This is a genomic window from Alteromonas lipotrueae (assembly GCF_019249215.1).
GTDB classification, from domain to species: Bacteria; Pseudomonadota; Gammaproteobacteria; order Enterobacterales; family Alteromonadaceae; genus Alteromonas; species Alteromonas lipotrueae.
In genome coordinates this window covers 1-57,671 of record NZ_JAESDI010000005.1, presented here as the reverse complement: position 1 = coordinate 57,671, position 57,671 = coordinate 1, and the positions used below count along the sequence as shown (strand labels likewise).

Here is a 57,671-nt window from a genome sequence, read left to right as displayed (position 1 = left end):
ACGGCTTCCGCCACTAACAAAATTTCTTTATTCATTTTAGCCTCACTCAAGCTTTCGTCGATGAAAGCATTGCTGTTCCGTTATTCGAATGTGGGAACAACGTTACCTTTTTCGATATTCGCCACAGCTAACTGGAACTGCTGGCCATCCACTTCAATACTGACTACGCCATTGTCGCATGCCAATACCTTGCCTTTAAAATTACGTCTGTCGTCCATCGGCATTGATAAACGAACCTGAACAACTTCACCTACAGAATCAACATAATGCTTTTCTTTGAAAAGCGGTCTATCCATACCCGGTGAAGATACTTCAAGGTTGTATTCTGTGCTAATTGGATCTTCAACATCCAAAATTGCACTCACTTGATGACTTACATCTGCACAATTATCTACGGAGATACCGTTTTCATGATCAATAAAAACGCGAAGAATTGAATGTTTCCCCGCTCGTACAAATTCGATCCCAACCAATTCAAACCCTAAAGCTTCTACACCAGGGTTGAGCATTTCGGTTAGTTTCTCTTCAAGTTTTGCCAATGCAAACCTCCAAAAACGAAAAAAGGGCCTTAAGCCCACCTGTCATCACCTAGCTCAGCTAGGCTGACTCCAGGGTCTAATACAACAAAAAGCCCCGGACTAGCGGGGCTTTTATTAAAATTCTGAACCCATATCTGTCACAAAGACAAATGCAAACACATGGGTAAAAAACACCGGTAGGTGATAGTTTGCTAATAATGGAAGCGTTACTTTCCTTAACACTGAGGGAGCCCGCTACCATCACTTAATGAGTGTATTATACTGATTGGTGCCACATTAAGCAACAGCACTCGAGTATTAGTTGTTAGACCATGTTTGACAATACAATATGATTAGTCCTCGTCTTTCCACTTTTCTTTTATTTCTAGTATCTGAGGCAATTTTAACATCAGCAAATCAATGAGTGCCGGATCAAAATGCTTACCCTTCTGGCTCTCCATAAACGCGAGTGTTTTTTCTACGCTCCACGGCTCTTTGTAAGGCCGTTTACTGGTAAGCGCATCGAACACATCAGCCACGGCACATATCCTTCCCTCTATAGGAATATCTTCACCTGCTAGCCCGTTGGGATATCCACTACCATCCCATTTTTCGTGGTGGGTAAGTGACACTGACTTAGCTATCACTAATAACGCGGAATCGCACTCCCCTAAAATTTCGGCACCAATTTCAGGGTGTGTCTTCATGATTGCAAACTCTTCGTCTGTCAATTTACCTGGCTTCAACATGATGCTATCAGAAATACCGATTTTACCAATATCGTGCATTGGCGCAGCGTGCAGCAATATTTCAGCTTGTTCATCACTAAACCCGTATGCTAACGCCAACTCTTTCGAATAATGGCTCATGCGCAATACGTGCATACCGGTTTCGTTGTCTTTATATTCAGCCGCGCGGCCTAAGCGCTGTACCACTTGCAATCGAGTGCGCATTAATTCGTCAGACTGCACTAACGATAAATGGGTTTTCACTCTGGCTTTTACTACCGGTGGTGAAATGGGTTTAGTAATATAGTCTACTGCGCCTACTTCAAAACCTTCCGCTTCATCGTGCTCATCATTTAACGCGGTTACAAATATAACGGGAATATGACGTGTGTCATCTCGGCCTTTTAATATTCTACATACCTCGAACCCTGTTAGCCCTGGCATCATGATATCTAACAGAATAAGTTGGGGTTGTCGTTGCGACGTTATTCTAATCGCCTCTTCACCGTTTTTGGCAAAAATCAGTTGGTAATCTGCGGCTAACAGTTGCTTTAAGACTCTTAAATTTACGGGCTCGTCATCGACGACCAACAAGGTAGGTTTTTCAATAGTTTTAAGCATTATTGCGTTTTAGTCTCTCTGGCCAAAGTATCAATTAGCTCGACGAGCTGCACTGTGGCACGTTCGAACTCAAAATCATCAATATCCATGATAATGGAGGCTATGGTGTCTTTGTATTCGCCACCAGCAAGCGTCTTAACTTCTTGTAATTCATCTTCATCAAGCATGTTTTGCTCAACACTTTGCTTTAATTTAACGAGGTGCGCTAACAACACAGCGTAGTCGACGTCTTGCTTAACTTGCACCGTTTGAGTCTCAGTAGTGCCTTGTAGCCATGTTATCACTTCGTTGAATGATTTTTTAAGCAATTGTACTGTGGAAATGTCTAATTCACCAGCCTGTGCATTTTTCTCAATATCACGGCATACCGACATCAAAGGGTCCAAACACAAGTTTCCGGCAACCCCTTTAATGCTGTGGGCCAATGATGCTGTTTTTGATGCATCGTCATCGAGAATAGCAGTCGTTATTTGCGCAATTTTAGCTTCGTTTTCGCGGGTAAATCTCGCCACTTCATTACGATGAGTTTGCGCATCACCCCAAAGCATAATGGCTCGATTTAGGTTAACCACTTTGCTTGATTTTGGTTTCTCCGACTTGTCATCATTAACAATTAATGTGGCTGATTCATCAATTTCTTTGCCCAGTACGCGTGCCATTTCTCGGGTAAGCACGGGGTAATCGATAGGCTTATTAGCAAATCCGTCCATTCCCGCATCGGTGGCGGCATGTCTATCCTGCACTAATACACTGGCTGTTAACGCAATAATTGGCATTGGAGGTAGGCTATGCTCAGCTTCGTATTTTCGTCTTTGCATCGATGCTTCCAAGCCATCTAATACAGGCATCTGTAAATCCATTAGCACCAGTTCGATACCGGGTATATTCATTTTCAACAGCGCTTCTTGACCATCTCTTGCTACCTCAACGGTATGACCAGAGCGAGTTAATAACAAAGACAACAAATCTATATTTTGCGCAATATCGTCTACGATAAGAATATGCATTGGTGGCAATTGTGCGGGCTTGCCCTCTTCCACTACCCTAGGGGCAATTGCAGGTACTAACGGCAAGCGGAAGGTAAAGGTGCTACCTACACCGAGTTCGCTTTGCGCACATATGTTTCCGCCCATCAACTCAACAAGTTGTTTAGATATGGTAGTGCCTAACCCAGTTCCGCCATATTTTCTGCTCATTGAGGCGTCAGCTTGAGCGAAAGCGTCGAATACACGAGTTACCTGCTCACTATTCATGCCAATGCCCGAGTCTTTTACTTTAAAGTAAACAAATGAGCTATCGCTGGATACGTCTAAAACCACACTTCCATCACCAGTAAATTTAACTGCATTACCAATTAAGTTATTTAGCACCTGCCTGATACGCTCAGGAACACCATGGTAGGCCTCGCGAACTTCACTTCCCACCTGTACTTCTAAGGAGATTGTTTTGCGTTTGGCTTCTAGCCAAAATGTCGACACCACCGTATCGACTTCTTCGCGAATGATGAAGTCGCGATACTCTAAATCGAGTTTGCCTTTGTCTAACTTTGCGCTATCTAGAATATCGTTTAATAGATGTAGCAGTGAACGTGCAGAGCGATTTACCGTGGTAAGATGGCTATGCTGTTCTGGCGGCATTTTTTCAGCAAGCATTAAATCGCTGAACCCGATAATGGCATTCATTGGGGTTCTTATTTCATGGCTCATATTAGCAAGAAAGTTCGTGCGAGCTGCCGCAGCCTGCTCTGCTTTTTCTTTTGCCGCTTTAAGTTCCTCTTCCATTTCCCTTCGGGCGGTAATATCAGAAATAAAGCCATCTAAGTAAATGGTGTTGCCTTTCTCATCAAGCACATGAACACCGTGTTCGGTCACCCATCTAATATCACCCGCTTTATTAAAGATGCGGTACTCGATACTAAAGTCTTTTTGACCAGCTACTTCCTCTTCTATTCGCTCCATATCATCAGGGTGACAAAGGGAACCAAACGTTATTTTAGGGTTGGGTAGAATAAAGTCATCAGCGGTATATCCCGTTATTTCACACACTGCGTCGCTGATAAATACCATGGGCCAATCAGGCTCATTCAAGCACCGGTATGCGATACCTGGAATATTAGAAATGAAACTTCTGAATTTAGCTTCACTCTCACGCAACGCATCTTCCATTGCTTTGCGTTTTCTTAAATCGGAAAAAAAACCAACGAACAAGGCGTTACCATCTAGTTTGGTATAACCAATCCCAACACGAACAGGAACGATCTCTCCACTTTTACCGACGATGACCACCTCTCGGCTAGTACCAATTATTTGTTCAGTCGGCACTGATTTTTGTTCGAAAAAATCTCTGTCGTATATTGATTTTTTATCGGCTGGGGCCAGTATTGCCCCGTGTTGTCCAATGAGCTCTTCCGGCGTATAGCCTGTCACCGCGGTGACTGCAGGGTTAGCCGTTTTGATGATGCCTTTACTGTCTACCGTAATAATGCCATCTACGGCAATATCTGTAATAGCTCGCTGAATTTTTTCGCTTTCGATAGCACGGAAACTCACATCTTTGTACTTGAACAACAGGGTAATACCCAGCACCAGCGCAATAAGTGTAACCGTTACCATGGCGATGGTAAGTGCCAAGTAAATTGATATTTCAGAGGGTTGGGAAGAAAACTCCATACCTGGCGGCATGACAAACCTAGCGGCTGACATTCCAGTGTAATGCATGCCAGCTATAGCAAGCCCCATGACAACGCTCGAAATAAACGCATCCCTTCCCAAGCTCGACTTTTTTGTCCCTACAGCGGTTAGACCGAATTTGATCCAAAGTGCCAGCATGGCCAGGCATACCGCAACAACAATAGACAATAAAAATAATGAAGGGTTATAACGAAGCAAAGGCGACATTTCCATGGCCGCCATGCCACTGTAATGCATTGTGCCGATACCTGAGCCAACTAAAACGCCACCAATTAATATTTCAGTGAACGAAATAGTTGACCTTGTCATAAGATAGAGCGCGACCCAGGCCGCCGCTATACCCGGTAAGGCAGACGCTAAGGTTATCCCTACGTTGTAGGAAACGGCGGTACATAGTTCAAAGGCGAGCATACCTAAAAAGTGCATGGCCCAAATTCCGCCGCCCAAAGCAAAACTGCCTGCACTAAGTAATGCATATTTTCTGAATTTATTGGTGGAAGTCGCCGCCTGAGTAGCAACGTTAAATGCCATAAACGACGCAAAGATGGCAATCATTAATGACAGTGCTACTAAGCCAAAGTCATATTGTCCGTCGAGCAAAGTGACTTCTTGCTCAATCATGAAAAATTGTTGAATCATACTACCCATCAGCGCATTTAAAAGCATAAGTGATTTAGGAACTTACAAATATACATGCAGTATATTTTTCCCTTTTTTACTGTTTAATACTTTTACCATCTTATGCACGCTAATTAAATAAGCATTACCAATTAAATTAACCAATAGGTGTTGGAAGGCATTACCATTTGCATGATTTTAACGACCAGGTATACGGGGTATAAGAAAGCGCCAATATGACATTTGCGCAATCACACTAACATGTCGAATTAAGTGTTATTGGTAAAGAGGCTAATATCGAGAATATAAAGAATGGGTAAAAATAGATTTACAGATACAAAAAACCCCGGCATAAGCCAGGGTTATAATGTGGTTGCGGGAGCAGGATTTGAACCTACGACCTTCGGGTTATGAGCCCGACGAGCTACCAGACTGCTCCATCCCGCGCCAGAAAATAACGTTGTTGGTTTGAGGTGTTTGATGTCTCCCTTCAACGTGGGGCGTATTATACATACGCACTTTTGTAACACAAGGACTTATTACTTAATTATTTCACTTTTCTGACTGAACGCTTTATTATTAATCGTTATGCTTAATCGCCAAGCAATTCAAGGTTAAAAATTAAACGTTTAGGGTTTAAAGCTTTCCATTTTTGTTGCCAGTTTAAAATCTAATTCGCTTAAACCACCCACATCATGAGTCGTTAATTTCACTTCAACCCGGTTATAAACATTAAACCATTCCGGATGATGTTTTAATTTCTCTGCCCAAATAGCAATTTGTGACATCCAACCAAATGCACGAATGAAACTTTTAAAGGTAAATGTCTTCTCAATAGCATTGTCGTTCAATGCCCACCGTTCATTTTCCTCTAGACCTTCATTTAAGGTTTCGAGGTTTACTTGAATTTCTTCACGGGTTAGTAGCGTACTCATATAGCCCTCCTTCACTTGAAGTAAACAATGTAAACAATACGCTTTATGAATTCAGCTTTTTAGATAAGAAAGTGTGGAAGTAAAAATACTAATGTTGGCGAGAAATCTTTACATAAAAAAGCGACCTATGAGAATGCGCATTTTCATGAACACTCAACATAGGCCGCTAGGATTTTGTGGGTTAAGAAAGTTAAGTTTTAAAACTCTACCGCTAACCGTGCATATATTTGACGCCCACGGGGGTCATGCACTTTTGAATCAAAACCGCTATTAGTAAACAACTGAGGGGGATCTTCATCAAACAAGTTCAATCCGCCTACGGTGACAACATAACTTTGTTCCGTCTCAAACAGTGAGCCTAAGTCGATATTGTATTGAGCATCTACTGTGACATGGCTGTCTACTTCATAGAAACCATCAGCGCATCCACCGATATTTGCAGTCCCATCAGAACAGTTTTGATCATCGTCATAAGATGAGATGTAACGAACGAATAAGTTTGCTGCATGAATGTCATTTTTCCATGCAAGACCAAAGTTCATTCTTAGTTCCGGTGAAGATACCCCGATATTGTTGAAGTTCCTGCGCCCTGCCCCGTCAATATTTTCAGCTTGAGGATCATTTAAGTCATACTTTGTGATGTAAGTGGCGTTTAGGGTTGGTGTAAAGCTACCCACGTCAGTATCAATTTTATAACTAGTGACGAAATCAATACCTGATGTTTCCATCTCACTTGCATTAACGTAGGTATTGTTAACCTGTAACACAGGGCCGTTTAACGGGTCGCCAGCACGAATAATGCGATCGGTATCAGTTGGATCTAAGTTCAACACTGCTTGTGCGTTTTCTTGAATAATCAAATCTTCAAACTTGAAGTTCCAATAATCAACCTCTACAGAGAAATCGCGGAAAGGCTCGTATGAAAAACCAATATTATATGCAGTAGATTCTTCCGGTTTTAGATTTTCGTTACCTGAGGTTCTTACCGCAACAAACGCCGTAGCACCTTGCACTGGGTCAATAAGTTGCTGCAATGACGTAGCGCCACCTTGCGCTAAGAACACAGTAGGTGCTCTAAACGACGTAGACACGGAGCCCCGCAGTGAAAACTCATCGGTAGCGCGATAGGACACTGCGAGTTTAGGGTCCACTGTACTACCTATGCTACCGCCGTAATCTTCATATCGAACGGCGAGTTGCACATCTAAGTCTTCGCTTAATGGTAAAGCAAGTTCACCAAAGGCAGCCCATACATCTTGGCTTCCATCAATATCTGGATTACCAATAACGAAGGTGAAACTGTCTTGGTTAGCCAAATCATCATAATCTTGGCTTAACTGTTCTTCGCGATATTGCACACCTACTGCTAGTGCGGCAAAACCACTACTCATTTCAAAGATATCAAATGAAGTAAACGCTTCGAACACTTCAAGATCAGCTTTTGAATCTATGATTTCTGTGCCCGTGAACGAATCTACCACGTAGTCTGAGTTGGGCGCTGACGTATAGGAAGTAGCAAAAGGATTGAAGAATTCACAATTACCTTCGCCTGGTGTTCCCGCGATAGGATCACATGCCGAGCCACCCAAACCGTACAACGCTAGCTGGAACTCAGTGTTTAATACATCAGGCACTTTGAATAAGAAATCATTCACTGCACGGGTATAGCTCACCTCCCAGAAACCGCTGTCAGTCACACCTTGTAAATTAGTGCTGAATCTAAAAGTATCTGATTCTGTGTTGGCTGGATCACCATCGAATCCATTTCCTTCAGCGCGGCCAAAGAAGGCGACAGACTGACCGAATGGGTTTTGTGGGTGATAATCAGGAACAATCGGTGATGTTAGAATCGGGAAACTTGGCGCCCCGCCACGTTCGGCGCGGTTACGCGCCATGCTGAGCTCGGCTGTCCATGTAATATCATTGTCAAACTCATAGTCTGCTCTTACATAGGAATTTATTCGACTTTCATCTGCAACATAGGAATAGAACTTACCAAAATCGAAGCCGCAGAAACCAACTTCTAAGCCTGGAATCGTTCCACTGGGAGCAAGTAAATTAGGTGCACCACCAAATTCCTCACACCCATAAGGGTCGATTATAGGTAATGTTCCAGCGCCTGGAATAGTTACAAAATAAGATGCTGGGTTACCTAACGCACTAGTGTCATCTTGAGGGCGACTTAAACGTCGGTCACTTAAAAATAACGGTGAACGGTTCGTGTAGCTGATGGCAGCTAGCACACTACCATTGTCGCCTGTAGCGCCCCATAAACCTTGAAATATATATTCTTTGTTATCACCATGGGCACCGTCTTGATAATCAACACTGACCATCGCACCATCGTAATTGCGTTTAGTAATGAAGTTAACCACCCCTGCAACCGCATCTGAACCGTATAAGGCCGATGCACCGTCTTTTACGACTTCCATTCTATCAATGGCAATCATAGGCACGAGTGAACTTGTATCAACGAAATTTAAACCCTCGTTTGTAGGCTGAGCAGTAACGACTTGGCGTTTGTTATTTAATAGTACCAAGGTAGAAGCAACCCCTAACCCGCGAAGGTTAATATTTGAGGTACCTGCGGTGGCATTTTGCGTAAAGGCATCAGGGTTATTCTCTGCGCCAGTATTAATTGTTAATGTTTGCGTAATATCCGCAATATTTTTTGCACCTATTGAATCGATAGCTACGCTGTCTACTACCGCTAAGGGTGATGGTGACTCAAAGTTCTCACTGCGACGAACAAAGCTCCCTGTAACAAGAATTAACTCTACATCTTTTTTATTTTTAGATTCAGCTTCAACTTCTTCGTTAGCATCTTGCGCATTCGCTAAAAAAGGAGAACAAAATAAGGCAGAGCTGACTAAGGCAGCTACTGCAGTCTTACGCGTTTTAAATTTCATAGTGTGATTCCAAATCTGGGCGCATCACTACCGGTAAAACCCACACTTTCCGCTAGCAACAGGCTGGACGATTTCTCATTGTTATTGTGAAAGGTCAATGAACAATCTTTGACCTGCAATATTGATGTTAAGCGTCAATACATGCTTTGTAAATTTATTGTGAATAATATATTTACATTAATTTTACACATGGTCAGACCACTGTAACTTTTGTCTAGCCTCTATGAAAATTCATTTAGTTATTGCGTAGTTATTTCTCACCCTTGTATTTTTTTCTTATCACTTTTGTATCCATACCAGTCCGAAATTTATTTTCACTAACAAAAACAGCAGCATAACAACATTTAACGACGGAATAATTCTTGAATAGTCACTGTCATATTGTTAGAAAATAAAAGAATTTTATGGATTTTCCGAATATTGACGACTTTTACCAACTGATCAACCAGAAGCTAGAGGGTTGGATCGAGAGCGGAATTAAGCACCTACCCAACTTTGTAGTCGCTATATTAATCGCTATTGTTTTCGGAATACTGGCAAAAGTGGTAGGGAATATTGTTGGAAAGGTAATGCGCAGAGCATTCGAATCTCGTCAAATCGCTAAATTACTTACCTCTATCATCAAGTCACTCATTATTGTTTTCGGTATTTTCATTGCGCTGGATTTTGTTGGCCTCAAGGGCACGGTCACATCACTGCTTGCTGGTGCGGGTATTGTAGGTTTAGCCATTGGTTTTGCATTTCAAGATATGACAGAAAACCTCATTGCAGGGATTGCGATGGGTATACGTAAACCCTTCGAAATTGGTGATGTGGTTGAAGCTGAAGGCGTTTTCGGAACGGTAGAGGAAATTAACCTGCGAAACACCTTAGTCGCTACTTTTTACGGGCAACGTGAAATCATTCCCAATAAAATTCTATTTAGAAATATTTTAACTAACTATTCAGTTGAAGGTATTAGGCGTATTGAGGTTCCCGTGGGCATTTCCTACGCCGATGACATTGAAAAAGCCGCCGAAGTCATTACCGACGCAATGAATGAAAAAGACTACGTAATAAAGAAAGACGAAACTGCGGTTTACGCTGCGTCATTCGGTGATTCAAGTATCAATCTATTGCTATGGTTTTGGATACGTTACCCAGGCGACCCTGGCTTTATGGTGGTGCGCCACGAAGCTATATGTACTGTTAAACGTGTATTAGAAGAAAACGACATCTTAATTCCCTTCCCTATTCGTACGTTGGATTTTAATTCCAAGGGAAGCGATAAGCTTAACAGTATGCTTGAAAAGAAAGAGACCACTTCAGGCACCGAATCATCCCCAACGCGCAATTCTGGCGATCAAGTAAATGGGGATAGCGAAGCGAGTGATGAGTAAAGAAACTAAATAACGTTAATTATTAATATCAGGAGACATGTCATGAAAAGGTCAGTTTTGTCGTCATTTTTAAAGTCGAAATTACTTAGAGGTAGTTTCACCGCGCTATTGTTTTCATCTGCTGTGGTAGGTGTAAATGGATGCGCTACTGTAGAAGGCGCAGGGGAAGATATACAAAGCGCTGGCGAAGCCATTGAAGAAGGTGCTGAAGACGCATCTAATTAATTTATCACTTTGTTGTTCTGGTTAAGCCACGCTGTAGACTTCTATAGTCGTGGCTTACAACAGTGGCCTTAAATATATTTGCTTAACACCAGTTAACGTCTTTCTATCGCGGGAATTTCAATATAGGCATCTGGATCAGATTCCTTTAATGCTTCCAGTTTATTCTTTCTTCTCGCTCTCTCGTCAATGGTTTCACCAAAAACCTGAAAGTGTAAGTCAGCGATAAGCGCCTGCCCTTGCTTTTTACTTATTACGCCAAGTAGTTCGCCTGCGTGCATAAACCCTTGCACTCGGTATTTATCGGCATCTACGTTTTTTCCCTCTTTACTTGCCGTGTATAAATTTACGAGCTGAGTAGTGCATGCCTCTATAAACTTGGTTACTTCTCTTTCGTTATACATCGCAGTGCTCCTTTTAATTAACTAACAATGGCCTCTACAGTAGCTTTCAATTACTTTAAGCCGATATCCCTGCATAAGAGTTTACCTATTTAAGTGAACAAAGTGGAATGTCTTATTTAGCCGTCGCTTGCGCACTTCAACTAAAGTTCATTGGTGAGGTGTGAATATCGTGCCTACGCTGTAGAGAGTGCTAGAAGAGGTCTTTCTAGGTATTCACTATAAAAGTAAGTGAGCACATCATGCGAGCACAAATAGCGATAGGATTGATTACAACCTTGGCGTTTGCCCCCTCCGTTGCTGCAAAAGGAAAGGCTCATCATTGGCAAACGTCCCCTCATCATTTTTCCGCTCTAGTAGGCACAACATATACAAAAGAATGTGGAAACGCGTTCACCGTAGGTATTGATTACGAATATCGTGTTACCGACTTTTTAGGGCTTGGCTTTGTGGCCGAATACGCATTCGAAGATTTAGACGCCTACACATATTTGCTGGTTGCGGATCTACACATTACTACCAATTTTATCGCACAGATTGGTCCTGGGGTAGAGTTCCACGGTAGCCATAAAATGGAAGTTGTCCGATTGGGCTTTTTATATGAGTTTGAGGTATCTGGTGTTAGTGTTTCGCCCCAACTGCACTATGACTATCATCGAAATCACAAAAGCGCTGTTGTTGCCGGTATCGCTATTGGTATGTCTTTTTAAACAACCTTTAGAACATGCGTATAAAAATAGGCAATTCTGATTACCGGTTACGTTAGTTTTTTATAAGTTTGGTACCTGACAAGTATTTAACTCGCTTGATTAAATAGTAAATCCTTATTGCTTTGCACAAATTTAATGCACTCGTTTAGCATTGAAGCAAGCGACTTCCCTTTTCATGCATCTTCTGCTTCCGTCCGCCACCTACTGCTATCGCCCGTGTTGAAACGCTCCAGGGGAAAATGACTCCCCCTTTTTAGCGTTAATGCCCTCTAGATTCTTTTGTGTGAATTTGGCTGGAACGTTAATTGCTGCACATAGTAGTGTTTGTATTCACACTGAGGTTCTAAAACACCCTTAGTATGAATGGCTTAATTGTGTATCCATATGTTATTGGTCAAGGGAAAGCCATGCCAGAAGTTAACTTCGCAGGTTTAATGTTAGTGCCTGAATTAGTTATCACCGTTACTGTGATACTTGCTAACCTATTCATGTTCTTACTTAAGCGCATCTTTTTGCGCAAGTTTTTGCTGCTTACCGACCGTACTTCACATTTCTATGACTCTTTGCTAGCCCACTCGTTAAACCTGCCGCTCACTATCCTTATTTTTGTTATCGATATTTGGATTTTAAATTGGCTGTTCGACAAGTACGATATTGTGAATGCGTCCTATGCCAGCTCAATATCGCTTGCCTCTAAATTATTGCTGATCATTGCCGCTATTCTTTTCTTAAATCGTTTTGCCGTGGGGTTACTTGCCAACCAAACACAGCGCTCAGATTCTCTTCGAAGTAGCACGGGCATAATTAAAGGCATTGTGAAAGGTCTTATCGTGGGTATTGGCCTATTGATTATGTTGGGTACATTAGGGATTTCAATTACGCCCATTGTTGCGTCGTTAGGTATTACGTCACTGGCTGTTGCCCTTGCCCTTCAACCCACCTTGGAAAACTTCTTTTCAGGGGTTCAACTGGTCATGGACAAGCCTATTAGAGTTGGCGACTTCATCGAATTAGAGAGTAAAGAACAAGGTTTTGTAGAACGTATTGGTTGGCGCTCAACGTGGATAAAGATGCTACCCAATAACACCATTATTGTGCCAAATAGTGTATTAGCTGAATCAAAAATAATTAACTATTTCTACCCGAGTAAAGAGTTATCAGTACCGGTTGATGTAGGTGTGCATTATAACTCTGACCTTGAGCACGTAGAGAGGGTTACCCTTGAGGTCGCCAAAGAAATATTGGTTTCTCACGAATGGGGAGTAGGCGATTACGATACCTTTGTGGTGTACCACACCTTTGATAATTCCAGCATCAATTTCACAGTGATGTTAAGAGCAAAAGAGTACTTCCATCGGTTCTTTATTAAATCGGCATTTATCAAGGCATTACATAAGCGTTATGCCGCAGAAGGTATTATTATTCCCTACCCAATACGGGCCATTAATACCGACCAAGAGAGCCCGCGTATTGATGTTCAAACTACCAACATCCCCAACAACGCAAACGAGCCTCCTAGCCGGTAGAATGCAGAGTACAACATATAGAATACTCAGCGCTAATTGCTCACTAGCTAGGTTGCATTACTGCCAGCATCAGAAACGTTCCTACCAGTGCAGGTTTGCCTGACGAGGCTAGCACGCAGCTTGATTCCATTTTAAATAGTTTCCCCGCAGGCTTATTAACGACTTCTACCAACTTGAAGTGATATTTTATCGCATCGCCTGATTTTACAGGCTCTAAAAAACGTAATGAGTCAATACCATAGTTAATGGTTGATGCAATTTTGTCTGATGGTGCGAGTACACCTTCAAACGCTTTGGGCATAACTGACGCAGTTAAAAAACCATGTGCAATAGTGGTTTTAAACGGGCTCTCCTTTTTACACCGTTCAGTATCAAGGTGTATCCATTGATAATCCCCTGTAGCTTCAGCAAATTGATTAATCATGTCTTGTGAAATGGTAAGCCATTCAGCTTGTTCAAGGGTTTCTCCAACTGCTAAGTCGATGAGTGTTTTCATAATTTTTGACCAATGGTAGTTAATTTAAGACGAACAGTACTATTGATGTATTGAATATTTCAATTAACTTTTAATAATAGGTATTTATAAATAACCTTGTTACAATGAGGTAAAAATAATATTAACCAAAGAATTCGCCGGTTACCTTTTAGGTATTTTCATACTGGCACTCGCCAGACAAGGATTGCGCAATGAATCTAAATAGAATTGATTTAAACCTTTTCGCCGTATTCGACGCCATATATACAGCGGGAAGCCTAACTAAAGCAGCGGATGTGCTATGTATTACCCAACCTGCGGTGAGTAATTCACTGGCTCGTTTACGGGAAATGTTGAACGACCCTTTGTTCGTCAGAACCGGGCATAGTATGACACCCACCCCGGTTGCTCAGAACATTATTGTACCTGCGAGACAAGCCTTAGCATTGCTAAGAAAGAGCGTGCAAGAGAGTCATACGTTCGATCCTTTAACAGCAGAAAAGGCATTTAACTTTGCCAGCAGAGATTTGCTAGAAGTTAGTATTATGCCAAGGTTGGTTTCGCGGTTACAAAACTTAGCGCCCAATATTAGCCTTACCAATTATGAAATTCCTCGTAGCCAGATAGTATCTGCGATGGCCAGTGGCACCTTAGATTTCTTTGCCGATGCATCTACATTTAGTGACCCGCATTTGTGCAAAGAGAAGATAGCGCAAGACAGGTTTGTGGTATTAGCACGAAAGAATCACCCTGCTTTAAAGAACGGGTTAGATTTGGACACCTTTCTACGCCTCGGTCACATTAATGTGTCGCAACGAAAATCAGGTGCAGGTCCTATAGATGTCGCCCTGGATAGAATGGGTAAACGCCGTAAAGAAGTCATGAGAAGCCAACACTTCTTAACCGTGCCCAGCACAATCGTGAAAACCGACCTTATTGCTTGCTTGCCATTTCATTTAGCTAAGCACTACGATTTAGCCATTTATGAATTACCCTTCGACTTACCTACCGTTGAATACTTCTTATACTGGCACGTGAGTGCAGATCATGATTACGCTCATATGTGGATGCGTGAACAGATAATGGAAGTATCAAGCCACTTTAAAAGCCACTAACTTTTACTACTTGTTTTTGAAGGCACACCTCTTTAAGTGGTGTGCCTTTTTTATTTGCATCTTCCCTTTCTATTCCGCTTAGATATTAAACTCTATACCTTAGTATTAGACCCACTCTTTCTAATCTTAATAGTTTTGCGTTTAATAGAACCCAACGAACGAACATACTTTTAAATTAAACCGAGGAATTGACCATGTTGAAAATCGTTAAAACTTCGCTAGTTATCGCAGCAACTTTGGGTGTATCTGGCATGGCGCAAGCCAACGTAAACGAAGCATTAGCAAACATTTGTACTATTGTACAAGCAGATGATAAAGGTGAGCTACGCAAAAAAATGCGTTCTGTAGAATCAGATTACCGCCTTAAATTAAAAGATTATTATTCAGGTGTTAGCTGTAACGGTAACAGCCTGATACGCACAGCAATGCTGAGCAACGCTGTAGAAGCAGGTTCGCTTCTTGTTAAGAAAATGCCAAAGAGTGATTTATCAGCACCAGAAACTGACGGTAAAACGTTGCAAGCATGGGTTTCTGAGAATGGCTTGGAAGGTAACGAAATTGCCACAGTCTTGAGCGGTCGTTTGTAAACAGCCTTGAGCGAATAAACAGCCCTGAGCGGAAGATTGTAAGACTGACTAAAAAATTCACATACCATGTGAAAAGATTCAACATGGTTGCAGAGTAATCTGCACTTAAAGAGGCGACCATAAGGTCGCCTCTTTTCTTTGTGCCTGTTACACGAGCGCCGGCTCGCTTGGCGCACTCGTTAACGATTTGGCTATGTCTAGAATAGACTCACCGCTATAAATACGGCTCAAGTAATCTTTAAACAAAGGCGTAAAGCCTGACTCATCACTTAAATCACCGAAAACACTGGTCACTTTCAAGAAAGACAAAGGATCATCTTGGTAACGTGAAGCAGCCTGGTGCAATTCATCTGCAAGTTGATCTTGAATAACTAGGGGCGTACCTTTTTGCGAAGTACGCTTGTCTGAATAGAAACTCCACGCTGCAAGTATTAAGGCGCTAATATCAACTTTTCCACCATTTGCTAAATTCTCACGAATGGTAGGTAGTAAAAATACAGGAATTTTTGCTGAGCTTTCTAAACAAATTCTGGAAAGCGAATCTTTAATATACGGATTTGCAAATCGTGCTAACAAAATATTTTTGTAATCGTGAACATCAATACCTGCAACCGGGTCTAGTGTTGGCATGACTTCATCTACCATGAAGGTGGCAAGAAGAGAACGAAGTTCCGTTTGCGCTACGCTTTCATGAATTGTATCAAGATCGGCAAGTGAACCCGTTAACCCCAATACAGAATGACCCGCGTTCAGCATTCTCAGCTTCAACTTTTCGTAAGGGGCCACATTATCGACGAACTGTGCGCCAACATCTTCAAACGCGGGGCGTTCATTACAAAACTTATCAGCAATAATCCATTGATCGAAGGGTTCGCATACCACAGGCCAGCTGTCTTCAATGCCTGAATCAACTAATGCCGCTTTGTCTTCATCTGTTGTTGCTGGGGTAATACGATCGACCATTGAATTAGGAAAGCTTACGTTTTCCTCAACCCACTGTGCGAAATCGGTATCCGCAAGACGAATATAAGACAGCAACATGGCTTTAAGTACATCACCATTATGTTGAATGTTATCGCACGACATGACAGTAAAAGGTGCAATACCCATTTCTTTACGCTTTTTAAGTGCAGCGGTTACATAACCAAAAACTAATTTCGGCGATTCAGGATTCGCTAAGTCATGCTGTACATCGGGGTTTTGTGCAATAAATTCCCCGGTAGTTGGGTCGAAGTTATACCCACCTTCCGTGATAGTCAGCGAAACAATTTTAATTGCCTCCGACGCCATTTTATCAATGATGGCCACGGGGCTATCGCCCGCAATTAAAAAGTCAGTAAGTGCACCAATAACACGCGCTTTGCGGTCGCCATTGGCGTGCTTCTCTACCAACGTATAAAGGTAGTCTTGCTCTTTTAATCGTGATTGCATATGGCGGTCGGCTTCACGCAGCCCTACCCCACAAATACCCCACGAGGTGTCACCTGTTACGTTCATATACGCATCTACGTACATGGCTTCATGGGCGCGATGAAAACCGCCCACACCAACATGAACAATACCGGCTTCTACACGAGATACATCGTACTGAGGTACAGCGATGCTCTCATCAAGAGAAGGTAACGCAGTACGGTTCAAACGCATATTAGTTGCTGGTTGCATAAAAAACCTCTATTTCGCAAGTGCTTTGTGGCGACGCATTGACCAGTAAGCAGTAGTAAAGTAAATAATTGTGCATATGAAAGCCAAGTTAAAGAACAGCTCTCTGTTGCCTTCGTAATTCGCTATATCTGGGCTTAGCGAAAACGTATTAATGGCTAATAACGTCGTCACTAATAGGCTACCCCAAGACACAACTTGTAGTAATTTCGATAACAATGATGTGTCAATTGCAGGTGCTGGAATCTCAGCGGCTTGGCGTTCCTGTTGCACTTCAACTTCTGTATAAAAAGCATCCATTTCTGCTTTTTCTTCAACGTATTGACGCTTTGCACCATACTTTGCTGCCAACAAGGTGTAGACAATAATGGTAAATATCCACGTTGGAATAAATAGGTAGTAGAATGAAATAATATCTAGTGCGTTTAGACCAAAACCAAATACAAGCCCTAATCCCCAGGTCGCCACCGCAGGTGTACTATGCGTTAAGTTTTGGAAATGTGCCCAGTAACGTGTGTAACCAATACGTGGGAATATTACGTGTTCAGCGAATACAATCCCGCCTACAGGCACAACGAGTAATCCAGCATACGTGAGTAACGGAAGTAGCTTAGTAAATACGAAAGGGAAACACGCGATAACAACGGTAACCATACCTACTGTGGCGGTGGTTTTAATCCGAGATTTATCTTTAAAAATAGCCTGTGCAGCCAAACCTGCACGGTACAAGTTAGCATTCGCTGTTGTCCAACCAGCAACAATAACGATGACCAAGCCAGATAAACCCAATGCGTGGAAGGCTACATCGCCTGGGTCTAATTCAGTAATAGATTTTTGGACGATAATGGCAGTTCCTGCCCCCATAATACCGGCAGAAATCCATGCCACATAGTGACCGAAAAGCATACCCGCAGAAGTAGTAAGACCGTAGACTTTACGCTTTGCAAAACGAAGCATAGCCATATCAATCAATCCGAAATGGGTGATTGTATTTGCAGCCCAAGAGAAACCAATAACTTCAAGCAAGCCAATGCCCTGCTCACCAGAGGGGGTTAAACCAGTCCATACCGACACAGACCCTATGTGCATGAAGTCAGCCCAACTTGTTAGGAAGGTTTGACCAATTACTGCATCAGCCAAAGCTGGCATTAGCACTAATGGACCACACACAAACATAGTGAATAGCCAAGGTGCACAAATACGAGAAAAATCAGACACCGCGTTAAAGCCGTACATGGCAACAAACACCACAATAACGCCAACCGCTGCAACAACACCGACAAACGCAAGGTTCGTTGGATACCAATCTAGTTGCGCAGGAATATTCAATGCGAATCGAACCGCGGTAGCTGATACCGTGATCATGGCGGCAGATATAACTGTAAATATGATGACATTAGCCCAGTTATAGAGCTTGGTCATCGAATCACCGGCAATTTTGTGCAAGTAAGTATATAAACTTAGGCGTGTATCTACGGCAATGGGCGTAGTGATCAGCGTCCAACTAAGCACAGCCAATATGTTACCGATGAGTAAACCAAACAGAATGTCGGTCATGGTTGCGCCTAGGGCAACAAACGTAGCACCAAAGACAAACTCGGTGGCTGCAACATGCTCACCAGCATAAAGTCCCATGAAGTGCTTCCAGCCCTTCAACTGGTGTTTAGCAACAGGGAGTTGCTCGTCACCTATCTGTGCAATATCGACATTGCTTGAATTCGTTTTCATTTTTTATCTCGCTACTTGATTCATCACTTTGGGACAACTCGCCGAGCATTTTACTGCCATGTACCAAAACTAAACTTGTAATGAGCGCTATTATTTTCACGTTAACACTCATAAAAACGATACCAAGACCTAAACTACCACTGAAGATTAACAGGCTTGGCTTAGTAACTTCTGCCCACTTGAGCATTTGCCATTGAACTGGGTTATTTCTCAATTGGCAATACTTACATATCGATGTTTAAATGTAAACGGAATTAACAAGCCTAACGTTATAATTCGGTTAACAAGTTAATTTGTATCCAATAAATGTTATTACTAATAGGTTCGTATTGGGGTGAATCTAACTGCTATTGCTATGTTTATGGGCCGTTTGTTGACTTAAAAACGCCGTAAGGGCACGATATGTTATGCGTAAGTAAATTAAATATATTGAAGTCATAAGCCTGACCGCCTGATTAATACACCGCCCGCATTTACTTTTTAGAACTTATTCTATCGATTGGAATAGTGAAAAATGGCGAAGCTAGCGTTGTTTTGTCTCAGTTGTTGCACATTACTCAAAAAGACGTTTGCCCCTACGTTTACTCATGGAGCTAAATAGCTAAATTAAGTAAAATTGAAGTGGTTTCTGGCTGGGCTTGTACGTAAAATTCCCTCCTTGTGAAGTACTAAGCCTCTCTGGAAATCGCTATGGGAAACACTACGCAGATCATACGCTGCGACACATTCATTCGGGCTATATGCCGTTTTAGCAATATATAAGTGGGCATAAGGAATAACATGACAATAGAAAGCAGCCTTGTCATTTTCGACTGTGACGGTGTGTTAATTGATAGTGAAGTGTTATCGATGAAAAGCTGGCAGCAGTTACTTGAAAACTATAAAGTGTCTATTAGCGCGGACTATTTTATCAGCAACTTTCTTGGCAAAAGTATGCAACATGTTGAACAGCAGATTCAGCATGATTTTGGCCTGACTGTTACCACTCAAATTAAAGATGAATTTCATGTTTTGCTGAATAAAAGCTTTGCTGAAAACTTAATGCCGACACCGGGCATTATAAGTCTGCTGACAAGGCTCAATGTTCCCTATTGCCTTGCAACTAGCAGTTCAGCCGAGCGCACAGAGTACGCCTTATCTTGTACTGGCTTAAGCCAGTATTTCACTGGCAATATATTTACACGTTCTCTTGTGAAACATGGGAAGCCAGCCCCCGATCTCTTTTTATATGCGGCTGAAAAAATGGGGGTTACGCCTAAACAATGTATTGTCATTGAAGACTCCCCTGCGGGTATTGAAGCTGGGATTGCCGCAAACATGCAGGTTATTCATTACACAGGGGGGAGTCATTTAAAGGATATGCCAACAAACCACACGACAACCTTCTCACATTGGGATAACTTTATACAAGCCTACCCTATGTTGGTATCTGATTGATGGAACAAGAATAAATGAGTAAAAAACAACACCTAGAAAATCAACGTCTCGATGAAGCCGCGCGTGCTGGGTGGCTTTATTATGTAGGCGGTAAAACACAAGACGAAATTGCCAAACGCTTAAATACCTCTCGACAAAGTGCCCAGCGCTTAGTGGCGTTGGCCATGTCTGAAGGGCTAGTGAAGGTGCGACTCGAGCACCCTATTGCCCGCTGTATGGAGTTAGCTGAAACCATTCAACAGCGTTTTGGGTTGCAGTTTTGTGAGGTAGTCCCCTCTGTGGTTGGCGACGAAAATTCTACCTTGGGGTTGGGACAAGCCGGTGCCAGTGCTATAGAGCGCTCACTTAAGTCTGACTCACCGCAAACTATTGCGTTTGGTACTGGTCGCGTATTGCGTGCTTGTGCTGACGAACTGGCGTTGATGAACTGCCCCCAGCATAAAATTGTGTCTTTAGTAGGGAATATTGCTAACAACGGTGAAGCCACTCGCTATGATGTAGCAGTGCACATTGCCGATAGAGTGAGAGCTCAACACTATCCAATGCCATTACCTGTTATTGCTGGCTCTGAAACCGAGCGCGAACAATTGCATCAACAAGCTCATATTGCGCGTATTCACGAACTGGCTCGGCAAGCCGATATTACTTTTGTAGGCATCGGTAATTTAGGGAACACATCGCCCCTGCATGTAGATGGCTTCATTAGTGATAACGAAACGCAAAGCTTGTCGTCATTGGGTGCCGCAGGTGAAATCATTGGGTGGGTGTACAATCGTGAAGGCGCTATTGTTGATTGTGAAGTGAATCGAAGGGTAACCAGTAGCAAACTCACTCTAGCTTCCGAGAAGCCAGTTGTGGGTATCGCAGCAGGTATGAATAAGAAAGACGCCATACTCGGTGCCTTGCGATCCAAGCTTATCAATTCACTCATTACCAATGAAACTACTGCTCAAGCCTTACTTAATAGCTAACGAGCTTTTTCATAGCGCGTAGATAGGTAACCTTGTTGGTTATTTATCTACGCCTATTTATACTGCAATTCAATAACGCCACCATTACGGCCATTCTTCTTGTGAACAAAAAGCGGATTCACCTATAACGCTGCTTGTCATCCAACGAAATTCAAATAAAGTGAAAAAATTAGCGATTTTGAGCAAGCTGGGCGGTGAAAATACTCCTTAAACTAACCTTTCTAGCTTATTTTTGCGCATTTTTACTGATTAATTGCAGTAGAACGCCCAATTTCAACTTTTCTTATACTTTAGGTTGGCACCTTACAAATAAAGGCCTAGAACCCGACACCCGCCCTACAACTTTGGTATAAGGTATACTTTGGGATACCTTGTTATTCCCTTGCATGTTTTCTGACCTGCCCATTTGGTTTTTAATTACTCCCGAACCGAACAGACAAACTTTAAATTAAACATTAAATACGAAAGGAAATTAACCATGTTGAAAATTGTTAAAACTTCTTTAGTTATCGCAGCATCTACTCTAGCTTTCTCTAACGCAGCACAAGCCGATGTAAACGAAGCGCTAGCGAACATTTGCACTATCGTTCAAGCAGACGATAAAGGCGAGCTACGTAAAAAGATGCGTCGTGTACAATCAGATTTCAAATTAAAATTGCATGATTACTACTCAGGTATTTCGTGTAACGGCAACAGCCTAATCCGTACTGCTATCGTAAACAACGCGGTAGATGTAGGTACACTTTTGGTTAAGAAAATGCCAAGTCGTGAACTACAAAACCCAGAAGCAGACGGTAAAACACTTCAAGCGTGGATTGCTGAGCAAGGTCTACAATCAAGCCCTATCTCTAGCGAACTTAACGAACGTATCTAGTTTTTAAGATACTTCGCACCATGTAAAGATACAGCAGTTCAACATGGTAACGGCAGGATGCCGTGCTTGTGGCCCCGAAAGGGGCCACGCCCCTTTCCCATATTGCTTTTCAAAAAATGCTTACGTTATAAAATCCGTTATTTCTCTTGCCGCCCAGCTCGCTTGCTCTCTATGTACCCAATGTGTCGCCGTATCGTGATACACAATTCGTAGGTCGGGAACGTAAGTTGCTAAACCATTCAAAATGCCTTCATCAAACGCATCATCTAAACGCCCCCATAATACCAATGTAGGTAAACTGACGCGTAGAAGCGGCACATGTATACGTGACAATTCAGCGTCAGGTGCATGCTCATCCGGTGCCATTTGTGGCATTTCTCGGTAATAGTTCAGCATGGCTGTTAATGTTTGGTTATTGCGCCAACTACGAAGCAACCTTGCCCCATAGCTTTTTTCGTTAGCCTTGTGACCTGAACTTTCAAACATGGCAGTACCCAGCATATCCTTAAGCATGGCAAAATCGGTCTGCTGTAAAACTATCTCTGCATCTTCTGCCGCTAATGCTTTTATGTATTCACTTTTCTTACGCTGTGCACTACTTGCTTTAAGCGCTTGAGTGAAAGTGCTGGGGTGCGCTGCATTTATAATAACCAGCTTAAGAAACAAATCAGGTTGAAAAGCCGCTAGCGGCCAGGCTATCGCCCCACCCCAATCATGACCCACCAATATCGCTTTTCGGCCTTGGCTTACCGTACGAACGAATTCACCCATACGAGTAACCAGCGAAGGAACTTGGTAATCGCTGCTATCTGGTAATGATTCTGATTGATGGTATCCCGGTAAATCTGGCGCAATAATATGATAATTACTTGGTAATACATTGATGAGCGCTTCCCATGCATGGGCATTTTCAGGGAATCCATGAAATAAAATCAATAACGGGCTATCTGAGGTTCGCCCTTTTCGTTCTAGATAATGAATAGAATGGTGTTGGATGGAAACGGCGTGAGATGTTACTGCGTTTAGTGGCATACCTAGCCTTTCGCAAAACAGTAAAAAAGAAAAATGCCGAGCAGGTGCTCGGCATTTCATTACATATCGTATTTACTCGATAGCAAACATGCTTTCTGGCATAGACATAAGGTTGTCTGAGCCTGAGTGCATGGCTGATACAAGTGAACGGGTACGCGTTAGTAAGCGATCAAAATAGAAACCAGTGGTTAATATTTTGCTCTTATAGAACTCGGTCTCAGTACTACCTGCATCAAGTTGCTCTTGTGCTTTAACGGCCATTTTCAGCCAGAAATAAGCAACTGTCACATAGCCTGAGTACATAAGGTAATCGACCGACGCGGCACCAATCTCATCAGGATTGGAGGCTGCTGCTTTACCAATATCCATGGTAAGTTGCTGCCACTCATCTAAATGAGACGTTAATGCATTTGTCCATGCACTGAACTGGGCTTTACCGCGAAGCGATTCGCAATATTCACGTACTTCTTGTACAAATACATTGAGCAATTCACCATTAGAGCCCATCACTTTACGGCCTAATAAATCGATAGCCTGGATACCCGTAGTTCCTTCGTACATAGTACAAATACGCGTATCACGCGCTAACTGCTCCATGCCCCACTCTTTGATGAACCCATGGCCACCGTAAACTTGCATACCGTAGCTGGTGCTTTCTTGCGCTGTTTCTGTCAAGAAGGCTTTAACAATAGGTGTTAATAAAGCAAGCTTAGTATCAGCTAGCTTCTTCTCTTGTGCATCATCACCGTAAAGGGTCACATCAACCAACTGCATGCAGTAAGCTGCTAATGCACGGTTACCTTCTGCAAACGCTTTTTGCGTAAGTAGCATACGGCGTACATCGGGGTGCACAATAATTGGATCTGCAGGACCATCTTGGTTCTTACGACCAGTTAATGAACGAAATTGAATACGATCTTTAGCGTAACGCAATGCACCTTGGAAAGACGCTTCAGAAGCAGCTAAGCCTTCAAGGCCAGTACCGATTCGGGCAGTGTTCATAAAGGTGAACATGCAGTTAAGGCCGCGATTAGGTTGGCCAATCAAGAAGCCCTTCGCACCGTCGAAGTTAATCACACAGGTTGCACTGGCCTTAATACCCATTTTGTGTTCAATACTGCCGCACGCAACGGCGTTGCGATCTAGCTTTTCGCCGTCATCAGACACGTTGAACTTAGGTACTACAAATAACGAAATACCTTTAGTGCCTTCTGGCGCACCAGGCAAACGCGCGAGTACAATGTGAACGATATTTTCAGACATATCGTGCTCACCGGCTGAGATAAAAATTTTCGTCCCCGTTAAGCTGTAGCTACCATCGTCTTGTGGTTCTGCACGGCATTTAAGCATGCCCAAATCAGAGCCACAATGGGCCTCTGTTAAGCACATGGTACCTGTCCATTCACCGCTAATAAGCTTTGGTAAATATTGATTTTGTAGTGTTTCAGTACCGTGGGCTTTAATGGTTTCCATACACCCTTGGCTTAAGCCAGGGTACATAGCCCATGAGTGATTTGCACCCGAGAACCATTCAGCAATAATAGATGATAATGAGTACGGCAGTGCTTGACCGCCAAACTCTTCAGGATGAGACATACTTGGCCAGCCTCCTTCAACGTATTGTTGATAAGCTTCTTTAAAGCCAGCAGGGGTAGTGACTTCACCGTCTACCCACTTACACCCTTCTTCGTCACCCGACATGTTGATGGGTGCTAGGCTATTTTCAGAAAACTTAGCCGCTTCAGAGAAGATAGCAGACACTAAATCTTCTGATGCTTCATCAAAGCCAAGCTTTTGATAATGTTCTTGATAGTTTAATAGCTCATGTGTAACAAACATGGCGTCGCGTTGTGGAGCTTTATAACCTTCCATACCAAATACCTATATAACTTCAAATAAACCAGCAGCACCCATACCGCCGCCAATACACATAGTACAAACAACGTATTTCGCACCACGTCGTTTGCCCTCGATTAATGCATGACCCACCATACGTGCGCCACTCATTCCGTAAGGGTGGCCAATTGAAATAGCACCACCGTTTACGTTTAATAATTCATCAGGAATACCCAGCTTATCGCGGCAATAAAGCACTTGCACTGCAAAGGCTTCGTTAAGTTCCCACAAACCAATATCGTCCATGGTTAAGCCGTGTTGCTTTAACAGCTTAGGAATGGCAAACACTGGGCCGATACCCATTTCATCTGGCTCACAACCTGCTACCGCAATACCACGGTAAATACCTAATGGTTGCGCTTGGCCCTTAGCAGCAGAATGCTCATCCATAATGACCGTGGCACTCGCACCATCAGAAAGTTGACTGGCATTACCCGCGGTAATACACCCGCCTTCAATCACAGGGTTCAGTGAACGCAAACCATCAAGTTGGGTTTCAGGACGGTTACCTTCGTCTTTCGATAACGTCACTTCCTGCTCGCTGGTCTCGCCCGTATCTTTATTGAAAATGGCTTTAGTGGCCGTAATTGGCACAATTTCGTCGTCAAACTTACCCGCTTCTTGACCAGCCGCTGTACGCATTTGGCTTTGGTAAGCGTATTCGTCTTGCACTTCACGGCTAATACCGTAACGCTTGGCCACAACTTCAGCAGTTTGCAGCATAGGCATGTAAATATTCTTATGCTTTGCCACTAATTGTGGGTCTACCGCGCGAGACATGTTCATGGCTTTGGTTTGAACCAAAGAAATAGAATCTAATCCACCAGCTACCATAATATTGGTGTCGCCAGTGCGAATACTGTTTGCGGCATTAGCAATGGCATACATGCCAGAGCTACATTGTCTGTCTAACGTCATACCTGCAACGGTAACCGGCAAATCGCCGGCTAATGCTGCTAAGCGGCCAATGTTCATGCCGCCACTGCCTTGCGTTAGGGCGGCGCCCATAATCACATCGTCGATACTGGCAGGATCGACACCGGCACGTTGTACGGCGTTACGAATAGCATGACCACCTAATGTAGGGGCAGGTAAATTGTTAAGTGCACCTTTATAGGCACGGCCAATAGGCGTTCTTGCGGTACTTACTATTACTGCATCGCGCATAGCGTACTCCTTAGTTTTTAAATTTTGCAAAGCTACTGCGCTCTTGCGCTAGCTTGATTAATAGGTCGCTTGGTTGTAACCACATTTTTCCGTAGTCACCCAGTTTCTCAGCGTAGGTAGATAGCTTATCGACGATTTCACCCAGTCCAACTTCGTCTGCATACTGCATAGGGCCGCCACGATAAACTGGGAAGCCATAGCCATAAACATAGATAACATCGATATCGCTAGACTTAGCCGCTATGCCTTCTTCAAGAATACATGCGCCTTCATTAATTAGGGTGTATAGACAACGCACCAGAATTTCTTCATCGCTTATGTCATCGCGCTGCGTAACCCCTAGGCGAGCAGCTTCTTGTTTAGCAATTTCTAGTACTTCAGGGTCTGGAATGGGAACACGGCTGCCAGCTTCATAAAGATAAGCGCCACGGCCCGTTTTAAGACCGTTACGATCTTTCTCTACCAATCGGTCTGCCACTGCACCGTATGAAGGATCGTGTGAAATAAAGGCTTGGCGAGACTGACGTACGTAGTACCCAATGTCTAAGCCTGCCATGTCACCCATGGTGAATGGCCCCATAGGCATACCAAACTGTGTGAGCACGCGGTCTACTTGCTCAGGGCTTGCACCTTCTAGCAATAAACGGTTAGCTTCACGGCCGTAAGGTTCAATCATGCGGTTGCCAACAAAACCGAAACATACGCCAACCAATACCGCTACCTTCTTAATGCGCTTGGCTAATTTCATACAGGTTTTGATAACGTCAGCCGACGTATCTTCAGCTTTAACCACTTCAAGCAACTTCATAACGTTAGCTGGCGAGAAGAAGTGAAGACCGATAACATCTTGTGGACGTGAGGTACACGCGGCAATTTCATTCACATCAAGGGTAGACGTGTTAGACGCTAAAATAGCCCCTGGCTTACAGACTTTATCTAAGGTAGTGAAAACGGTTTTCTTCACTTCCATTTTTTCAAATACAGCTTCAATAACAAGATCTACATCGGCTAAGTCGTCATACGTTGTAGTGCCGCTTAACAGCGCCATACGTGTTTCCACTTGCTCTTGGGTTAACTTGCCTTTTTTGGCTGAGTTTTCGTAGTTTTTACGAATAAGGGCCAAGCCTTTATCTAGCGCTTCTTGCTTAAGCTCTAGCATAGTGACAGGAATACCCGCGTTCGCAAAGTTCATGGCGATACCGCCCCCCATGGTGCCAGCACCAATAACCGCAACTTTCTCAATACTTCGCTCTGGTGTGCTTTTATCAAAGTCACTCACGTGACCCGCTGCTCGCTCGGCAAAGAAGAAATGTTGCTGTGCACGGGCTTGAGGGGTGTTCATGCATTCCATGAACAATTTGCCTTCGTGCTTAAGTCCATCGGTAAAAGCTAATGTGTATGCGCCTTTTACCGCTTCAATACATTTTAAGGGCGCAAAAAAGCCCCGTGCTGCTTTTTTCGTTTGTGCGGTAACGGCGTCAAATACGCCCTGCACTTCTTCAGACATTGTCAGCGTAATATCACAGGTGCGTTTAATACCACTCTCAGCATTCAATGAACCAAGGTACTGCTTGGTGTCTTCAAGCAAATGCTCAGGCTTGTCTGAAATTTTGTCGAATACACCTGGAAGCTTCACTACCGAAGTAGGCTTACCTGTAACAATCATAGTTAGCGCGGTAGCAGGATCGGCTAAACGCGGTAAACGCTGCGTTCCACCCGCGCCTGGCAATATACCTAAGTTGACTTCTGGAAGGCCCACTTGGTTTCCAGCAAAGGTAATTCTGTGATGACACGCTAACGCGACTTCTAATCCGCCCCCAAACGCAGGCCCTGGCAATACTGCCACCACGGGCTTGGTAGCATTTTCAATTTTATCGAGGACTTCAGGAAGATTTGGCGATAAATCGCCACCGGAGAATTCACTAATATCAGCGCCACCTGAAAATAAGGCGAGAGAAGAAGTGATTACAATAGCACTAACACTGTCGTCGCTTAATGCGCTTTCGATGCCATCTATTAGCCCAACTCGTACTGCGCGAGAAAGTGCGTTTACTGGCGCGCTTTGCATAGTAATAGTTGCTATGCCCTGTTGGACTTTGTAGTCCACTGCCTTGTTTTCCATCTCTGTCATAACGGTATCCTGTTATTCACGTTAACCGGATGTTATTGCAGTGTTGTCAATCATCCAAGTTTATTGGTGTTATAGACATTCATCACAATATTTAATATGGACAGCAACCCCTTTATTTGTGCCCAACTGCCCTTAAGCGCATATTCGATGGGGTATAAGGAAGAATTGACAGATTACCTCGCTAGTGTTTTTGTTAATAAACACACTAATTAGTTACATCTGATTCACATTTGAGGTGGGCAAGTATGCAAGTTTTAAAAACCCCTGAAAGTGCATTCTCTTCTATTACCGACTTTCCTTATGAGCCGAGGTACGTACACGTTACCGATACCGTAAGCGGCGAAATAGTCATGGCCTACTATCAGTGCGGACCCAAAGATGGCCACACTATTCTTCTTCTGCACGGCGAGCCTTCTTGGGCTTACCTGTATCGCACCATGATTCCGATACTAGCCGATGCAGGCTTTAATGTGCTAGTACCTGATCTCATCGGCTTTGGCCGTTCAGATAAACCCACTAGGCGAGAAGATTACACCTATGCCCGCCACCTTATTTGGCTTAAAGACTGGTTTAATCAAACCGTTGAAGGAAAAGTAACCCTCTTCTGCCAAGACTGGGGCGGATTGCTAGGCTTAAGACTGGTAGCCGACATGCCCGACCGCTTTGCTGGCGTCATGGCATCTAATACGTTTTTACCTACCGGTGAGCACAAGCCCCCCGAGGCATTTTTGAACTGGCGTCGCTTCTCGCAAGATGTTCCTGTATTTCCCGTATCAGGTGTGGTTAAGGGGGGAACTGTATCTATGCTTTCTCAAGAAACTTTGGATGCTTACGACGCCCCTTTTCCTTCTGAAGAATATAAAGAAGGGGCCAGACAATTTCCGTTATTAGTGCCCGCCACACCCGACGATCCACAAACTCAAGCAAACCGTGAAGCATGGGTAAGGTTAAAACAATTTAATACACCATTTATGACCGCATTCAGTGACAGCGACCCAGTTACCGCTGGCGGTGACAAGCTAATGCAGTCATTCATACCTGGCTGTCGCGGCGTGCCGCACACCACAGTAGTGAAAGGCGGACACTTCGTGCAAGAAGATAAAGGCCCGGAATTGGCCGATCTTCTTATCACTTTTATTAATTCAACTGGACAAGCTTAAGGAAACCACTATGGATTCATTATTAGATTTTAGCGATAAAGTGATATTGATCACTGGCGCGGGCAGCGGTTTCGGCCGCCTATTAGCAGAAGGCCTAGGTAGCCGAGGTGCCAAACTGGTGTTATCGGATATTAATGAAGAAAACTTGGCGTCATGTCGCGCTGACGTGGCGAGCTATACTGATGTGGTAACGAAAGCAGGCGATATTGCCAGTGAAGAATTAAACAAAGCCTTGGTGGCGTTGGCAAAAGAGAAGTTTGGTCGCCTAGATATCGCCATCAACAATGCGGGTATCGCTCATGTACCTGCCCCCATGCATGAAATGACCGAAGAGATAATAGACCTTCAGTTTGCTGTAAACGTAAAAGGCGTGATGTTTGGCATGAAGTACCAACTTCCACAAATGTTATCGCAGAAGCAAGGACATATATTAAACGTTAGTTCCCTAGCCGGCTTGGGTGGCGCCCCAAAAGGTGGCGCGTATGCCGCCGCTAAACATGCAGTTGCCGGCGTGACCCGAACTGCCGCTGTTGAATACGGTCGCAAGAATGTACGCGTAAATGCGGTGTGCCCTTTTTACAGCCCTACCAATATATTAAACGTGGATGGTTACAACACTAAAGAGGCACAAACTCAGCTTGGCATGGGAAGCCCAATGAAACGCTTGGGCGAGCCTCAAGAAATTGTGAATGCCATGATCCTCATGTTATCACCCGGTAACAGCTACATGAATGGACAAACTGTCGCGGTAGATGGAGGCGTAACTGCTTGGTAGAACCTTGGTTGATGCCTGTTGATGGTTTGGACGGGCATCCAAAAGCATTAGATTTCATACCTTAGTATAAATGGTGATGTTTTGTTTTAGTGCGACTTTAGTTGTAATGAAGGGGAACAAACAAAACCTTCGGACGAAGCGACTTGTTAGTCGCTTCTGACTTTTTACCTAACCGCACTATACGCTGGGAGTACTTATGAAAATGACATTAAGACACTTCATTACTATGAGTAGCATTGTTGTTGGTTTAGGCCTATCTTCGAACAGTTTAGCTAACGAACTATCAACGCAATTCGCAACGTCTTCTTCAGTTCAAACATCTGATTTTCAGCATGTAAACCCTACGCAGAATTCGCCAGTGACGGTTAAAAAAGTACGAAGCCAGTCTTCTTCTTTTGTGCTTAAACGTTTGATTTCTGTTTCAACACAAAAGCCTTCTGCTTCTAACGCTACGCGCCTGCTACATACTGCGTTACCACAGGGTATTGTTGTAGCCGAGTAATTGCCGTAAACGTTAGCATGCCCTGTTTCTAGCCCAACTTACCTTTTTTTCCCCCTGCTTATTCAAGCCTATTGGCATGTACAGTTTGTGAACAACCGCAAAATGCGTTATCGATAAATCGCCGAATATTTTTTTATACTGCGACTTTCTACTATCGATGCCATCAGTATGCCACAATAACTTGAATAGTCATTTAGCCATTGGTTGGAGAAGCGCATGGACGTTGACCACATTAAAGTGTTCATTCCCAGTAAAGATTATGTTGTATCGAAAAGGTTTTATACCCAAATTGGCTTTAAAGGTGAATTTGTTTCCGATGCGTTAACCTTATTTGAAAATGGTGACTGCCAATTCTTTTTACAGAATTTCTATCAGGAGGATTTGGCTAACAACTTCATGCTGCAGATATGTGTACTGGATATTGAAGCGGCACATTCATTATGTAAAAAAGCCACCGACAAACTTAAGATATCAGACGTTTCAATAGAAGCCTGGGGGAAGGTATTTTATTTGTGGGGGCCAAGCGGTGAGCTATTACATATCACTGAGCTTCGCAAATTCTAGGCAATAAAAAAGGCATGGTACGTAATGGACTGCTTACCCAATCGTTGACCATACCTTATCGTTTTAGCTACTAGTGCCTTTTAAGCTGCTCTCTTAAGTGACTCATTCAAGTGTCTCTTTTTACAAGCTCATTTTTAAACGCTATGGCGTGATAACCATTTTACCTTTCACTTCTCGGTTCATCACTTTAGCCATGGCTTCGGTGGCACGCTCCATGGGTAAGGCTTCATCTACCACCACTTTCACTTTGCCTTGCACATACCAGGTTAAAAGCTCTTTCATGTTGGCGGCAAAACCCTTTGGATCGTGCTGGGTAAACGACCCCCAGAATACACCTACTACCGAGTAGCCTTTCACTAACGATAGATTCACAGGGAATTGAGGAATTTCACCACCCGCAAAGCCCACCACAAGCAAACGTCCTTCCCACGCCATGCTGCGGCTACAGGCGTGAAATGTATCGCCGCCAACACATTCGTAAACCACATCGGCGCCTTTGCCATTGGTGGCTTCTTTAATGGCATCTTTTAAGTTCTTTTCTTTGTAATTAATAAGTATATCCGCGCCATGCTCTTTGGCTAACGCAAGCTTTTCTTCGGTAGAACAAACGGCAATGACGATTGCCCCCATTTCTTTACCAATTTGCACTGCGGCTAAGCCCGTACCACCGGCTGCGCCCGTTACCACAAGCGTTTCTCCCGGTTGAATTTTTGCACGCTGTTTTAGTGCATGATGGGCAGTAGCATGTGCGGTAACTAAAGCAGCCCCCTCTTTTACATCGATAGGATCCGGTAGTGGCATAACATGCGTGGCAGGCACCAGTACTTTCTCAGCAAAACCACCTAGATTAGATAACGCAATGACGCGCTGGCCAGCAGTTATATGCTTTACACCTTCGCCCACTTCGGCTACCACACCAGCTACTTCATTACCTGGCACAAATGGGCATGGCGGTTTCATTTGATATAAACCTTGTACAAGTAGCCCATCAGGAAAGTTAACACCGGCCGCTTCTACGTTAACGACTACGTGACCTGGCTTAATTACTGGGTCATCAATTTCCTTGCATTTTAAATCGTCTATCGGTCCAAATGCTTCACATACAATCGCTTTCATAGCCACTCCTAATAATTCGTTTCTTTGCTTACCGCTCGCTTATTAATAGGCGCTCGGTGGTCCATAAGTGCACCTCAATGTCATTGAGATCCACAGCCGTGTTCGGTGGTTTAGCTGTTTTGATGAATCGTTTTATTCGCAATTTGTGCCAGAGGGCGCACCATAGCGCCTAACTGCATTGCCTTGTCGCTTGATGCGTTGCCATCATGTGCCCGTTTAACTACTCCTTGCAGAATGGCTGCTAGACGGAAAAAACTAAACGCGAGGTAAAAGGTCCAGTTGTCTATTTTGTCAATGCCGCGTCGCTTGCAATATGCACCTACGTATTCTTCTTCACTAGGAATACCTAACGCGTCTCTGTCTAACCCACCTAAACCAGACGCATGGGCGATGTCACTTGGTAAACGCAGCTGCATGCATTGATAGGCTAAATCGGCATACGGGTGCCCCAAGGTAGATAACTCCCAATCAAGCAACGCAATCACTTTAGGTTCATCAAGGTTAGACATATCAAACATCATATTATCCAACCTAAAATCACCGTGAACCAAGGCTATTTGCCCATCATCTTCAGGCAAATTTTCTTCTAAATAGGTAATAAGCTGCTCAATGTCTTCTACATGCTCTAGCTCAGAAGCACGGTATTGCTGAGTCCACCGGCTTAACTGGCGAGAAAAGTAACTTCCTGGCTTGCCGTAACTCGTTAACCCAGCGGCGTCAATATCAACACCGTGCATCACTGCCAGCACGCGGTTCATTTCATCGTACATAGCGCCCCGAGTTTTTGGGCTCTCTACTTCCGGTAAAGCGCTGTCCCAATAAATGGTGCCTTCAACGTAGGCCATGATGTAAAACATACTGCCAATGATGTCGGCATCTTCACACAAGTGATAAACCTTAGGCACAGGTACTTCTGTGTTACTTAGTGCATTGATAACGCGATACTCGCGGTCAACCGCATGGGCAGACTTGAGCAGTTTCCCCGGCGGTTGGCGACGCAGCACGTAAACGCCAGAATCAGCATTTAGTTTAAACGTAGGATTAGATTGCCCACCTGAGAATTTCTCTGCCGACAACACCGTGCCTATTTCTGGGCACGCCTTATTTAGGTAGTGATTTAACGTTTCTATATCTAGCGTGTGCGTAGCCACAGATACTCCTTAAGCGTTCTTTTCGGCAATCAGATTGCGACCCAATTGCATCATGTGCACTTGGTCAGGGCCATCGGCTAAACGAATGGTCCTAGCATACGCGTACATGGCAGACAATGCGTAATCTTGACTTGTACCTGCAGCGCCATGCATTTGGATAGCTTCGTCAATAACCCTACACGCCATTTTGGGTGCAACAATTTTAATGGCGGCAATAATATCTCGAGAGACTTTATTGCCGTATCTATCCATTTTGTCGGCAGCCTTAAGTGTTAGTAAGCGCGCTTGCTCAATATCACAATGCATTTGTGCAATACTTTCGCGCACCGACTGCTGTTTGCTAAGTGGCTTACCAAATGCTTCACGCTGATCTACTCGCTCACAGGCTAAATCTAAGGCGCGCTGTGCGCAGCCAATTAAGCGCATGCAGTGATGAATACGGCCTGGGCCTAAGCGACCTTGTGCAATTTCAAACCCGCGACCTTCACCGAGTAGCAAATTGCTTACCGGAACCCGTACGTTATCGAACAATACTTCCGCATGCCCTACAGGCTCATCAAAATAGCCCATCGCAGCCATGGGGCGCACAATGGTGACCCCCTTCGTATCCATTGGCACTAAAATTTGCGACTGTTGCTGGTGACGAGCAGCTTCAAAGTCGGTTTTACCCATTACCACCATGATTTTGCAATTTTCGTTCATGGCACCACTGGTGTACCATTTGCGCCCATTGATTACGTATTCATCGCCATCTCGGGTAATTGACGTTTCAATGTTAGTCGCATCACTTGACGCAACTGCTGGCTCGGTCATGGCAAAGGCAGAACGAATTTCGCCATTAAGCAGTGGCTCTAGCCATTGTTTTTTCTGTTCTTCATTTCCGTACTTCGCCAACACTTCCATGTTGCCCGTATCAGGCGCGCTACAATTGAAAATCTCTGAGCTAAACAACACACGCCCCATCTCTTCACACAAAGGGGCGTATTCAGCATTTGATAACCCAGCGCCGTAAGGCTTATATTCCTCTGGAAGGAAGAGATTCCAAAGGCCGGCGTCTTTTGCGCGTTGTTTGAGAGTTTGCATCATAACGGGAGTTTGCCAACGGTTTTCACCATTTTCTACCGCGTGAACATACTCCTTCTCAATTGGATACACTTCTTCTTGCATGAAGGCTCTTAATTTCGTTAAAAGCGTTTGTGTTCTTTCATTGTATTCAAAGTTCATAACTGTCCTTATCCGCTGATGGCGCTGTTTAGCTGTATGTCACAGCGTGCAATCTATCCACAACATCTAAATGTGGTACGCTGTTGAAATTGTTCAAATGCACACCACGAGTATTCGCGAAGCACTGAGAAAAACTCGCATTTCTAATCTGCAAGTTCATGTTAATAACCGTGGGGGCGTCGTAACCGAGTATGTGCTTTAACATCATGGCAATGGCCCCCCCTGAACTTACCACCAACACTCGCTTTGCCTGTGTGCTTTGGAGCGCGCTTAGCATAGTGGCCACCCTATCTTCGAAGCCTGCCCAACTCTCATCCAATAAGTTATGGTCGAGATCATTGGCTGCCCATGCCAACATGGCTTTTTTAAGCAACCGATAATATTCTGCCCGAGACGCACCTTCTGGCACTTTTTGATCTGGGTATCGGGTTAAAAACGCTGTTGCCACTGCTTGAAAGTTAAATTCGTTCAATTCACTGTTGATGTTCGCTTGGGGTAGAGAACCTATCCCTTTTGCAATACCTTCGGCGGTTTCTCTGTGGCGCACCATGTCACCCATAAACACACTATCGAAAGTAATATCGCGCTGCTTGAAGTAGTGCCCAAGCCACTGGGACTGCTGTGCACCTAGATCACTAAGCTTGTCGTAGTTTGCTGCGCCAAAAGATGCTTGTCCGTGGCGTACTAGGTAGATGTCAGTCATACTACTCTCTGATGTTATCAATATGTTAACCATGGTAAGAAAAGTAGCACCATAAGTTTAATTGATATTTTGAATGGGAATACATCATGTTAGGCTATGGGGAACAAAGGCGACTAAACACGCCCAATAGCGTTGAGGCAGTTGGTTTTCAGAATATTTCTACTATCGTTGTAGCGACTTAAAATTACTGCAACACTAAGTTGTTACGTTGTTTTTTGCACATTGATGCAAAGTGAAAGATTACTGCTAAGGTTCTAGCTGTAGTCAAACGACGCTATTCGTTTGAAATGGGTTAGATGTTAGGTAAAATAAAAATGAAAAAATTGCTGCCCAAGCACACATTCGTCGCACTAGGTATAGCTGCGAGTTGCACATCTTCACTTGCTTACTGCCAAGATAGCGCCTTAGAGCATATCACCGTTCAGGCACAAAAAACGGCACAAAATTTACAAGCAGTACCTGTTGCCGTGACCGCCCTTTCCGGCGACGATTTAATTGAAACCGTGGTGAAAGACGTCTTTGATTTGCAAAACTATGTGCCTGCATTTGGTGCGTTTCAAAATCAAAGCGTGACTAATTCAGGGTTTTCCATCCGCGGTATTGGCACATCATCACAAAATTTCGGCTTCGAATCTTCTGTGGGCTTATATGTGGACGGGGTTTATCGTTCACGGCAAAATGCCCTTATCAACGACTTAGTTGATATTGCTGCTATCGAAGTACTACGTGGCCCACAAGGTACCCTATTTGGTAAAAATACTGCAGCAGGCGCAATGACCCTTACCTCTGTGGCGCCAAGTCATACCGATACCGATGGTTTTGTAGAAGTATTGGCGGGTAATGATTCATTATTAAGATTAAGTGCAGGCGCGTCGTTCTCGTTGATTGACGATATATTAGCCATGCGTATTTCAGGGTTTAAAACCGATGGTGATGGCTATATTACCGATGCCACTTCTGGGCAGAGTTTAAATAACAAAAACCGCTCAGCCATAAAGGCTCAGTGGCTTTATACGCCTACAGAAAATGTCAGCGTTCGCATCATTGCCGATTACGGTGAATTAAATGAGCGTTGTTGCGGTGCACTTACTTGGCAAAACAATTTTCAGGCAAATGACATCCCTGGCAAATTTGGCACAGATGCGTTGTTATCTCAGCCCCCGTTTAACGCCACCATTTACAGTACTGACGATTTCTACGATTTCACCACATCGTTATCTCAACCCCCTATTTCAAAAATGGAAGATAAAGGTGTTTCGGCGCAAATTGATGTAGTGCTTAGTGAGCAATGGTCTTTGGTAGGTATTACGGCTTATCGCGCCTTTGATAGCATCGATATTGTAGATACCGATTTTTCAGATGCGGATTTATTAACCGCCACTAACGATGCAAAACAACAGTCTTTCTCTCAAGAGTTTAGATTGCATTATAAAAGCGATAAAATTCGTGGCCTTTTGGGTGCCTATTACTTTAGCCAAAATTTAGATTTAACCTTTAACACCACGACACAGTTTGCATTCGATAGCTTTTTTAGCATTGCAGGTGCTGAATTACTTCCCTTGGCAAGTGCGATTGATGGACTTAGTGCGGCCACTGGCGGGTTAATAGCCCCTTCTGGGGTGGCAGCACCAAGCAATACCGTATTTATGCACACGGCAAATCAAGAACAAGACAGTGTTGCATTTTTTGCCCAAGCTGACTGGTTGCTGTCTGACACAATCACCTTGACGACTGGCATGCGTTTTACCGATGAAAAGAAGTCGATAGCTGGCCGGTACACCGAACAAGGCCCAGGTATTGATGGCTTGAGCGGCGCTCCCGAAAGCAGGCCCAATATAGGTGCTGCGGTAACAGCGTTAAATGATATTGGCGTAGCGCTCAATACTGGTACTGCAATTAGTCCAACCTCGCTAAATGCCCTAGCGCCTTTTCAACAGGCGGGATGGGGGTATTTTTTCTTGGGTTCATCAGCGGTACTGCCACGACCTGATTTAAACGAAGCAATAGATGATAGCCAGTTAACGGGCACGATAAAGCTTGCTTATCAGGCCAATAAAAACCAACTAATTTATGCCAGCTTAGCCTCTGGTTATAAAGCAGGCGGCACTAATACTGATCGTATTTTACCTTCTTTAGATGCCACTTTTGAGGCCGAAAAAGCGCGTAGTGCAGAAATAGGCTTGAAACAGGATTGGCCAGATTATGGTGTGCGGGTAAATGTTGCGGCGCATTATTCAACCATTGAAGATTTTCAAGCCACCACTTTCACAGGTACCGGTTTTAACCTGCAAAACGCAGGCGACATTCATGTGAAGGGACTGGAGCTTGAAACCACTTGGTTAATGAGTGCAAACACGGAACTTCAGCTTATTGCATCACGCACGTTAGCCAATTTTGATACCTTCAAACAAGGTACATGTTGGGTGGCCTATTCATGGCATACGGGTATTGACGATCCGGGCCGTGCGTCACCTGCCGACCCGTATTGTGCACGAGACGGTGACAGAGTGGGTTTTGAGCCTCAAAATAGCCTTTCAATTATGCTAAACCATCATTTTTTAGTAGCGAGTTACGACGCCACAATAAGCGCAGATTATCAGTATACAGGGGAAGTATATTTGGATGATTCCAACGACCCCTATAAACAGTCTGGTTCATACGAGATTATTAATGCACGACTTTCACTTCAGCTTGAGGAATGGGACACCGAAATTATTGTATGGGCTCGAAACCTTTTGGATGAAGAATATATCGCTAGAAGTGGTTTTGATGTGCCAGTGCAAGAAGGAAAACTGATGGCCTACCCAGGCGCACCTCGCTCCTATGGTATATCGGTAAGAAAGCGTTTTTAACTATTGCGTTTGTTAAAACAAAAGCGATGTAACCTTAAATAAAAAGCCCCACTTATTCATCTACTTTGGGGCTATTTATCTACTTCGTGGCAGTTATGGACGAAGTTATGGAGGCAGTTATGGAGGCTTTATGGGGCTTGCACGGGGCTTTTACTGAAGCCATGTATAAGACTTTTAAGGAGTGTGTATATAAACTGCGTGTTGCACATAACTACTTTAATGTCGGAAATTTGTTTGCCAGTACTGCATGGCACTGAGCAATAATCGACAACGCGATGCTTTCTGGCAAGTCGCCACCGATATTAAACCCAGCTGGGCTGGCGAAGAAGCCTTTAAAATCACTTTCTTTAACCCCAGCTAACGCGAACATTTCTTCTTTACGGTGAATAGGCCCTAACATGGCCACGTACTTCAGCGGGTACCGAGATAACATTGCTAAGGCATTACTGTCTATTTGTCGGTGATGAGACATCAACACCGCTGCATCGATATTGTGTTCTGCGACATGCAAATTCAGTGCTTCGACTTCTGTCGACTCGACAATAAAGTTAGCATCACCGAAGTGCTCTACCCTTGCCTGTGCTGGCCTAGGATCCCATACGCTCACCGACCACCCTTGCTGCACTGCCATCTTCACCACAAAAGTGGCATCGTATCCACCGCCAACGATAAGTAGGTGTGGAGGCGGTTCACAAGGTACTGTTAGAAAGCACTTACCGTTTTGGGTATCAAGTAAAGCGGCCGTTTTTTTAGCTTCAGGCTTCACACGAGTGGTGTTGTCAGCCTGTTCGCTGTTACTCGCTTGCTGGTTGTCGCAAACGCTAACAGAGGAGGAAAGTTCGCCATTAACTTCTTGCTTCCATAAACAAGGTTGCCCGCTCACCAAATATGAATACACAGTATGTAACTGTAAATAGTGATTATCACTAGTTACAGGTAACAGCGCTAAATGTACAACCCCGCCGCAGCCTACACCTAGTTTAAAGGCAATGTCTTCTTCATCGTTATCATCGTAAACTGCTGTACGATGCTTACCATCTTGCATTACCCGCTGGGCTTGTTTGTTAATGTCTGATTCAAGGCAGCCACCACTTAACACACCTAGTTGATGCCCAGCATTGCTGAACAACATGACAGCCCCCGCTTTCCTGTAACAAGAGCCTTCCGTCTTATATATAAGCCCCAGCACCCACTGGTGGGCATCCTTTAGCGGATGCCACTGGGCTAAAAGGTGTATTAGCTGATTACTCATTGCTCAGTAGATGCCTGAACAATAAATTGCGCTAACGTCTCTGGGTCTTGTGCACCCGCAACACCGCTATTACCAATCACAAAAGTAGGTACGCTTTGAATACCACGTTGCAACCATAAGTTCTCGTGCTCTCGAACGACATCTGCATAGGTTTGATTGGCCAGAAGTTCACTTACCTCTTGCTCGTTTAGCCCCACAGACACCGCTTCGCTTACTAACACCTCTATATCATTCACGTTTTTTCTTTCACTGAAATAGGCGGCAAATAAGCGTAATTTTAGCGCTTCTTGCTTACCGTTTTCCCCTGCATAGTGCAGTACTTGGTGTGCATTGAAGGTATTCGCCATACGCATGCCGTCGAAGTAATCAAACTTAAAACCAACCGATGCACCTGCATCAATAAGTTGTTTTCGGTTTTGATCACTTTGTGCTGGAGTAAGCCCGTATTTTTCCATTATATGTTCACGAACGTCCTGTCCTTCTTGCGGCATGTCCGGGTTAAGTTCAAACGGGTGAAATTGAATAGTTACTTCAATATCGTCTAATTGCGCGATGGCTTTTTGTAGACGTTCGTAACCAATAATGCACCAAGGGCAAACTACGTCTGACACCATATCTATCGTTACTCTTTTCATTGCACCTCCAGCGCGAAGCCGTTAAATATTGTTGGTTTTAAACACCTACTAAATGAATAATGTATTGTAGGGGTGAACCTTTCAGCTTCAACCAACATTGCTATTTTTACCGACCAATTCATCAAGTTCTTCGTTCACTAACTTCACAACAGCGTTAGACCACAATTGATAGCCTGCAACTTGCGGATGAAAGCCATCTTCAGCCATGTATTTGAGCGTGTTGTCTGATTGATCATTACCTATTGGGTTTAAGGTTAGTGTGAGTACGTTAACCCCATGATATTTGTTCACCAGCTTAAGCAAGGCGGTATTGAGGTACTTCGCTCTTTGCCCTAACACCCAACGTAACGGTTGGGGTAGCGCGGGAAATTCGTGCATAGGAGGCAGTGCGGTAAATACAACTGACCTGCACTGGTATCGCGCTTTTAGTATTTCAATTATTTGCGTGACATTACTACGCCACCGGCGCAAGGACGTAAAACCCGTTACATCATTTACCCCTATTGAAATAACCGCCACGTCGAACGAGCTGCATTGAAGAGGCGTGTCGAAACTATGGGTAGAAGTGATTGTTGAGAGGGACGTTGAATTAGCATCATACGTAGGATCAAGGTTGGGTTTAGCCCGCTGCAACATGGATAACAAACCCGTACTGTTAACCCCTGTCTTGGCCTTTAATTCCCAATTAACGCAAAAGTTTTCCGACAAACTGTTAATTAACCAGCCAGACAGTGCTTGTTCTTGAGTAGATACTCCCACGCCAGCGGCAGCGGAATCTCCCGCAATAAGCAACGCCAAGGGAGCCTTTATTTGCTGACAGCTTACCGGAACGCCGCTATGCGCATCGCCTTTAAGATGCACCTTGTTGGAGGCATTGCTAGCGCACTGGCAGCAACCCACTCTTTTACCGGTAGGTTCCGGTAATTTGAGCGTTTTTTTCCTTACCAGCAGGCCTTGTACTAGCAAAATTGGAAAACTGACTATAATGAGTATGTTTAAGAGCAAAACCTTGAACGAGATCAATAAACACCTTACTAGTTTGCATTATTATCAATGATGAAATGGGTTTACCACGAAAGAAAGGTCACCTGTATAAGTGTCTTTCGCTACTTTACTAGCAAACTAAGCAGAAAATACCTATGAATTCGCCAATTGATCGCGCCACAAGTACAATTACAAAATATGCACAACAGGCGCCACGTTACACTTCTTACCCTACTGCGCTTAAATTCGAGTCGGTGAACGACGGGTTATTAGAGAGCGCGTCTGAAAACTGCGGCGCCGATACCATAAGCTTATATATTCACATCCCTTTCTGCGAACAGCTTTGCTATTACTGTGGCTGCAATAAAATAGTAACTCGCCACAACGAAAAAGCCGACCATTACCTTAGCTACATTGAAAAAGAGATGGTAGCGAAAAAATCGCTTTATAAAGATAAGAAAGTGGTAGCCCTTCATTTAGGTGGAGGCTCCCCAAGTTTTCTTTCAACGATACAACATACCTATTTAATGTATCTGATTAAGAAACACTTTCTTATTTCCAGCGAAGCTGAATTTTCAATTGAGTTAGATCCTAGAAATGTGACTTGTGAATACTTAAAAGATTTAAATGAATTAGGTTACACCCGTGTTAGCTTTGGTGTACAAGATATTAATGTAGATGTTCAGCAGTCTATCAATCGGGTTCAAAGTACCGCACACATTGCCAAATTAGTGTTTGATGCAAAAAACATAGGCTATACCTCGGTCAATTTGGACTTAATTTACGGTTTGCCCAAACAAACTATGGAGAAGTTTCGCACCACGGTAGTGGCGGTAAAAGCCATGTCACCCGACCGAGTGTCACTTTTTAGCTATGCCCACTTACCAGACAGATTCGCAGCCCAACGCAAAATACCGCTAGATACCCTAGCCACCCCTGATGAAAAAGCGGCAATGCACCAAATGGCAGTAGAAAGTTTTTCTAAAACAGGCTTTGAAATGATTGGTTTAGATCACTTCGCGAAGCCCAGCGACACACTAGCCATGGCTAAGCATAACCACGTATTGCACCGAAACTTTCAAGGCTACACCACGCATAAAAACAGTGACTTACTTGGTTTGGGCGTATCTGCCATTAGTACAATAGGCAATGCATATGGCCAGAACCCCAAACAACTTAAAGACTATTACAACCGGTTGGACAACGACATACCGCTAACCGCCAACGGCATTGCGTTAACCCTAGACGATCGCATTCGTCGAGACGTGATTATGTCTTTAATGTGTAATTTGTATTTAGATAAGAAAGATATTGAAGACAAGTACAATATTAAATTCAATGGCTATTTCTGTATTGAATTAACGAGCCTTAAATCGTTAGTAGACGACGGTATTATTGAACTTCGCGATCGATATATTAGTGTGCCAGATAAGTCTCGCATTTATATAAGAGCAATATGTGCAAGATTCGACGCTTACCTAAACAAAGGTCACCATATTTCACGCTATTCTGCGGCAATTTAGGCAGTGGGAGTTTAGGGCCGGGAATTTAGCACCTAGTAATAGTAAACGCAGCGCTTTAAAACGCTTTGCAAACCTACTGAAGTTTGAACCTAGCTACCACGGATAAACCAGGTTCAAGTTTCAACCGTTCAATCGACAAGGTGCTTACTCTGGCATACAACGCTTGATTACCATGGGATAGCACCACGATTGCGGTTTGTAGTTGATGTTCTTTAGATTGCGGTGTTTCAGAGAAGTAAATTTCCGCCACTTCGCACGGTAACGCGTTTAAAATACTGCTAGAGGGCACATTCACTTGTGTATTGGTATCAATACTCACCTCGCTGGCAAAAACGGCTATTTTTCCTCGCTGCGGATACTGGTAAGTGCCTACCCTTTGCTCATCTTTGTTTTCCGTATTCAGTTTATTATCACATTGCACGGTAGCTTTGGCGTAAAGTACGTTGCCGCTTACATTCAAACGTGTAAATGGATAAGGAAAATCTTTCGACTTTTGAATTACCTCGCCTTCTAAAATTGCACAGGGATTTTCTACACTTCCCTGGCTGGCGATTTTCGCCATAACGTAAGCTACTGAACCCGTCGCCTCTACCGCGCCATCAACTACAGATATCAGCCCATCACAGAATAGAGCCAAGTCTTGAACATCGTGAGACACCATGATCAATTTTATATTTAAGCGCCCACAGGTTTTGACTAGAAATCGCAGAATTTTGCTACGTAAAGCTGCATCTAATGCGCTTAACGACTCATCAAGCATCAGCACATCTGGGCCATTAACCAGTGCACGCGCTAATGCCACCCGCTGCGCTTCACCACCTGAAAGGCTGCCTATTGATTTATGCAGCAAATGTTCGCACTCACAACCAGCAATAGCATGTTCAACTGTTAACGCCTTTGAGCCAGCATGACGTTCGGCCAGTGCTAAATTACCTTTTACATTTACATGAGGAAATAGCATAGGCTGCTGAAATACCAAACCTACCCGCACGCGGATGGGCGCGCTATTTACGTTTATTTCCTTGGTTGCTGAATGCGCGTTAACTGTTGCGCTAGCAATAGGTTTAGCATCTTCAGCAAACCAATTAACACTTACTGATGCTTCTTGTTCGAACCCAGCTAGCGCACGAAGCAAGCTGCTTTTACCCGCACCTGATGGCCCGGTAATACCCACTACCTGCATGGAAGATGGTAATGCGGCTTTCGCACTAATGCGGTTTTCTAACGAGATATTGAACTCCAACCTTGCCCTCCTTTTCCATTAAAGCGATACAGCAGCGTAAGCAGTAAAAATGAAAACAATAGTAGCCCCAACGAAAGTGCATGTGCTTGGCCATATTCTAAGGCTTCAACATGTTCATACAATGCAATTGAGAGCACTTGGGTTTCGCCTGGAATATTCCCCCCAATCATTAGCACCACACCAAATTCACCAATGGTATGGGCGAAACTAAGGCCAAATGCCACTATAAATGGGGCTTTGCACAAAGGAAGTATGATGCTGAAAAACGTCTCTATTTTTCCAAAGCCTAATGAATGCGCCACTTCAACATACCGTTTATCGAGTTGAGTAAAGCCGCTATACAAGGGCTGCAGCGCAAAGGGTAATGAGTAAATAAAAGAGCCTATCACTAAGCCTTCAAAACTAAACGCTAGCTGATGGCCGGTGAGCCATTGCCACCCTTCCCCAACTGGGCTTTGGGGCGAAAAAGCCACCAACAAGTAAAAGCCGAGCACGGTGGGGGGAAGCACTAAAGGTAATGCAAGTACCGACATGAATACGGGTTTTAATTTATGTTGCCAGTTTGCCAACTTCCACGCCAGAGGAGTAACCAATACCATTAACAGCACGCTGGTTAAAAAGGCCAGTTTTAGGGTTAACCCTACCGCAGTAAAGGCGCTATGTTCTAGCATTTATGGTATACCCCTAGTGACTCTGTTATCTACTCGCTTGTTCTCATTAATACTGGAAGTTACGCTAACCGATAATGAATCATCAGCGGGTTGATAACCCCAATTGGGCAAATTTCCCTGTACGTCTAATGACAATAAGTAACGAGCAAATGCAGATGCTGCGGCTTTTCTGTCGGCTGCGGCGGTAACTGCAAGGCTTTGTAATATTGGTTGATGCAGGGTGTCGGGAATGAGTATTGCCCCATCGCCTTCAACATAAGCATTGCGCCCAGAAATATTTTGCTCATTAGCCTCATTTATTCGCTTATCAGTCCAATTAATTCGCTTGTCAGCTAGGGCGAGGGAGTATGCCACCAAGGCATAATCGGCGTTACCTGTAGTAAAAAACTGATAGGTTTGAAGTACGTTTTTACCCATCACAATATGGGGGGAAACAGCATTCCACTGATTGGTATTAACAAGATACTGCTTTGCTGCGTTGCCATAAGGAGCAAGTTTAGGGTTAGCGATAGCCAGCTTTTTCCCAGCCAATGCCCCAGCAGTAAAGTGTGGTGTTGAAGCTGTAGTATGAGAAGACAGAAAGGCCAACCTACCTTTAGCGTAAACATGCACATCTTCAGCGTTAACACGCCCTGCCTTTATTAACGCATTGGGCCTAGCAGTATCGGCAGAGAGGAATACATCAAATTGAGCACCATGGGTAAGCTGCGCAAATAGGGTTCCACTGGAAGAAACGGTAACACTGACTTCTTGCCCGGTTTTCTTGAAATAATCATTGGCGATACTGCGTAAAGGCTTGGCAAAATTTGCGGCTACAGCAATTTGTAATGGCGAAGATAATATGGGTACTGCCGTGTCATAAGTAGCGGCGTCTTCCTTAGAAGCGACTATTTCATGGTGTTCATCATGCTGATGGTTGTTTTTGGAAATAGCATTATTATCAGCAATGGCATTTTTATAAGCGTCGGTCTGTTCATATGAAGAGAGATTAGTGTCTGATACTGCCGCATTACAGACAATACACAGAGTAAAAAAAACAACAGATAGAAACGTACCCGCGCGGCCTTTAGGTTTACCAACTTGCATGCTTAAAAACGCGGGGGAAATTCTTAAATACGCGAGTATCATTTTTAAACACGCCGGTATCTTTGCGCCAACCGCCATTGCTATTTTTCTCTCAACCAGGCCAAAGCGGCCTTGTCGTCTGAGGCTTTTACCTCAACCCAACGAGAATTATCTCGGGTGAACTCTTTTTTCCACAAGGGGACAGATTGCTTAAGCATATCCATTAAAAAGTTAGCGCCTTCAAATGCCGCAGCGCGATGGGGTGCGGCAGTGCCAACCCAGACTATTTGCTCGTCGTTATATAATCGGCCAACACGGTGAACCGCGCCTGCCGAGGTTAGCGAAAATCGAGTGATGGCTTCTTGCACTAAGTTGGTTAGGGCTTGCTCTGTCATGCCAGGGTAATGTTCAAGTTCAATGCCTAAAATATTGCCATCGGCATTATTGTCACGCACCAAGCCGGTAAAAGTAACAATAGCGCCTACATTGCCTTTGGCTTTTTGGCTAGCTTCTTGGCGTAAGCGATTGTATAACCACTGTTGATCGAAATCGGCGTCGCCAATTAATGCGAACATGATTACCCCCCTGTTACTGGTGGGAAAAAGGCTAGTTCGTCACCTGGTTGCACATGAGTTTGTATATCGCACAGTTGCTGGTTTCGCGCCATTAATACACTGCCATTTTCGCTACCAGCAGAGGCACCAAGCGCTTGCGACCATTTGTCACTACGGCTTTTTAGCAAGGTAATAACGTCACCCATAGTAACGGCGCTTTCAGGCAGCGTTAACGTAAAGCAACCTTCTTGGGTAATTTCACGTAATTGTGCAAAGGTTTTCACGGTTACATTCATTTTATTTCCTATGAAGGTAAATTACTCACCTAATGTTTTTTTGTCGTTGGTGTGGCTGCTAGTCGATTCATTATCACTTTTCCAATGCCCTGTTTTTCCGCCTTTTTTATCAAGTACCTGAATGCCTTCTAAGCGCATACCAGGATCGATAGCCTTACACATATCAAACAAGGTAAGCAGGGCCACGTTCACACCAGTAAGGGCTTCCATCTCTACCCCTGTTTTGCCATTTAGTTTACAAAAACAGGTGGTTTTTATGCGGTTATTTTCGGGCTCGATGGCAAAGTTTACATCTACTTTCGAGAGCGCAAGAGGATGGCACAACGGAATGAGATCGGCGCATCGCTTTGCCCCCTGAATACCTGCAATACGCGCTACAGCAAATACGTCGCCCTTGGCAATAGTGGCATTACTTATTTGGGCGATTACCTCTGGACTGGTATATAAATACCCTTGGGCAGTGGCTTCTCTGACGGTTACTGCTTTATCGCTAACATCTACCATGTTAGCTTCGCCGCCTGCATTTAAATGACTAAATGTGGTCATTACGACACCAAGTGTTTAACGAAGTTACAGGGTTTAAAATCGACATCTAACTGGCTAGCAATAATTTTTTCCCAACCGGTTTTACAAGCGCCTGTAGAGCCGGGTAAGCAAAAGATGACAGTATTGTTGGCAAAACCAGCAATAGCACGAGACTGGATGGTAGAAGTACCAATTTCTTCGTAGCTTACCTGGCGAAACAATTCACCAAAGCCATCGACCTGTTTATCGAACAACACACTGATAGCTTCTGGCGTAGAGTCTCTGTGGGTAAAGCCCGTGCCACCAGTAATTAATATACCGTGAATATCGGGGTTTGCTATCCACGCCGACACTATAGCGCGCTGCTGATAGATATCGTCTTTTACTAAGGCTCTGTCGCCTAAGTTATGCCCCGCAGTATTTAATGCGTTAGTTAAATAATCCCCTGACTTATCATTTTCAAGTGTGCGGGTGTCAGAAATGGTAAGTACCGCCAAATTAAGCGGCTGACTAACTACAGACATAAGAAATCCTAAATTGATATGCGACATTTATTCAGGCTTTGATAAAGTACGCCTAAATTAATACATCATGTTACGTTCAGCTTACCACATTGATGTATGCGGCAACATATACTGCGCCAGCGGCGCTCCGGTTTTTTAGTCAGACGCTGAGCTGTTATAAAGAGTCGATTTTATAACATGCTGCGCCCAACCTGAAAATTGTTGTGGATTGGGAGCATGACTCATTGCCTTGTACCAATATGAATTAAAAATAGTGGTAAAGCTAAAAAGCACAACGTAAATAATACAATTTATCTATGAGGGTAAAAGCATTGTATTCAATAGCTTGGATGTCAATTACTTGGGCAACCAGTTTCCTTTTTGCTACTGTGCCTTACTTGCTCACTTATTTTTACACTAAGGTTAATGCGTAAATGAAAACCCCGCTATCTACTAAGCAGGTAATGCGATACAACCGGCAAATTGTACTGCCTCAAGTTGATATTGATGGTCAGGAATTGTTGGCGTCGTCTCGCATTCTAATAATTGGTGTAGGCGGTTTAGGTAATGCGGCGGCCACGAACTTATGTGGCAGTGGTGTGGGCAAAATTACGCTGATAGACAACGATATTGTTGAGCATACCAACCTCCCCCGCCAAACCTTGTTCGATGAAAGCCAAGTTGGACAGTCAAAAGTGATGGCAGCGAAAGTCAGACTATCGCAAATGAATAGCGATTGTGAAATTGTCAGTATTGAAGCGAGTTTGCTTCAGGATAATATACCACTTCCTGCTGGAAACAGCGCTAGGGAAGAACGCACTGAGTCAGACAGCGCAGAGGGAGGGGCTACTATGAGAGGTGCTACTGCGTTAGAGAAAGCTGAAATCAATACCCACAAACTGTTTAGCGAGCACGACATTGTGCTTGATTGCACCGATAATACTCAAAGCCGCGACCTTATAAACCGCTTGTGTTATAAACACAGCGTTCCTTTAGTTTCTGGGGCAGCCATTCGCTTTGAAGGTCAATTATTCGTAGCTAAACCCGGCGAAAGCCAATGCTATGCGTGTTTACGCAGGTTATTTAGCGCGCCTGAATTAAGCTGTACCGAAGCAGGAATTTTTTCGCCCATCGTGAACATTGTAGGGACCTACCAAGCACTACTTGCCATGCAGGTATTAATGGGAGTAGGTTCAGTGCCGGTAAATACCTTGTTGACCTTCGATGGTTTGCAGCATGAATGGCAACAATGGACGCTACCCGCCACCCTACAGTGTGATGTTTGTGGTAATCAGAATAAAGATGTTGATGAAGGTTAGCGCATATGAGTAACAAAAGTATTAGCATGGGCATTTTATAAGTACCTGCATAAGTACTTATATTGGCACTAATATAAGTACTAATATAAGCACTAATATAAGCGCTAGCATTAGCGCTAACGAGAGCATCAATAACTAACAACGACATGAATAACAACGAATTAAAAAGAGAGAGTTATGACAACTGAGGTTGTTAAGCAGCATATTGTCGTGGCGCAAAACGCCTCTGGCAGAAACATGAATGTGCCCATTTACAGAATGCGAGGCGCAAGACCCGGCCCCACCGTATACATTCAAAGTTCGATACATGGCGCCGAAGTGCAAGGTAACGTAGTGATATACCACCTTATCCAACGCTTAAAAAACATGGATATTTGTGGTGAAGTGATCTTGGTACCCAATTGCAACCCCGTGGGCACTAATATAAAAGCCGGCGAATACACCATGGGCCGCTTCGACCCTGTCAACGGAACCAATTGGAACCGAGGCTATCATTTTGACAAAGACAGTGTTGAGCAATTTGCTAACACCGTGACCCCAGAAGAGTCGGTACAAGGCATAAAGCAGCGTTTCAGAGCATTTTTATCAAACGCGATAGATACCAAGCTTGCCACACCTTGGGGTTTGGGCTTAGCACAGCAGCTAAACTTAAAACTACAGCAATTAGCGGTGAATGCTGATTTTGTACTGGATTTGCATAATGGCCCTGTTTCAACACGCCATATTTATGTGCCTGAGTATGCTAAGCCCAGCGCTAGCCTGTTTAACATACCCCACTGTATTTTTATTCCTAATGTTTTTGCTGGCGCATTAGATGAAGCTACTTTTTGCCCATGGTGGACGCTACAAGAAAGTATTGAGGCAAACCTGCAGCGAAATATTGAGTTTAACGTTGAAGCTTTTACGCTTGAAATGGGTAGCCAAGAGGTGATTAATTTCACCGAGGGTGATGTGGATGCACTTAGTATACTCAGTTACCTAAATGCAAAAGGCGCACTACACAATTGTGATGTTAAGCCTTATGTTATGACTCGGTTAGGGGTAATGCTAAAAGACTATAAAACCCTTTTTACTGACTGGGGCGGCATGGTGGAATACCTAGCAAAACCGGGGGAAAGCATTAAGGCTGGTGAGCCCCTTGCGAAAATTCTAAATATTGACGAGCTTGATAACGATAATGGCAGCCGCTTATTAAACGCTCCTTGCGATTTAATCCCTATTTTGCACTTTCCGTCTGCATCGGTATTAAGTGGCACACAGCTTTATAAAGTATTTACTAATTACGAAACGCTCACCTAACAAAGGTGAGCAGCATGGCGCTAGTGGTCAAATGCGCCTTTTTGTAAAAAGTAAATAGTTTGCTTTGCCACTTCTTCGCTATATCGCATTTGAGAATGGCCAACGTCGATGGTGATAAAATCAGTCATGCCCTCCAATTTAGTAGACTCTACTGATACCAGACCATCGTTTGGCCCGTTGAACCTGTCGTTCGTTAAGCCTAACGGCTTGGTGCCCGCAATAATGCCAATAGTGAAATCTACCGCATCAAGGTTATTGCCCAAGCTTCTAGTGCCAGTGACTAACGCACGGCTAATTCCCCCACCTAGGTTCATTAACCAGCTGTCATTATAATGATCGGCTAATTCACTGCCTTTGTTTGGTGTACCTACCAGTACTACCTTTCCCACGTTCACGACTTCTAAGGCTTCTTCATGATTTTGCAAGTATGCTCTAATGACTAAACCACCAAGAGAGTGCCCTACAAAATGTACTTTGGGGGCATTTTGTAGGCACACATCTATTTGGCTGGCTGTTTCATCTAATACCGAAGCCACACTCACCCCGATGGTAGTGTAGTCTAATAGACATACTTTATAGTTCGCGTTCTCCAACCGCTTAGCAAAACGCCACATTGCCCAATCACTTCTACCCAACCCGTGGGCTAGCACAACAATCTCATCATCTACTTGGTAATTAAGCGGCTTCGCTTCAGAGGTAGCACAACCCGTAGTTAGAAAAAGCACTAGCAATAAAACCGTTAAAACAACTGTTCGGAGCATCATTTAACCTACATTTTTACGCACCTAACCGATAACATATAACTCTTTTTGAGTTTAGTTCGGCGAATTTCTCCCTTATGAGAGTTCCACCACGAATAGGCAAGTGTTCTAGCAAAAGCTTCTTTTTGAGTGGCATTACTGCTTGTCCAAAACTCAGTATACATGCCTTGGGTTATATACCAATTACCAAGCTTTACACCCGCTGGCGTAGCAGAAAATTTATACTTATTGACTTGGGACTGGTCAAAACGCTTGAACAAAGTATTTGGCTGCGCAGCTTTAAGTGTAATAGCCACGTCTTTCTCGCCTCGCCATCCTTCTTTATCAAGATCAGAATCGGCAATACCAATAGCTGCCTCTAGCGATTTCCAGTCTTCATCTGATGCCACTCGCCATCCCGCAGGACAAATATTTCGCGAGTTGGAAACATCATTCCAATCATAAAGCCTGCCATAGCTTGATAAATTTTTGTCGTTATCATCCGGGACGAAACCCGTATTAACCGGGGTACCGTCCTGAAATTTAGTCGACCTTAAATTCTCAGCTAGCCAGACTCTATCGCCAATTTTCACAGTGCGATAAACATTACCCTCAATATCTTGTATTAAGCTTTGAGAAGCCTGTTGAGTATTGCTTAACTGACTACTATTGTTAGCCGATGAATTCATTGTTATTAACATACTGATACCCACACCAAAAATTAATTTTTTCATCTTTGAGCCCAAGCATAAAGCGCCTTTCTTATTAAATTAAAGCGGCCAATCAATAGCAGTTTCTTTCTCAGAAAGCGCCCACAACCGAGTTAACGCGTCTTTCTGCACAACAAATGATTCAAGCTTACCCTCACCTACCGGGCCACCAAAATTCATTAGCCCCGTTGGGCCATAATAAGCACGTTCTTTTAAGTTTTCTTCGGTGGCACACATTACCTCTGGGTACGCGCCCTTTTCAGCCGTTTGCGCAAGGCCGATCTTAACCATTAATGCCCACGAAATTCGGGTCATTAAACTTGCGCTTTCCCTGATAAGAGAAGTATTAGAAGCCCCAGGGTGACAAACGTATACCTTCACATTTTTTCCAGCGGCTTTGATTTTGTCTTGGAGTTCATAGGCAAACATCATTTGAGCTAGCTTACTTTGGCTGTACACTTTATTTGGATGGTAGTTCTTATCCCAATTCATGTCATCGAATTGAATGGCTCTTAATCCCATTTTGTGGCCTTCACTAGACACCACTACAATTCTGCCTTTTGATGCTTCAATTCTTTCAAAGAGCAAACCACATAATAAAAAATGACCGTAATGGTTTACCCCTAACTGACTTTCAAACCCTTCGACAGTTAGCTGTTGTGTGGAGATTTGAGCAATCGCACCATTACACATAAGCGCATCGATTTTAGGCACCTTTTCTAATATTTCTTGCGACGCGCGCCTTACTGACGCCAATTCCGCTAAATCTAATTGTATAAAGCTGACTTTAGCTTCATCACCAAACTCGGTTTGTAGCTTGGCGATGGCAGCTTCTGATTTGCTAGGGTTCCGATTTAGCATTACCACGCTCCCCCCTTTCGACAACAAGATTCGCGTAGCCTGAAACCCCGCCCCACTATTTGCGCCAGTGATTAGAAACGTTTTTCCCGAAAGAGACCCCAAACGCTCGGGAGTCCAACCTTTAGGGCCAAATGGGTTATTCGTCGCCATAAAATTACCTGCCAATGTTGATTATTCAGTCACCGCCTTGCTTGTGGTAACCCGTGTTAGTCTTTGTTACGTGCTTTAAATTCAAACCGCACAATAAAGTGCATTATAGTGCTTGAAAGGTAGATTTATCAGGCGCAATAATCGCTAAAAAATGCCTATTTGTATCAATCTGATTATTTTTAGGTTTACTTACAGCAAGAGGATTACTATTGCGGAATTTGAGATTTATTAGACAAAAATAACTTTGCAAAAATACTGTTTATTTATACAGGCTCATATTCAGTTGCATAAGTCCGATTTATTACGGAATTTTTCCGCCTTTCTTGTGGTGTGCTTTAGGGGTTATAAATAATGACTTGCCAATCAGGAGCTTAAAAAATAGACTAGGACAATAAATCAATGAAATATGGAAATTTTCCACCTTGCATAAAGGATTTTTTCCGTACACTAAATTGTTATACGGCACGAGCATTCAGGTTCCCAGGGTCACCTGACTCGTAGTAAACTGCGTAAACAGGCCCAAGGGTCAGTAGTAACGTTTGAGCTTTTATGTCACGCTTTTAGCGTAAGCGAAGCCGTATAAGACGCGGCTTGATAAAGGCTTCGCTTACGCTAAAAGTGTAGCATTCAAACTGCGAGAGACTGCTCGCGCGGCGGCTGAGTAACAGGGAAAATTTGCTAGGTACACGGAATTAACTCAGTAAAAGGCCTTACATCGATTCTCGTGCTCGTATAACAAAACGTTCAAACGGACACGAATACCAGCGGCGGGTTTCTCTTGCTCGGCAAGCGTGCCGTTTAACTTAAATGTTATGTAGCAAAGGAACATGCATAGATACAAAGTAAAGTTTAACCTCAAAAACTTTCACGGCGATCGAGAGTTTGAGTTTCTTGGTACATGGATTGGGTTTGCAGGTATGCTATTCGTTATAGGCTGCGTATCTTTTTACGAATACCCTAAACCAGCTGTAGCTAACTCTGTTCCGATTGTCGCCGCAGCCTTTGCTGTCTATTGGCTAGCTACCCAAATACGTTTTTTAATTGTAATCTTTTGCATCCTTTCTTTGCTTGCTTCAGTTCTATTTTTAGTTTTTTCCATAACATCAAATATCGACTGTTCTCAAATAGTAAATACACGTCAGCAGCTACATTGTATTCAAGATAATCTCTATCCAAGAGTTGCATTTACCTATTTAACTAGTTTATTTTTGGTCAGTTTGTATTATTCCGTAGGTTATTTTAAGCGTGCCTCATAACAAAAAAATTAAGTCACTCACTTCGTTCGCTGGGACGCATACACGCAGGGCGGCTTCGCCATTATGCCCTACGCGCCTGCGCCCCTTATTTAAAAGTTATATTGCAGGAGTAACATGGAAAGTCAGCTCGTAGTTTCATCAATATGGGAAGATGAATCTTTATTTGAAATCTCTATATTCGGTAGTAATGGGCAGTTCTCTGGCCAAGCAGATTGCTATACAAATAGAGAGGAGATTGAGCATCTGGGAAGACTTCTTGAGAAGTTTCCTCGAACCACAAAAGATGAGTTCGAGTTCAAAAGCCGTTCCACCCCTGATCTTTCTTATTTTTCCATTCATGCTTTCTGTACAGACAGTTCTGGCCATACAATGTTTGCTGTTACTATTGCTCACATCGAATCTTTCACTAATGTCAGAAACGAAAGCTATAAAGTTAACTTTGATATGAAAGTCGAGCCTCAAGCAATTTGTAACTTTGGTATACAGCTTCAGCGCATAGCGGTTAACCCTCTTGGTAAAACAAAGGCTGTATTGAAAAATGCAATATAACAAAAAAATTAAGTACGCCCGCTGCGCGGGCTGGGACGCAAACACGCTGGGCGGCTGCGCCATTATGCCCTACGTGCCTGCGCCCCTTATTTAAAAGTTATGTGTCAAAGGTAAATTAATATAAGAAGGATTTTTAACTATGAAACTAGGTACTAAAATTGGTTTGTCATTCAGCCTTATTGGCTGTGCTGTCGGCGCATACTTCGGTCTATCACCTGTTTACTCGCAATTACAATCTGGTGTGTTATCAGGTCTAGAAGCGGGGCTAGCGTTCAGTATCGCTGGCATTTTTATTGGTAGTGTATTGGCTACTGCAAGCATTCTTTCTTCGAATAAGCATGCCACATAACAAAAAAATTAAGCCACTCACTTCGTTCGCTGGGACGCATACATGCGGGGCGGCTGCGCCATTATGCCCCACATGCCTGCGCCCCTTATTTAAAAGTTATACGGCACGAGCATTCAGGTTCCCAGGGTCACCTGACTCGTAGTAAACTGCGTAAACAGGCCCAAGGGTCAGTAGTAACGTTTGAGCTTTTATGTCACGCTTTTAGCGTAAGCGAAGCCGTATAAGACGCGGCTTGATAAAGGCTTCGCTTACGCTAAAAGTGTAGCATTCAAACTGCGAGAGACTGCTCGCGCGGCGGCTGAGTAACAGGGAAAATTTGCTAGGTACACGGAATTAACTCAGTAAAAGGCCTTACATCGATTCTCTTGCTCGGCAAGCGTGCCGTTTAACTTAAATGTTATGTTCTTTAATGAAGGGATCTTAGCTAATTGATTAAATATAGAAACTTTCGAAAAAGCTTAAAGATTGGAAACCTATCAGGACTAGAAAGTGTTTTTGTGGAAATTCTACTCGGCATAATTTTCTTCATTATCGCTCTACACTCGTTTAAATCTGAGATGCTTATTGTTGCTATACCGTTGGGTCTGCTCAGTGTAGGCTGTACATCAGCTTCTGTTATTTCTTTATATTTCTATATCAAGCTTAGACCACGAAGCCAGAAAGGTAGCGAGTGATTAATCGGCACGAACATAACAAGCAAATTAAGCTCGCTCCCTGCGGTCACTGGGACAATTACTCGTTGGCGGCTGCGCCATTTTCGCCAACGAGTAATTGCCCCTTATTAGGGTGTTATGTGCTTCGGAGGACTTTTTGAAAAATTTACTGCTATTAGCTCTGTCCACCTTACTTTTTACAACTAAAAGTATTGCTTGCTCTTGCGCTCCAACAACTATTGATGAGTCTTTTTTTGACTCCAAAGCAGTTTTGCTAATTGAGGTTGAATCCCTCACGGCGGTCAGGGAGAACGACAAAGAATATGGTCGCATTAAATATCTAGAAGCAACCTTTAGGACAATTGAATCATTCAAGGAAGCAGAAGAAGATATAAAAGTATTAAGAACCTACAGCAATTGCGGTTTAGAACTCTATCCATCTCAAAAGTACTTGGTATTCATACCAAATAAAAGTAGTGTTGAAAACTATGTTTCTCATTGTGATGGTTCGTTTCACTATTTACCACAGCTTGAATACTCTCAATCAAGACTAGATCAGGTTCGCGAGCACGCGCATAACAAACCACTGTAGTCACTCGCTGGCGCTCGTTGGGACACAAACACGCAGGCTCCCTTCGCTTCGCTCCGTATTCTAGCCTGCGTATTTGTGCCCCTAAGTGGGGCGTTAGGTGCAAAAGGATATTTTATGGAACTCAAAGAATTCGTAAAGGAAGCTTTAATTCAAATTTCAGAGGGAGTTAGGGATGCTCAAGAACCAATTAGAGAAAAAGGTGGTTACTTAAACCCCGCAATCAGAATAGGAAAATCTACCGAGATATCACATATTTCGTCATTGTCAGACGGGCAAAATATATACACAGTGGATTTTAATATAGCTATTTCTGTCACCGAAAATTCCGGAACAAAAGCAGACGGAAAGCTAACAGTTGCTTCCATTCTAAATCTAGGAGGTAGTACTACCTCATCCGAATCGAACAGCACTTTAAGCAAAATAGCATTTAAAGTACCGCTAGCACTTCCCGTGGATCCTGTTACATCAAGTAACCTAAAGGCGCAAGATGAAAAAGACAAACAAGCTCACCAGCAGATGATGAAAGAAATGCAGCGTGGTTATTAAGTAGTTGCACCTAACAAAACACTAAAGGCGCTCGCGCTGCTCGCTGGGACACTAACACATGGGCTGCGTCACTTCGCTCCTAATTTTAGCCCATGTGTTAGTGCCCCTTAGTGAGGTGTTATAAGCCACAGGGAGTTATAGTTTGGCAGTATTTTTTGCAACTGTTTTTGTTCTGACATTCCTATGGATCGAACTTCATTATTACGTTTTACGCTGCTATGGACAAAAGTGTGCCATACCCCTGTCTTTTATTGGTGGCTCTGTGGGCTGTATTTATTCATATTTTTCTTCTTCCGACTACACTATTGAAACAAGACAGATGGCCTTAATCATCTTCAGTCTAATAATGTTTTTTGTACCGGTAATTGTTTTACATATTGCTTCGTGGCTAACAATAAATGTCAAACCTAAGACCAAGCATATAATTGCAACTTGTCTAGCAATGGTTAACACTATGGCTTGGCCATTTTTTGCCCTTGTAACAGGTTGTTATGTGCAGCTAGATTGTATGTAACATGGCTTATAACAACCCAATCAACACGCTCACTGCGTTCGCTGGGACGCAAACACGCGGGGCGGCTGCGCCATTTTGCCCCACATGTCTGCGCCCGTTATTGGAAAGTTAGAAGGCGTCAGCCTAAACTACTATTGGTTTAGCAAAAAAAACCGTACAACTACCCTCACCTGTTTTTTTTCAAACATCGTCCGAGCATTGGTAGCTTTAATGTCGCCGCTCTTACTTCAAAGGTCGCGCAATAGGCGCTTTATCGCCAAGTTCTTATTCGAGGCCAGCAAGCGCCATTGCACTTGGTAATTCATAGGGCGGCTTGCTTCAGTCAAATCACCTACATCACTGCACTGGCATTTTGCTTGTTTGCTTTAACAATCAATCGTATGCTGGCTTTATTAGTTTTTAAAACGTCCAAAGGTAAAGGCTCAGCTTCTAACAAACGACTATGGTGTCAACTCAAACATTAAGCCGCTTTTTCTTCCCACATTACACCATCTCTAACCATTGAG

At 43.6% G+C, this 57,671-nt stretch carries 53 protein-coding genes and 1 tRNA gene (1 of these 54 running past the window's edge); 22 read left to right on the top strand and 32 right to left on the bottom strand.

What is annotated here, in order from left to right; translation table 11 throughout:
- From nusA to JKP82_RS06670, 7 genes are all read right to left on the bottom strand, one after another.
- Positions 1–35, bottom strand: partial view of a transcription termination factor NusA gene (gene nusA / locus JKP82_RS06700; RefSeq protein ID WP_013783812.1) — the 5' portion only. The gene continues 1,459 nt to the left of window position 1, outside the view; the window shows 35 of its 1,494 coding nt (coding positions 1–35); the start codon lies at positions 33–35; its stop codon lies beyond the left edge, outside the window.
- A gap of 45 nt (positions 36–80) precedes the next feature.
- The gene (rimP, locus tag JKP82_RS06695; RefSeq protein ID WP_013783811.1) at positions 81–539 is read right to left on the bottom strand and encodes a ribosome maturation factor RimP; all 459 of its coding nucleotides are present in this window, start codon (positions 537–539) and stop codon (positions 81–83) included.
- A gap of 332 nt (positions 540–871) precedes the next feature.
- Positions 872–1,867 (bottom strand): response regulator, encoded by a 996-nt coding sequence (locus JKP82_RS06690; RefSeq protein ID WP_159529871.1) that lies wholly within the window; start codon positions 1,865–1,867, stop codon positions 872–874.
- A complete protein-coding gene (locus JKP82_RS06685) occupies positions 1,867–5,196 on the bottom strand; it encodes an MHYT domain-containing protein (RefSeq protein ID WP_218396333.1) in 3,330 nt (1,109 codons plus the stop codon). The genes JKP82_RS06690 and JKP82_RS06685 overlap by 1 nt, the downstream gene beginning before the upstream one ends.
- A gap of 349 nt (positions 5,197–5,545) precedes the next feature.
- Positions 5,546–5,622: transfer RNA gene (locus tag JKP82_RS06680), tRNA-Met, on the bottom strand.
- A gap of 182 nt (positions 5,623–5,804) precedes the next feature.
- Complete coding sequence (locus JKP82_RS06675) at positions 5,805–6,110, bottom strand: 4a-hydroxytetrahydrobiopterin dehydratase (protein ID WP_159529867.1); 306 nt, start codon at positions 6,108–6,110, stop codon at positions 5,805–5,807.
- Positions 6,111–6,307: 197 nt separating this feature from the next.
- The gene (locus tag JKP82_RS06670; protein ID WP_218396332.1) at positions 6,308–9,019 is read right to left on the bottom strand and encodes a TonB-dependent receptor plug domain-containing protein; all 2,712 of its coding nucleotides are present in this window, start codon (positions 9,017–9,019) and stop codon (positions 6,308–6,310) included.
- A gap of 404 nt (positions 9,020–9,423) precedes the next feature.
- Between JKP82_RS06670 and JKP82_RS06665 the strand changes: the two genes are divergently transcribed.
- Together JKP82_RS06665 and JKP82_RS06660 are read left to right on the top strand one after the other, a co-directional pair.
- Entirely contained in the window at positions 9,424–10,398 is a 975-nt protein-coding gene (locus JKP82_RS06665; protein ID WP_159529863.1) for a mechanosensitive ion channel family protein, read from the top strand.
- A gap of 42 nt (positions 10,399–10,440) precedes the next feature.
- Entirely contained in the window at positions 10,441–10,623 is a 183-nt protein-coding gene (locus tag JKP82_RS06660; protein ID WP_201299243.1) for an entericidin A/B family lipoprotein, read from the top strand.
- A 92-nt stretch (positions 10,624–10,715) separates the two neighbouring features.
- On the opposite strand, the gene JKP82_RS06655 is transcribed toward JKP82_RS06660, so the two are convergent.
- Complete coding sequence (locus JKP82_RS06655; RefSeq protein ID WP_159529861.1) at positions 10,716–11,024, bottom strand: hypothetical protein; 309 nt, start codon at positions 11,022–11,024, stop codon at positions 10,716–10,718.
- A gap of 239 nt (positions 11,025–11,263) precedes the next feature.
- On the opposite strand from JKP82_RS06655, the gene JKP82_RS06650 reads away from it, so the two are divergent.
- Positions 11,264–11,731: a hypothetical protein gene (locus tag JKP82_RS06650; RefSeq protein ID WP_159529859.1), complete on the top strand. Its 468-nt coding sequence runs from the start codon at positions 11,264–11,266 to the stop codon at positions 11,729–11,731.
- Positions 11,732–12,138: 407 nt separating this feature from the next.
- Positions 12,139–13,257: a mechanosensitive ion channel family protein gene (locus JKP82_RS06645; protein WP_201299242.1), complete on the top strand. Its 1,119-nt coding sequence runs from the start codon at positions 12,139–12,141 to the stop codon at positions 13,255–13,257.
- Between the two features lie 43 nt (positions 13,258–13,300).
- Here JKP82_RS06645 and JKP82_RS06640 read toward each other — a convergent pair whose 3' ends face one another.
- The gene (locus JKP82_RS06640) at positions 13,301–13,753 is read right to left on the bottom strand and encodes a MaoC family dehydratase (RefSeq protein ID WP_159529857.1); all 453 of its coding nucleotides are present in this window, start codon (positions 13,751–13,753) and stop codon (positions 13,301–13,303) included.
- 191 nt (positions 13,754–13,944) lie between these two features.
- Here JKP82_RS06640 and JKP82_RS06635 point away from each other — a divergent pair, with 191 nt between their 5' ends.
- Both JKP82_RS06635 and JKP82_RS06630 read left to right on the top strand, forming a co-directional pair.
- Complete coding sequence (locus JKP82_RS06635; protein ID WP_013783800.1) at positions 13,945–14,847, top strand: LysR family transcriptional regulator; 903 nt, start codon at positions 13,945–13,947, stop codon at positions 14,845–14,847.
- A 194-nt stretch (positions 14,848–15,041) separates the two neighbouring features.
- Positions 15,042–15,434 (top strand): DUF3718 domain-containing protein, encoded by a 393-nt coding sequence (locus JKP82_RS06630; protein WP_159529855.1) that lies wholly within the window; start codon positions 15,042–15,044, stop codon positions 15,432–15,434.
- 147 nt (positions 15,435–15,581) lie between these two features.
- Here the strand turns inward: JKP82_RS06630 and JKP82_RS06625 are convergent, their stop codons facing one another.
- Positions 15,582–17,096: a mannitol dehydrogenase family protein gene (locus JKP82_RS06625; protein ID WP_218396330.1), complete on the bottom strand. Its 1,515-nt coding sequence runs from the start codon at positions 17,094–17,096 to the stop codon at positions 15,582–15,584.
- Between the two features lie 9 nt (positions 17,097–17,105).
- Positions 17,106–18,821 (bottom strand): purine-cytosine permease family protein, encoded by a 1,716-nt coding sequence (locus tag JKP82_RS06620; RefSeq protein WP_218396329.1) that lies wholly within the window; start codon positions 18,819–18,821, stop codon positions 17,106–17,108.
- Positions 18,822–19,601: 780 nt separating this feature from the next.
- Between JKP82_RS06620 and JKP82_RS06615 the strand changes: the two genes are divergently transcribed.
- From JKP82_RS06615 to JKP82_RS06605, 3 genes are all read left to right on the top strand, one after another.
- Entirely contained in the window at positions 19,602–20,258 is a 657-nt protein-coding gene (locus JKP82_RS06615; RefSeq protein WP_159529849.1) for an HAD family hydrolase, read from the top strand.
- 14 nt (positions 20,259–20,272) lie between these two features.
- Complete coding sequence (locus tag JKP82_RS06610; RefSeq protein ID WP_159529847.1) at positions 20,273–21,229, top strand: sugar-binding transcriptional regulator; 957 nt, start codon at positions 20,273–20,275, stop codon at positions 21,227–21,229.
- Between the two features lie 478 nt (positions 21,230–21,707).
- Complete coding sequence (locus JKP82_RS06605) at positions 21,708–22,103, top strand: DUF3718 domain-containing protein (RefSeq protein WP_013783794.1); 396 nt, start codon at positions 21,708–21,710, stop codon at positions 22,101–22,103.
- A gap of 120 nt (positions 22,104–22,223) precedes the next feature.
- Here the strand turns inward: JKP82_RS06605 and JKP82_RS06600 are convergent, their stop codons facing one another.
- From JKP82_RS06600 to JKP82_RS06585, 4 genes are all read right to left on the bottom strand, one after another.
- Positions 22,224–23,135, bottom strand: a complete 912-nt coding sequence (locus JKP82_RS06600; RefSeq protein WP_159529845.1) for an alpha/beta fold hydrolase — start codon at positions 23,133–23,135, stop codon at positions 22,224–22,226.
- A gap of 72 nt (positions 23,136–23,207) precedes the next feature.
- On the bottom strand, positions 23,208–25,007 hold the full coding sequence (locus JKP82_RS06595) for an acyl-CoA dehydrogenase C-terminal domain-containing protein (protein WP_159529843.1): 1,800 nt from the start codon (positions 25,005–25,007) through the stop codon (positions 23,208–23,210).
- 9 nt (positions 25,008–25,016) lie between these two features.
- Entirely contained in the window at positions 25,017–26,198 is a 1,182-nt protein-coding gene (locus JKP82_RS06590; RefSeq protein ID WP_218396327.1) for an acetyl-CoA C-acyltransferase, read from the bottom strand.
- A gap of 10 nt (positions 26,199–26,208) precedes the next feature.
- Positions 26,209–28,329 (bottom strand): 3-hydroxyacyl-CoA dehydrogenase NAD-binding domain-containing protein, encoded by a 2,121-nt coding sequence (locus JKP82_RS06585; protein WP_218396325.1) that lies wholly within the window; start codon positions 28,327–28,329, stop codon positions 26,209–26,211.
- Between the two features lie 245 nt (positions 28,330–28,574).
- Between JKP82_RS06585 and JKP82_RS06580 the strand changes: the two genes are divergently transcribed.
- The 4 genes from JKP82_RS06580 to JKP82_RS06565 all read left to right on the top strand — a co-directional run bounded on the left by JKP82_RS06580 (position 28,575) and on the right by JKP82_RS06565 (position 31,330).
- Positions 28,575–29,489: a haloalkane dehalogenase gene (locus JKP82_RS06580; protein ID WP_159529837.1), complete on the top strand. Its 915-nt coding sequence runs from the start codon at positions 28,575–28,577 to the stop codon at positions 29,487–29,489.
- 10 nt (positions 29,490–29,499) lie between these two features.
- Positions 29,500–30,264 (top strand): SDR family NAD(P)-dependent oxidoreductase, encoded by a 765-nt coding sequence (locus tag JKP82_RS06575; RefSeq protein ID WP_159529835.1) that lies wholly within the window; start codon positions 29,500–29,502, stop codon positions 30,262–30,264.
- A 196-nt stretch (positions 30,265–30,460) separates the two neighbouring features.
- A complete protein-coding gene (locus JKP82_RS06570; RefSeq protein WP_218396324.1) occupies positions 30,461–30,766 on the top strand; it encodes a hypothetical protein in 306 nt (101 codons plus the stop codon).
- Between the two features lie 216 nt (positions 30,767–30,982).
- Positions 30,983–31,330 carry a VOC family protein gene (locus JKP82_RS06565; RefSeq protein WP_218396323.1) on the top strand — a complete coding sequence of 116 codons (348 nt, stop codon included), beginning with the start codon at positions 30,983–30,985 and terminating at the stop codon, positions 31,328–31,330.
- Positions 31,331–31,471: 141 nt separating this feature from the next.
- Here the strand turns inward: JKP82_RS06565 and JKP82_RS06560 are convergent, their stop codons facing one another.
- The 4 genes from JKP82_RS06560 to JKP82_RS06545 all read right to left on the bottom strand — a co-directional run bounded on the left by JKP82_RS06560 (position 31,472) and on the right by JKP82_RS06545 (position 35,524).
- Complete coding sequence (locus JKP82_RS06560; RefSeq protein WP_218396321.1) at positions 31,472–32,446, bottom strand: NADPH:quinone oxidoreductase family protein; 975 nt, start codon at positions 32,444–32,446, stop codon at positions 31,472–31,474.
- A 110-nt stretch (positions 32,447–32,556) separates the two neighbouring features.
- Complete coding sequence (locus JKP82_RS06555) at positions 32,557–33,597, bottom strand: phosphotransferase family protein (RefSeq protein WP_159529827.1); 1,041 nt, start codon at positions 33,595–33,597, stop codon at positions 32,557–32,559.
- A gap of 9 nt (positions 33,598–33,606) precedes the next feature.
- Positions 33,607–34,821, bottom strand: a complete 1,215-nt coding sequence (locus JKP82_RS06550; RefSeq protein WP_159529825.1) for an acyl-CoA dehydrogenase family protein — start codon at positions 34,819–34,821, stop codon at positions 33,607–33,609.
- A 28-nt stretch (positions 34,822–34,849) separates the two neighbouring features.
- Positions 34,850–35,524 carry a histidine phosphatase family protein gene (locus JKP82_RS06545; RefSeq protein WP_159529823.1) on the bottom strand — a complete coding sequence of 225 codons (675 nt, stop codon included), beginning with the start codon at positions 35,522–35,524 and terminating at the stop codon, positions 34,850–34,852.
- A gap of 314 nt (positions 35,525–35,838) precedes the next feature.
- Here JKP82_RS06545 and JKP82_RS06540 point away from each other — a divergent pair, with 314 nt between their 5' ends.
- A complete protein-coding gene (locus JKP82_RS06540; RefSeq protein WP_159529821.1) occupies positions 35,839–38,376 on the top strand; it encodes a TonB-dependent receptor in 2,538 nt (845 codons plus the stop codon).
- Between the two features lie 211 nt (positions 38,377–38,587).
- Here JKP82_RS06540 and JKP82_RS06535 read toward each other — a convergent pair whose 3' ends face one another.
- The 3 genes from JKP82_RS06535 to JKP82_RS06525 form a co-directional block, all read right to left on the bottom strand.
- Positions 38,588–39,628, bottom strand: coding sequence for an XdhC family protein (locus tag JKP82_RS06535; protein WP_159529819.1), 1,041 nt, complete (start codon positions 39,626–39,628; stop codon positions 38,588–38,590).
- Entirely contained in the window at positions 39,625–40,263 is a 639-nt protein-coding gene (locus JKP82_RS06530) for a DsbA family oxidoreductase (RefSeq protein ID WP_218396320.1), read from the bottom strand. Before JKP82_RS06530 ends, JKP82_RS06535 begins: the two co-directional genes overlap by 4 nt.
- An 87-nt stretch (positions 40,264–40,350) precedes the next feature.
- The gene (locus tag JKP82_RS06525) at positions 40,351–41,163 is read right to left on the bottom strand and encodes an SGNH/GDSL hydrolase family protein (RefSeq protein WP_309475320.1); all 813 of its coding nucleotides are present in this window, start codon (positions 41,161–41,163) and stop codon (positions 40,351–40,353) included.
- A 239-nt stretch (positions 41,164–41,402) separates the two neighbouring features.
- Between JKP82_RS06525 and hemN the strand changes: the two genes are divergently transcribed.
- A complete protein-coding gene (gene hemN, locus JKP82_RS06520; protein ID WP_159529815.1) occupies positions 41,403–42,770 on the top strand; it encodes an oxygen-independent coproporphyrinogen III oxidase in 1,368 nt (455 codons plus the stop codon).
- A gap of 73 nt (positions 42,771–42,843) precedes the next feature.
- Here the strand turns inward: hemN and JKP82_RS06515 are convergent, their stop codons facing one another.
- Genes JKP82_RS06515 through moaB form a run of 7 tightly spaced genes read right to left on the bottom strand, consistent with a single transcriptional unit; the run spans position 42,844 to position 47,648 of the window.
- Positions 42,844–44,013, bottom strand: a complete 1,170-nt coding sequence (locus tag JKP82_RS06515; RefSeq protein ID WP_159529813.1) for an ATP-binding cassette domain-containing protein — start codon at positions 44,011–44,013, stop codon at positions 42,844–42,846.
- Positions 43,992–44,684: a molybdate ABC transporter permease subunit gene (modB, locus tag JKP82_RS06510; RefSeq protein WP_159529811.1), complete on the bottom strand. Its 693-nt coding sequence runs from the start codon at positions 44,682–44,684 to the stop codon at positions 43,992–43,994. The genes JKP82_RS06515 and modB overlap by 22 nt, the downstream gene beginning before the upstream one ends.
- A complete protein-coding gene (gene modA, locus JKP82_RS06505) occupies positions 44,685–45,848 on the bottom strand; it encodes a molybdate ABC transporter substrate-binding protein (RefSeq protein WP_218396318.1) in 1,164 nt (387 codons plus the stop codon).
- Positions 45,849–45,850: 2 nt separating this feature from the next.
- Entirely contained in the window at positions 45,851–46,324 is a 474-nt protein-coding gene (locus JKP82_RS06500) for a molybdenum cofactor biosynthesis protein MoaE (RefSeq protein ID WP_126872749.1), read from the bottom strand.
- Positions 46,325–46,326: 2 nt separating this feature from the next.
- Entirely contained in the window at positions 46,327–46,599 is a 273-nt protein-coding gene (locus tag JKP82_RS06495; RefSeq protein ID WP_218396316.1) for a MoaD/ThiS family protein, read from the bottom strand.
- Positions 46,600–46,620: 21 nt separating this feature from the next.
- The gene (gene moaC, locus JKP82_RS06490; protein ID WP_218396314.1) at positions 46,621–47,145 is read right to left on the bottom strand and encodes a cyclic pyranopterin monophosphate synthase MoaC; all 525 of its coding nucleotides are present in this window, start codon (positions 47,143–47,145) and stop codon (positions 46,621–46,623) included.
- Positions 47,145–47,648: a molybdenum cofactor biosynthesis protein B gene (gene moaB / locus JKP82_RS06485; RefSeq protein ID WP_129738855.1), complete on the bottom strand. Its 504-nt coding sequence runs from the start codon at positions 47,646–47,648 to the stop codon at positions 47,145–47,147. The genes moaC and moaB overlap by 1 nt, the downstream gene beginning before the upstream one ends.
- A gap of 413 nt (positions 47,649–48,061) precedes the next feature.
- On the opposite strand from moaB, the gene JKP82_RS06480 reads away from it, so the two are divergent.
- Complete coding sequence (locus JKP82_RS06480) at positions 48,062–48,946, top strand: HesA/MoeB/ThiF family protein (protein WP_218396312.1); 885 nt, start codon at positions 48,062–48,064, stop codon at positions 48,944–48,946.
- Positions 48,947–49,123: 177 nt separating this feature from the next.
- A complete protein-coding gene (locus tag JKP82_RS06475) occupies positions 49,124–50,245 on the top strand; it encodes a M14 family metallopeptidase (protein WP_218396310.1) in 1,122 nt (373 codons plus the stop codon).
- Between the two features lie 20 nt (positions 50,246–50,265).
- On the opposite strand, the gene JKP82_RS06470 is transcribed toward JKP82_RS06475, so the two are convergent.
- From JKP82_RS06470 to JKP82_RS06460, 3 genes are read right to left on the bottom strand one after another with little or no spacing between them, the layout of a single operon-like run.
- The gene (locus JKP82_RS06470) at positions 50,266–51,006 is read right to left on the bottom strand and encodes a lipase family alpha/beta hydrolase (RefSeq protein ID WP_258544349.1); all 741 of its coding nucleotides are present in this window, start codon (positions 51,004–51,006) and stop codon (positions 50,266–50,268) included.
- Positions 51,007–51,014: 8 nt separating this feature from the next.
- Positions 51,015–51,719 (bottom strand): fibrobacter succinogenes major paralogous domain-containing protein, encoded by a 705-nt coding sequence (locus JKP82_RS06465; protein WP_218396306.1) that lies wholly within the window; start codon positions 51,717–51,719, stop codon positions 51,015–51,017.
- Between the two features lie 36 nt (positions 51,720–51,755).
- Positions 51,756–52,706, bottom strand: coding sequence for an SDR family oxidoreductase (locus JKP82_RS06460; RefSeq protein WP_218396305.1), 951 nt, complete (start codon positions 52,704–52,706; stop codon positions 51,756–51,758).
- 827 nt (positions 52,707–53,533) lie between these two features.
- Between JKP82_RS06460 and JKP82_RS06455 the strand changes: the two genes are divergently transcribed.
- From JKP82_RS06455 to JKP82_RS06435, 5 genes are all read left to right on the top strand, one after another.
- Complete coding sequence (locus JKP82_RS06455; protein WP_218396303.1) at positions 53,534–53,962, top strand: hypothetical protein; 429 nt, start codon at positions 53,534–53,536, stop codon at positions 53,960–53,962.
- Positions 53,963–54,076: 114 nt separating this feature from the next.
- Complete coding sequence (locus tag JKP82_RS06450; RefSeq protein ID WP_159531474.1) at positions 54,077–54,511, top strand: hypothetical protein; 435 nt, start codon at positions 54,077–54,079, stop codon at positions 54,509–54,511.
- 139 nt (positions 54,512–54,650) lie between these two features.
- Positions 54,651–54,860: a hypothetical protein gene (locus JKP82_RS06445; protein WP_071968194.1), complete on the top strand. Its 210-nt coding sequence runs from the start codon at positions 54,651–54,653 to the stop codon at positions 54,858–54,860.
- Between the two features lie 810 nt (positions 54,861–55,670).
- A complete protein-coding gene (locus JKP82_RS06440) occupies positions 55,671–56,105 on the top strand; it encodes a hypothetical protein (protein WP_218396301.1) in 435 nt (144 codons plus the stop codon).
- A 114-nt stretch (positions 56,106–56,219) separates the two neighbouring features.
- Positions 56,220–56,651 carry a hypothetical protein gene (locus JKP82_RS06435; RefSeq protein WP_218396299.1) on the top strand — a complete coding sequence of 144 codons (432 nt, stop codon included), beginning with the start codon at positions 56,220–56,222 and terminating at the stop codon, positions 56,649–56,651.
- Positions 56,652–57,671: the final 1,020 nt, after the last annotated feature.

What these genes read in the sequence shown, in the direction of transcription:
- JKP82_RS06540 (WP_159529821.1), top strand. Translation starts at nt 35,839, where the DNA reads ATGAAAAAATTGCTGCCCAAGCACACATTCGTCGCACTAGGTATAGCT.
- JKP82_RS06650 (WP_159529859.1), top strand. Translation starts at nt 11,264, where the DNA reads ATGCGAGCACAAATAGCGATAGGATTGATTACAACCTTGGCGTTTGCC.
- JKP82_RS06595 (WP_159529843.1), bottom strand. Translation starts at nt 25,007, where the DNA reads ATGGAAGGTTATAAAGCTCCACAACGCGACGCCATGTTTGTTACACAT.
- JKP82_RS06565 (WP_218396323.1), top strand. Translation starts at nt 30,983, where the DNA reads ATGGACGTTGACCACATTAAAGTGTTCATTCCCAGTAAAGATTATGTT.
- JKP82_RS06685 (WP_218396333.1), bottom strand. Translation starts at nt 5,196, where the DNA reads ATGATTCAACAATTTTTCATGATTGAGCAAGAAGTCACTTTGCTCGAC.
- JKP82_RS06575 (WP_159529835.1), top strand. Translation starts at nt 29,500, where the DNA reads ATGGATTCATTATTAGATTTTAGCGATAAAGTGATATTGATCACTGGC.
- JKP82_RS06470 (WP_258544349.1), bottom strand. Translation starts at nt 51,006, where the DNA reads ATGCTCCGAACAGTTGTTTTAACGGTTTTATTGCTAGTGCTTTTTCTA.
- JKP82_RS06550 (WP_159529825.1), bottom strand. Translation starts at nt 34,821, where the DNA reads ATGAACTTTGAATACAATGAAAGAACACAAACGCTTTTAACGAAATTA.
- JKP82_RS06635 (WP_013783800.1), top strand. Translation starts at nt 13,945, where the DNA reads ATGAATCTAAATAGAATTGATTTAAACCTTTTCGCCGTATTCGACGCC.
- JKP82_RS06445 (WP_071968194.1), top strand. Translation starts at nt 54,651, where the DNA reads ATGAAACTAGGTACTAAAATTGGTTTGTCATTCAGCCTTATTGGCTGT.
- JKP82_RS06545 (WP_159529823.1), bottom strand. Translation starts at nt 35,524, where the DNA reads ATGACTGACATCTACCTAGTACGCCACGGACAAGCATCTTTTGGCGCA.
- JKP82_RS06670 (WP_218396332.1), bottom strand. Translation starts at nt 9,019, where the DNA reads ATGAAATTTAAAACGCGTAAGACTGCAGTAGCTGCCTTAGTCAGCTCT.
- JKP82_RS06625 (WP_218396330.1), bottom strand. Translation starts at nt 17,096, where the DNA reads ATGCAACCAGCAACTAATATGCGTTTGAACCGTACTGCGTTACCTTCT.
- JKP82_RS06460 (WP_218396305.1), bottom strand. Translation starts at nt 52,706, where the DNA reads ATGGCGACGAATAACCCATTTGGCCCTAAAGGTTGGACTCCCGAGCGT.
- JKP82_RS06630 (WP_159529855.1), top strand. Translation starts at nt 15,042, where the DNA reads ATGTTGAAAATCGTTAAAACTTCGCTAGTTATCGCAGCAACTTTGGGT.
- JKP82_RS06610 (WP_159529847.1), top strand. Translation starts at nt 20,273, where the DNA reads ATGAGTAAAAAACAACACCTAGAAAATCAACGTCTCGATGAAGCCGCG.
- hemN (WP_159529815.1), top strand. Translation starts at nt 41,403, where the DNA reads ATGAATTCGCCAATTGATCGCGCCACAAGTACAATTACAAAATATGCA.
- JKP82_RS06640 (WP_159529857.1), bottom strand. Translation starts at nt 13,753, where the DNA reads ATGAAAACACTCATCGACTTAGCAGTTGGAGAAACCCTTGAACAAGCT.
- modB (WP_159529811.1), bottom strand. Translation starts at nt 44,684, where the DNA reads ATGCTAGAACATAGCGCCTTTACTGCGGTAGGGTTAACCCTAAAACTG.
- JKP82_RS06495 (WP_218396316.1), bottom strand. Translation starts at nt 46,599, where the DNA reads ATGAATGTAACCGTGAAAACCTTTGCACAATTACGTGAAATTACCCAA.
- JKP82_RS06435 (WP_218396299.1), top strand. Translation starts at nt 56,220, where the DNA reads ATGGAACTCAAAGAATTCGTAAAGGAAGCTTTAATTCAAATTTCAGAG.
- JKP82_RS06585 (WP_218396325.1), bottom strand. Translation starts at nt 28,329, where the DNA reads ATGACAGAGATGGAAAACAAGGCAGTGGACTACAAAGTCCAACAGGGC.
- JKP82_RS06655 (WP_159529861.1), bottom strand. Translation starts at nt 11,024, where the DNA reads ATGTATAACGAAAGAGAAGTAACCAAGTTTATAGAGGCATGCACTACT.
- JKP82_RS06690 (WP_159529871.1), bottom strand. Translation starts at nt 1,867, where the DNA reads ATGCTTAAAACTATTGAAAAACCTACCTTGTTGGTCGTCGATGACGAG.
- JKP82_RS06535 (WP_159529819.1), bottom strand. Translation starts at nt 39,628, where the DNA reads ATGAGTAATCAGCTAATACACCTTTTAGCCCAGTGGCATCCGCTAAAG.
- JKP82_RS06560 (WP_218396321.1), bottom strand. Translation starts at nt 32,446, where the DNA reads ATGAAAGCGATTGTATGTGAAGCATTTGGACCGATAGACGATTTAAAA.
- JKP82_RS06580 (WP_159529837.1), top strand. Translation starts at nt 28,575, where the DNA reads ATGCAAGTTTTAAAAACCCCTGAAAGTGCATTCTCTTCTATTACCGAC.
- moaB (WP_129738855.1), bottom strand. Translation starts at nt 47,648, where the DNA reads ATGTCTGTAGTTAGTCAGCCGCTTAATTTGGCGGTACTTACCATTTCT.
- JKP82_RS06570 (WP_218396324.1), top strand. Translation starts at nt 30,461, where the DNA reads ATGAAAATGACATTAAGACACTTCATTACTATGAGTAGCATTGTTGTT.
- modA (WP_218396318.1), bottom strand. Translation starts at nt 45,848, where the DNA reads ATGGCGGTTGGCGCAAAGATACCGGCGTGTTTAAAAATGATACTCGCG.
- JKP82_RS06455 (WP_218396303.1), top strand. Translation starts at nt 53,534, where the DNA reads ATGCATAGATACAAAGTAAAGTTTAACCTCAAAAACTTTCACGGCGAT.
- moaC (WP_218396314.1), bottom strand. Translation starts at nt 47,145, where the DNA reads ATGACCACATTTAGTCATTTAAATGCAGGCGGCGAAGCTAACATGGTA.
- JKP82_RS06465 (WP_218396306.1), bottom strand. Translation starts at nt 51,719, where the DNA reads ATGAAAAAATTAATTTTTGGTGTGGGTATCAGTATGTTAATAACAATG.
- JKP82_RS06590 (WP_218396327.1), bottom strand. Translation starts at nt 26,198, where the DNA reads ATGCGCGATGCAGTAATAGTAAGTACCGCAAGAACGCCTATTGGCCGT.
- JKP82_RS06615 (WP_159529849.1), top strand. Translation starts at nt 19,602, where the DNA reads ATGACAATAGAAAGCAGCCTTGTCATTTTCGACTGTGACGGTGTGTTA.
- JKP82_RS06450 (WP_159531474.1), top strand. Translation starts at nt 54,077, where the DNA reads ATGGAAAGTCAGCTCGTAGTTTCATCAATATGGGAAGATGAATCTTTA.
- JKP82_RS06530 (WP_218396320.1), bottom strand. Translation starts at nt 40,263, where the DNA reads ATGAAAAGAGTAACGATAGATATGGTGTCAGACGTAGTTTGCCCTTGG.
- JKP82_RS06500 (WP_126872749.1), bottom strand. Translation starts at nt 46,324, where the DNA reads ATGTTCGCATTAATTGGCGACGCCGATTTCGATCAACAGTGGTTATAC.
- JKP82_RS06645 (WP_201299242.1), top strand. Translation starts at nt 12,139, where the DNA reads ATGCCAGAAGTTAACTTCGCAGGTTTAATGTTAGTGCCTGAATTAGTT.
- JKP82_RS06480 (WP_218396312.1), top strand. Translation starts at nt 48,062, where the DNA reads ATGAAAACCCCGCTATCTACTAAGCAGGTAATGCGATACAACCGGCAA.
- JKP82_RS06660 (WP_201299243.1), top strand. Translation starts at nt 10,441, where the DNA reads ATGAAAAGGTCAGTTTTGTCGTCATTTTTAAAGTCGAAATTACTTAGA.
- JKP82_RS06665 (WP_159529863.1), top strand. Translation starts at nt 9,424, where the DNA reads ATGGATTTTCCGAATATTGACGACTTTTACCAACTGATCAACCAGAAG.
- JKP82_RS06475 (WP_218396310.1), top strand. Translation starts at nt 49,124, where the DNA reads ATGACAACTGAGGTTGTTAAGCAGCATATTGTCGTGGCGCAAAACGCC.
- JKP82_RS06620 (WP_218396329.1), bottom strand. Translation starts at nt 18,821, where the DNA reads ATGAAAACGAATTCAAGCAATGTCGATATTGCACAGATAGGTGACGAG.
- JKP82_RS06605 (WP_013783794.1), top strand. Translation starts at nt 21,708, where the DNA reads ATGTTGAAAATTGTTAAAACTTCTTTAGTTATCGCAGCATCTACTCTA.
- JKP82_RS06675 (WP_159529867.1), bottom strand. Translation starts at nt 6,110, where the DNA reads ATGAGTACGCTACTAACCCGTGAAGAAATTCAAGTAAACCTCGAAACC.
- JKP82_RS06600 (WP_159529845.1), bottom strand. Translation starts at nt 23,135, where the DNA reads ATGCCACTAAACGCAGTAACATCTCACGCCGTTTCCATCCAACACCAT.